42 protein-coding genes (1 of these 42 running past the window's edge) are annotated in these 47,926 nt (G+C 73.5%); 22 read left to right on the forward strand and 20 right to left on the reverse strand.

The annotated features are described in order from the left end of the window. Positions 1 to 30, reverse strand: the beginning of a protein-coding gene (locus tag AB0927_RS28125) for an ATP-dependent DNA ligase (RefSeq protein ID WP_366670533.1). It extends 1,047 nt beyond the left edge of the window; 30 of the gene's 1,077 nt are visible here — the first part of the coding sequence; its start codon is at positions 28 to 30; the stop codon falls past the left edge of the window. Positions 31 to 104: 74 nt separating this feature from the next. Between AB0927_RS28125 and ligD the strand changes: the two genes are divergently transcribed. After that, on the forward strand, positions 105 to 1,124 hold the full coding sequence (gene ligD, locus AB0927_RS28130) for a non-homologous end-joining DNA ligase (RefSeq protein WP_366670534.1): 1,020 nt from the start codon (positions 105 to 107) through the stop codon (positions 1,122 to 1,124). Positions 1,125 to 1,200: 76 nt separating this feature from the next. Further along, the gene (locus tag AB0927_RS28135; RefSeq protein WP_366670535.1) at positions 1,201 to 2,307 is read left to right on the forward strand and encodes a LacI family DNA-binding transcriptional regulator; all 1,107 of its coding nucleotides are present in this window, start codon (positions 1,201 to 1,203) and stop codon (positions 2,305 to 2,307) included. A gap of 7 nt (positions 2,308 to 2,314) precedes the next feature. Here the strand turns inward: AB0927_RS28135 and AB0927_RS28140 are convergent, their stop codons facing one another. After that, positions 2,315 to 3,094 carry a VOC family protein gene (locus tag AB0927_RS28140; RefSeq protein ID WP_366670536.1) on the reverse strand — a complete coding sequence of 260 codons (780 nt, stop codon included), beginning with the start codon at positions 3,092 to 3,094 and terminating at the stop codon, positions 2,315 to 2,317. A gap of 257 nt (positions 3,095 to 3,351) precedes the next feature. On the opposite strand from AB0927_RS28140, the gene AB0927_RS28145 reads away from it, so the two are divergent. Next, positions 3,352 to 3,597, forward strand: coding sequence for a WhiB family transcriptional regulator (locus tag AB0927_RS28145; RefSeq protein ID WP_366670537.1), 246 nt, complete (start codon positions 3,352 to 3,354; stop codon positions 3,595 to 3,597). A 49-nt stretch (positions 3,598 to 3,646) separates the two neighbouring features. Here the strand turns inward: AB0927_RS28145 and AB0927_RS28150 are convergent, their stop codons facing one another. The 3 genes from AB0927_RS28150 to AB0927_RS28160 form a co-directional block, all read right to left on the reverse strand. Further along, positions 3,647 to 4,624: an acyl-ACP desaturase gene (locus tag AB0927_RS28150; RefSeq protein ID WP_366670538.1), complete on the reverse strand. Its 978-nt coding sequence runs from the start codon at positions 4,622 to 4,624 to the stop codon at positions 3,647 to 3,649. A 225-nt stretch (positions 4,625 to 4,849) separates the two neighbouring features. Then, a complete protein-coding gene (ddaH, locus tag AB0927_RS28155) occupies positions 4,850 to 5,626 on the reverse strand; it encodes a dimethylargininase (RefSeq protein WP_366670539.1) in 777 nt (258 codons plus the stop codon). Between the two features lie 92 nt (positions 5,627 to 5,718). After that, positions 5,719 to 7,347, reverse strand: coding sequence for an ABC-F family ATP-binding cassette domain-containing protein (locus AB0927_RS28160; RefSeq protein ID WP_366670540.1), 1,629 nt, complete (start codon positions 7,345 to 7,347; stop codon positions 5,719 to 5,721). Between the two features lie 347 nt (positions 7,348 to 7,694). Here AB0927_RS28160 and AB0927_RS28165 point away from each other — a divergent pair, with 347 nt between their 5' ends. Further along, a complete protein-coding gene (locus AB0927_RS28165; RefSeq protein ID WP_366670541.1) occupies positions 7,695 to 8,528 on the forward strand; it encodes an isocitrate lyase/phosphoenolpyruvate mutase family protein in 834 nt (277 codons plus the stop codon). Positions 8,529 to 8,538: 10 nt separating this feature from the next. On the opposite strand, the gene AB0927_RS28170 is transcribed toward AB0927_RS28165, so the two are convergent. Continuing rightward, complete coding sequence (locus AB0927_RS28170; RefSeq protein ID WP_366670542.1) at positions 8,539 to 8,952, reverse strand: SsgA family sporulation/cell division regulator; 414 nt, start codon at positions 8,950 to 8,952, stop codon at positions 8,539 to 8,541. A gap of 303 nt (positions 8,953 to 9,255) precedes the next feature. Between AB0927_RS28170 and AB0927_RS28175 the strand changes: the two genes are divergently transcribed. Beyond that, positions 9,256 to 9,594, forward strand: a complete 339-nt coding sequence (locus AB0927_RS28175; RefSeq protein ID WP_366670543.1) for a plasmid stabilization protein — start codon at positions 9,256 to 9,258, stop codon at positions 9,592 to 9,594. 62 nt (positions 9,595 to 9,656) lie between these two features. Further along, positions 9,657 to 10,379, forward strand: coding sequence for an endonuclease V (locus AB0927_RS28180; RefSeq protein WP_366670544.1), 723 nt, complete (start codon positions 9,657 to 9,659; stop codon positions 10,377 to 10,379). On the opposite strand, the gene AB0927_RS28185 is transcribed toward AB0927_RS28180, so the two are convergent. Continuing rightward, complete coding sequence (locus tag AB0927_RS28185; RefSeq protein ID WP_366670545.1) at positions 10,351 to 11,535, reverse strand: saccharopine dehydrogenase NADP-binding domain-containing protein; 1,185 nt, start codon at positions 11,533 to 11,535, stop codon at positions 10,351 to 10,353. The genes AB0927_RS28180 and AB0927_RS28185 overlap by 29 nt on opposite strands. Positions 11,536 to 11,752: 217 nt before the next feature. Between AB0927_RS28185 and AB0927_RS28190 the strand changes: the two genes are divergently transcribed. The 3 genes from AB0927_RS28190 to AB0927_RS28200 all read left to right on the forward strand — a co-directional run bounded on the left by AB0927_RS28190 (position 11,753) and on the right by AB0927_RS28200 (position 16,408). Then, entirely contained in the window at positions 11,753 to 12,907 is a 1,155-nt protein-coding gene (locus AB0927_RS28190; protein ID WP_366670546.1) for a CaiB/BaiF CoA-transferase family protein, read from the forward strand. Between the two features lie 61 nt (positions 12,908 to 12,968). Next, positions 12,969 to 14,183, forward strand: a complete 1,215-nt coding sequence (locus tag AB0927_RS28195; RefSeq protein ID WP_366670547.1) for an acetyl-CoA C-acetyltransferase — start codon at positions 12,969 to 12,971, stop codon at positions 14,181 to 14,183. Between the two features lie 41 nt (positions 14,184 to 14,224). Next, the gene (locus AB0927_RS28200; protein ID WP_366670548.1) at positions 14,225 to 16,408 is read left to right on the forward strand and encodes a 3-hydroxyacyl-CoA dehydrogenase NAD-binding domain-containing protein; all 2,184 of its coding nucleotides are present in this window, start codon (positions 14,225 to 14,227) and stop codon (positions 16,406 to 16,408) included. Here AB0927_RS28200 and AB0927_RS28205 read toward each other — a convergent pair. Further along, positions 16,394 to 17,107, reverse strand: coding sequence for a MerR family transcriptional regulator (locus tag AB0927_RS28205; protein ID WP_366670574.1), 714 nt, complete (start codon positions 17,105 to 17,107; stop codon positions 16,394 to 16,396). The two genes, AB0927_RS28200 and AB0927_RS28205, sit on opposite strands and share 15 nt — an antisense overlap. A gap of 315 nt (positions 17,108 to 17,422) precedes the next feature. Between AB0927_RS28205 and AB0927_RS28210 the strand changes: the two genes are divergently transcribed. Then, positions 17,423 to 18,889, forward strand: a complete 1,467-nt coding sequence (locus tag AB0927_RS28210; RefSeq protein WP_366670549.1) for an amino acid permease — start codon at positions 17,423 to 17,425, stop codon at positions 18,887 to 18,889. Between the two features lie 42 nt (positions 18,890 to 18,931). After that, positions 18,932 to 19,423 (forward strand): macro domain-containing protein, encoded by a 492-nt coding sequence (locus AB0927_RS28215; RefSeq protein WP_366670550.1) that lies wholly within the window; start codon positions 18,932 to 18,934, stop codon positions 19,421 to 19,423. 57 nt (positions 19,424 to 19,480) lie between these two features. Here the strand turns inward: AB0927_RS28215 and AB0927_RS28220 are convergent, their stop codons facing one another. Both AB0927_RS28220 and AB0927_RS28225 read right to left on the reverse strand, forming a co-directional pair. Next, positions 19,481 to 20,233, reverse strand: coding sequence for a CbiX/SirB N-terminal domain-containing protein (locus tag AB0927_RS28220; protein WP_366670551.1), 753 nt, complete (start codon positions 20,231 to 20,233; stop codon positions 19,481 to 19,483). Beyond that, entirely contained in the window at positions 20,230 to 21,378 is a 1,149-nt protein-coding gene (locus AB0927_RS28225; RefSeq protein ID WP_366670552.1) for a uroporphyrinogen-III synthase, read from the reverse strand. The genes AB0927_RS28220 and AB0927_RS28225 overlap by 4 nt, the downstream gene beginning before the upstream one ends. 191 nt (positions 21,379 to 21,569) lie before the next feature. Between AB0927_RS28225 and AB0927_RS28230 the strand changes: the two genes are divergently transcribed. The 5 genes from AB0927_RS28230 to AB0927_RS28250 all read left to right on the forward strand — a co-directional run bounded on the left by AB0927_RS28230 (position 21,570) and on the right by AB0927_RS28250 (position 29,401). After that, complete coding sequence (locus AB0927_RS28230) at positions 21,570 to 23,669, forward strand: molybdopterin oxidoreductase family protein (RefSeq protein ID WP_366670553.1); 2,100 nt, start codon at positions 21,570 to 21,572, stop codon at positions 23,667 to 23,669. Then, positions 23,666 to 24,883 carry an FAD-dependent oxidoreductase gene (locus tag AB0927_RS28235; protein ID WP_366670554.1) on the forward strand — a complete coding sequence of 406 codons (1,218 nt, stop codon included), beginning with the start codon at positions 23,666 to 23,668 and terminating at the stop codon, positions 24,881 to 24,883. The genes AB0927_RS28230 and AB0927_RS28235 overlap by 4 nt, the downstream gene beginning before the upstream one ends. After that, entirely contained in the window at positions 24,883 to 27,411 is a 2,529-nt protein-coding gene (gene nirB, locus AB0927_RS28240; protein ID WP_366670555.1) for a nitrite reductase large subunit NirB, read from the forward strand. Before AB0927_RS28235 ends, nirB begins: the two co-directional genes overlap by 1 nt. After that, the gene (gene nirD, locus AB0927_RS28245) at positions 27,411 to 27,773 is read left to right on the forward strand and encodes a nitrite reductase small subunit NirD (protein ID WP_366670556.1); all 363 of its coding nucleotides are present in this window, start codon (positions 27,411 to 27,413) and stop codon (positions 27,771 to 27,773) included. The genes nirB and nirD overlap by 1 nt, the downstream gene beginning before the upstream one ends. Positions 27,774 to 27,835: 62 nt before the next feature. Then, the gene (locus tag AB0927_RS28250) at positions 27,836 to 29,401 is read left to right on the forward strand and encodes an MFS transporter (protein WP_366670557.1); all 1,566 of its coding nucleotides are present in this window, start codon (positions 27,836 to 27,838) and stop codon (positions 29,399 to 29,401) included. A gap of 104 nt (positions 29,402 to 29,505) precedes the next feature. On the opposite strand, the gene AB0927_RS28255 is transcribed toward AB0927_RS28250, so the two are convergent. After that, entirely contained in the window at positions 29,506 to 30,999 is a 1,494-nt protein-coding gene (locus tag AB0927_RS28255) for a M1 family metallopeptidase (RefSeq protein WP_366670558.1), read from the reverse strand. A 243-nt stretch (positions 31,000 to 31,242) separates the two neighbouring features. Here AB0927_RS28255 and AB0927_RS28260 point away from each other — a divergent pair, with 243 nt between their 5' ends. Beyond that, positions 31,243 to 33,219 carry a Xaa-Pro dipeptidyl-peptidase gene (locus tag AB0927_RS28260; protein WP_366670559.1) on the forward strand — a complete coding sequence of 659 codons (1,977 nt, stop codon included), beginning with the start codon at positions 31,243 to 31,245 and terminating at the stop codon, positions 33,217 to 33,219. Between the two features lie 16 nt (positions 33,220 to 33,235). On the opposite strand, the gene AB0927_RS28265 is transcribed toward AB0927_RS28260, so the two are convergent. Next, entirely contained in the window at positions 33,236 to 34,177 is a 942-nt protein-coding gene (locus AB0927_RS28265) for an FAD-dependent oxidoreductase (RefSeq protein WP_366670575.1), read from the reverse strand. 152 nt (positions 34,178 to 34,329) lie between these two features. Here AB0927_RS28265 and AB0927_RS28270 point away from each other — a divergent pair, with 152 nt between their 5' ends. Next, a complete protein-coding gene (locus tag AB0927_RS28270) occupies positions 34,330 to 35,970 on the forward strand; it encodes an ABC-F family ATP-binding cassette domain-containing protein (RefSeq protein ID WP_366670560.1) in 1,641 nt (546 codons plus the stop codon). Positions 35,971 to 36,022: 52 nt separating this feature from the next. Here the strand turns inward: AB0927_RS28270 and AB0927_RS28275 are convergent, their stop codons facing one another. The 5 genes from AB0927_RS28275 to AB0927_RS28295 form a co-directional block, all read right to left on the reverse strand. Continuing rightward, the gene (locus AB0927_RS28275) at positions 36,023 to 36,697 is read right to left on the reverse strand and encodes a hypothetical protein (RefSeq protein ID WP_366670561.1); all 675 of its coding nucleotides are present in this window, start codon (positions 36,695 to 36,697) and stop codon (positions 36,023 to 36,025) included. Between the two features lie 204 nt (positions 36,698 to 36,901). Then, a complete protein-coding gene (locus AB0927_RS28280; RefSeq protein WP_366670562.1) occupies positions 36,902 to 39,298 on the reverse strand; it encodes a Tex family protein in 2,397 nt (798 codons plus the stop codon). Positions 39,299 to 39,402: 104 nt separating this feature from the next. Continuing rightward, positions 39,403 to 39,534, reverse strand: a complete 132-nt coding sequence (locus AB0927_RS28285) for an LPFR motif small protein (protein ID WP_366670563.1) — start codon at positions 39,532 to 39,534, stop codon at positions 39,403 to 39,405. Positions 39,535 to 39,707: 173 nt separating this feature from the next. Further along, a complete protein-coding gene (locus AB0927_RS28290) occupies positions 39,708 to 40,025 on the reverse strand; it encodes a hypothetical protein (protein WP_366670564.1) in 318 nt (105 codons plus the stop codon). A gap of 378 nt (positions 40,026 to 40,403) precedes the next feature. Beyond that, positions 40,404 to 41,153 (reverse strand): enoyl-CoA hydratase-related protein, encoded by a 750-nt coding sequence (locus AB0927_RS28295; protein ID WP_366670565.1) that lies wholly within the window; start codon positions 41,151 to 41,153, stop codon positions 40,404 to 40,406. Positions 41,154 to 41,279: 126 nt separating this feature from the next. Between AB0927_RS28295 and AB0927_RS28300 the strand changes: the two genes are divergently transcribed. Beyond that, positions 41,280 to 41,861 carry a DUF308 domain-containing protein gene (locus tag AB0927_RS28300; RefSeq protein WP_366670566.1) on the forward strand — a complete coding sequence of 194 codons (582 nt, stop codon included), beginning with the start codon at positions 41,280 to 41,282 and terminating at the stop codon, positions 41,859 to 41,861. A 112-nt stretch (positions 41,862 to 41,973) separates the two neighbouring features. Next, positions 41,974 to 42,501 carry an ATP-binding protein gene (locus tag AB0927_RS28305; RefSeq protein WP_366670567.1) on the forward strand — a complete coding sequence of 176 codons (528 nt, stop codon included), beginning with the start codon at positions 41,974 to 41,976 and terminating at the stop codon, positions 42,499 to 42,501. A gap of 30 nt (positions 42,502 to 42,531) precedes the next feature. On the opposite strand, the gene idi is transcribed toward AB0927_RS28305, so the two are convergent. The 3 genes from idi to galE all read right to left on the reverse strand — a co-directional run bounded on the left by idi (position 42,532) and on the right by galE (position 45,377). Continuing rightward, entirely contained in the window at positions 42,532 to 43,125 is a 594-nt protein-coding gene (gene idi / locus AB0927_RS28310; protein ID WP_366670568.1) for an isopentenyl-diphosphate Delta-isomerase, read from the reverse strand. 204 nt (positions 43,126 to 43,329) lie between these two features. Beyond that, positions 43,330 to 44,271 (reverse strand): cation diffusion facilitator family transporter, encoded by a 942-nt coding sequence (locus AB0927_RS28315; protein ID WP_366670569.1) that lies wholly within the window; start codon positions 44,269 to 44,271, stop codon positions 43,330 to 43,332. 134 nt (positions 44,272 to 44,405) lie between these two features. Further along, complete coding sequence (gene galE / locus AB0927_RS28320) at positions 44,406 to 45,377, reverse strand: UDP-glucose 4-epimerase GalE (RefSeq protein WP_366670570.1); 972 nt, start codon at positions 45,375 to 45,377, stop codon at positions 44,406 to 44,408. Between the two features lie 412 nt (positions 45,378 to 45,789). Here galE and AB0927_RS28325 point away from each other — a divergent pair, with 412 nt between their 5' ends. Both AB0927_RS28325 and AB0927_RS28330 read left to right on the forward strand, forming a co-directional pair. After that, on the forward strand, positions 45,790 to 47,592 hold the full coding sequence (locus AB0927_RS28325) for a DUF5941 domain-containing protein (protein WP_366670571.1): 1,803 nt from the start codon (positions 45,790 to 45,792) through the stop codon (positions 47,590 to 47,592). Continuing rightward, positions 47,589 to 47,926: sugar phosphate nucleotidyltransferase (locus AB0927_RS28330; RefSeq protein WP_366670572.1), on the forward strand; the 338-nt coding region annotated here is incomplete at its 3' end. The genes AB0927_RS28325 and AB0927_RS28330, both read left to right, overlap by 4 nt.

A 47,926-nucleotide genomic window follows, 5' to 3' on the forward strand; every position in this document is an offset into this window, starting at 1 on the left:
CTTCACGGGCGGCATGACGGGCAGCTCCATGGCTCCGATTCTGCGCGTACGGGCCCGTGTGCGCCCGGTGTGCGCGCCGCGCGGGGGGCGCCTACGGTGGCCGCATGGCCGAAGCGGTGGAACTGGAGGCGGCCGGGCGGACGGTACGGCTGTCCAGCCCGGACAAGGTGTTCTTCCCGGAGCGGGGCTTCACCAAGCTGGACCTCGCGCGGTACTACATCGCGGTCGGCCCCGGCATCCTGCGCGCCCTGCGCGACCGCCCCACCACCCTGGAGCGCTACCCGGACGGCATCGAGGGCGACTGGTTCTTCCAGAAACGCGCCCCCAAGGGCATGCCCGGCTGGATCCCGACCGCCCACATCACCTTCCCCAGCGGCCGCAGCGCCGACGAGATGTGCCCCACCGAGGAGGCCGCCGTGGTGTGGGCCGCCCAGTACGGCACCCTCACCTTCCACCCCTGGCCGGTGCGCTCCGGCGACGTCGACCACCCCGACGAACTCCGCATCGACCTCGACCCGCAGCCCGGCACCGACTACACGGACGCTGTCCGCGCCGCCCACGAACTACGCGCCGTCCTCGACGAGTTCGGCGGGCTGCGCGGCTGGCCGAAGACCTCCGGGGGCCGGGGGCTGCACGTCTTCGTGCCCATCGAACCCCGCTGGACCTTCACCCAGGTCCGGCGCGCCGCCATCGCGGTCGGCCGGGAGATGGAACGCCGGATGCCCGAACAGGTCACCATCAAGTGGTGGAAGGAGGAGCGCGGCGCCCGGATCTTCCTCGACTACAACCAGACCGCCCGCGACCGCACCATCGCCTCCGCCTACTCGGTACGGCCCCGCCCGCACGCCCCCGTCTCCGCGCCCCTGCGCTGGGCGGAGGTCGGCTCCGCCCATCCGCGCGACTTCGACCTGGTCACCATGCCGGCCCGGTTCGCCGAACTCGGCGACGTGCACGCCGACATGGACGACCACGCCTACTCCCTGGACGCCCTGCTGGAGCTGGCCAGCCGCGACGAACACGACCACGGGCTCGGCGATCTGCCGTACCCGCCGGAATACCCGAAGATGCCCGGCGAACCCAGCCGCGTCCAGCCGAGCCGTGCCCGCGGGCACCCGGCGTCCTGACGGCGTCCGGCACTCCCCGCCGGGCACCCCGCCCTCGTTATCCTGGGCGGCAACCGGCCGACGAGGGAGGCCCCCGGTGCCCGAGGCAGTGTCGCGTCCCACGCTGGAGGCCGTGGCCGCGCGGGCCGGGGTGTCCAGGGCCACCGTGTCACGGGTGGTCAACGGCGGGTACGGCGTCCGGGAGCCGCTGGCCGCGCGGGTCCGGCGGGCCGTGGCGGAACTCGGCTACGTGCCCAACCAGGCGGCGCGCAGCCTCGTCACGAAGCGGCACGACGCCGTCGCCGTCGTCATCGCCGAACCGGGGACCAGGGTCTTCACCGACCCCTTCTTCGCCCTACAGTTGCGCGGCATCAGCAAGGAACTGACCGCGCACGACAACCAGTTGGTGCTGCTGCTCACCGAGGGCCGGGACGACCACACGCGGGTGGGCCGGTATCTCGCCGGGGGCCATGTCGACGGAGCGCTGGTCTTCTCCCTGCACCTGGACGATCCGCTGCCCGGACTCATCCACGACGCCGGGGTGCCCACCGTGTTCGGCGGCCGGCCGGGCTGGCGGGACCGTACCGGCACCCCGGTGTACGTGGACACCGACAACCGGGGCGGCGCGCGCACCGCCGTGCGCCATCTCGTCGGGCTCGGCCGGACCCGGATCGCGCACATCACCGGTGCCCTGGACCAGACCTCGGCGGTGGACCGGCTCGACGGCTACCGGGACGTCATGGCCGAGACGGCGGGCGGGAGCGTCGCCGGCGATCCCGCGCTGGTCGTGGAGAGCGACTTCACCCCGGCCGGCGGCGAGCGGGCCATGCGGGAACTGCTGGGCCGCCGCCCCGACGTGGACGCCGTGTTCGCCGCGAACGACCTCACCGCGCTGGGCGCGCTGCGCGTGCTGCGGGAGCGGGGCCGGCGCGTGCCCGAGGACGTGGCCGTGGTCGGCTTCGACGACATGCTGCCGCTGGCCGAGCAGTCCGACCCGCCGCTGACCACGGTCCGTCAGGACATCGAGGGCATGGGCCGCCTGATGGCCCGCCTCCTGCTGCACGGCGCCCCCGCCCCGGGCGCCCTCGCCCCCGGCACCCTCGCTCCCGGCGCCCCCTCCCCGGACGGCGACGGCCCGACGGTCCCGGCTCCGGGATCCGGCGTGATCCTGCCGACCACGCTGATACGCCGGGCATCGGCCTGATCCCGGCTCACCCCCGCCTCTGCTCACTCCGGATCACCGCGAACCGCGCCCCGCCCGGATCGCGGAGCCGCGCGATGCGGCCCACCCCCTCGACCGCCGTCGGCGGCACCAGCACCTCCCCGCCGAGCCGCCGGCCCTCGGCCGCGACGGCATCGGTGTCCTCGACCTCGAAGTACGGCAGCCAGTACGGCTCGTCCCCCGCCCGAGCCGACGGCACCATCCCGCCGAACATCGCGTCCGGCCCGGCGCCCGCCGGGTTGACGCAGGTGTACGTGCCGCCGGGGAAGGACACGCCGGACGTCTCCAGGCCGAGCACCCGGTGGTAGAAGGCGGCGGCGGCCGCGATGTCCGGGGTGTGCAGTTCGGCCCAGCACAGCGCGCCCGGCGCGTTCGCCACGTCCACGCCCCGTGTCCGGCCGGGCTGCCAGATCCCGAACGGCGCGCCCGCCTGGTCGGTGAGGACCGCCATGTGCCCTTGGCCCAGCACGTCGACCGGCCCGAACAGCACACGGCCGTGAGCCTGTTCGGCCGCCTCGGCACTCGCCGCGGCGTCCTCGCTCCGGAAGTACAGGGTCCAGGACGGCGGGCCCTGTTCCGGGTCGCGCCGCATGCCACCCGCGACGGTCCGCCCGTCCAGCCGGAAGAAGCCGTAGCCCCCGGCGTCCGGGCCGGCCGACTCGAAGCGCCAGCCGAAGAGGCCGCCGTAGAAGGAGCAGGCGGCGTCGAAGTCCGGGGCGCCGATGTCGAGCCAGTTCGGCGCGCCGTTGACGAAATCGGTGGTGAGCATTGCCGACCTCCTCGAAGGGGTCCCGTCCCGTGCTCTGCCGAGTCTGGCACCGCCCACCGGCGATCGCCGCCGGAGCGCCGCCGGGCCGGGCCCTCACCCACGGTGATCCGGTCCGTCCCCCGAGTCATAGGAAATTCCGCGCGCCGCCGTGCAACCGAGCGGCCCCGGGGAGCATCATCGAGGCGGCCGGGGACCCGGACGGCGGCGTTGAGCGCGCGTTGATCGAACGTTTTTCGCCGGACGGCACGATCTTGGCCATGCACTCCGACACCATCACCCCGGCCGACCGGACCTGGCAGGCGCAGGCCCTGTGCGCGCAGACCGGGCCGGACTTCTTCTTCCCCGAGCCCGGCAGCTCGGTGCGCGAGGCGAAGCGCATCTGCGGGATGTGCGAGCTGCGCCCGGCCTGCCTGGCGTACGCGCTCGCCAACGACGAGCGCTTCGGCGTCTGGGGCGGGCTGTCCGAGAAGGAACGCCTCGCCCTGCGCCGCACCTCCGGCTGACCGGCCGCCCGCCCTGGCCGAGGGCCGGTCCTCGCGGTGACCGCCTCGCTCAGCGGCCGGCGTCCCGCGCCGCCATCCGCGCCTTGCGCGCCGCCAGCTTCTCGTCGAACCGGCTCGCCTCCGCGTCCAGGCCGCCCATGAACAGGCCGAGTTCCTCCTGCGCCTCGCGGCCCTCGGGGCCGAGGCCGTCCAGCTCCATGACCTTCAGGAAGCGCAGTACCGGCTGGAGCACGTCGTCGTGGTGGATGCGCAGGTTGTAGACCTCGCCGATCGCCATCTGCGCGGCGGCCCGCTCGAAGCCGGGGATGCCGTGTCCGGGCATCCGGAAGCCGACGACGACGTCCCGCACGGCCCGCATCGTCAGGTCGGGCGCGAGGTCGAACGCCGCCTTGAGCAGGTTGCGGTAGAACACCATGTGCAGGTTCTCGTCGGTCGCGATCCGGGCGAGCATGCGGTCGCACACCGGGTCGCCGGACTGATGGCCGGCGTTGCGGTGCGAGATCCTGGTGGCCAGCTCCTGGAAGGCGACGTAGGCGACCGAGTGCAGCATCGAGTGCCGGTTGTCCGACTCGAAGCCCTCGCTCATGTGGGCCATGCGGAACCGCTCAAGCTGGTCCGGGTCCACCGCGCGCGAGGCGAGCAGGTAGTCCCGCATCACGATGCCGTGCCGGCCCTCCTCGGCCGTCCAGCGGTGCACCCAGGTGCCCCAGGCGCCGTCGCGGCCGAACAGGCTGGCGATCTCGTGGTGGTAGCTGGGCAGGTTGTCCTCGGTCAGCAGGTTGACCACCAGGGCGGTACGGCCGATGTCGGTCACCTTGGACTGGTCCTTGGCCCAGGCCTCCCCGTCCTCGAACAGGGCCGGGAAGTTGCGCCCGTCGCCCCAGGGCACGTACTCGTGCGGCATCCAGTCCTTGGCGACCTTCAGATGCCGGTTCAACTCGCCCTCCACCACTTCCTCCAGCGCGTACAGCAACCGGGCGTCGGTCCACACGGACGGGCTGCCGAGGTGGGAAGAGGTGATCGTCACGGAAACTCCAGGGGGACGCCGAACGGGGGAGAGCACAAAGGGGGTACCGGCGAGCGGTGCCGGGAAACCTGCGTGATCGTAAGCTACGAAACCGTAGGTTACGAAACCGTAGGTTAAGGGTGCCGTAAGAGATCCCAGCTCAGCGGCGCGACCGGGGCGTTCGGGCACACGGAACGGCCCCGGGACGCAGCGGTCCCGGGGCCGTTCCGAGGAGGGCTCACCCGGTCAGGCGTACAGCTCCCGCAGCCGTACGGACAGGCACGTCACCGAGCCCTCCAGCTTCTCGAACTCGCCGATGTCCACCGTGACCACCTCATGGCCGAGGTCGGTCAGCAGTTCGGCGGTCCTCGGGGCGCTCGCCGCCATCAGCAGCTTGTGCCCGCCGAGCAGCACCACGTGCGCGCCGGACTCCTCGGGAACGGAGAGGAAGCGGGGGAACAGCGAGGGCCGGTCCACCTTCGGGATGTGCCCGATGACGGTGCCGTCCGGCAGCGCGGTCACCGCCGACTTCAGATGCGGCGCCTTGCTCACCGGTACGGCCACCACCCGGGCGCCCAGCGGCTCGAACGCGGCCCGCACCTGCCGTACCCCGGCCGCGTCGGTCCGCCCGCTCCGGCCGACGTAGAGCGTGTCGCCGACCTTCAGGACGTCGCCGCCGTCCAGGGTGCCCGGCTCCCAGACCCAGTTCACCGAGCAGCCCAGGCCGGCCACCGCCTCCTCCACGCCCGCGGTCTCCGGGCGGCGGGACGCGACTCCCGGCCGGGTGATCAGCGCGACGTTGCGGAACACGACGACGGTGTCCTCCACGAACACCGAGTCCGGGCAGTCGTCGGCCGGTTCGACCTCGAACGTCTCCCAGCCGTGCGCCCGCAGCGCCTCGACGTACGCTTCCCACTGCTCGGTGGCGAGCCCGACGTCGACCGGCTCCCGCTCGATGTGCGTCACCAAACCTTCGGCCAGACGCGGACTCGGGCGGCGGACGAGGGCCTTCTTGCTGGGCACGACGGGCCTTTCGGGTCGGGATTGCGGTGCCTGCGCCGCGTGCGCGGCGCCGGTCCGCCATCATGCAGTCCGACGCGGCCGGCACCAAACCCTCAACCGACCTCCTCCGGCGCGATCTCCCGCAGCTCCCCGTCCGCCATCAGCAGCCAGCGGGTGATGCCGATCGACTCCAGGAACGGCAGGTCGTGGCTGGCCACCAGCAGCGCGCCCTCGTACGACGCCAGGGCCGAGGTGAGCTGCCGCACGCTCGCCAGGTCGAGGTTGTTGGTCGGCTCGTCCAGCAGGAGCAACTGGGGTGCCGGCTCGGCCAGCATCAGCGCGGCCAGCGCGGCCCGGAAGCGCTCGCCGCCGGACAGGGTGGCCGCCTGCTGGTCGGCGCGCGCGCCCCGGAACAGGAAGCGGGCCAAGCGGGCGCGGACCCGGTTGTTGGTGGCGCCCGGCGCGAACCGGGCCACGTTCTGGGCGACCGTCAGCTCGTCGTCCAGCACGTCCAGCCGCTGGGGCAGGAACCGCAGCGGGACGTGCGCGGTGGCCGTGCCCGCCCTCGGCGCCAGCTGACCGGCGACCGTGCGCAGCAGCGTCGTCTTGCCCGCGCCGTTGCGCCCGACCAGCGCGATCCGCTCCGGGCCGCGCAGATCGAAAATCCCGTTGATCCGCGCCCCGTACGCCATCGCCAGGTTCTCCAGGGTGAGCACCTGCCGGCCGGGCGGCACGGCGGTGTACGGCAGGTCGACGCGGATCTCGTCCTCGTCCCGCACCGCCTCCACCGCGTCGTCCAGGCGCTCCTTGGCCTCGGCGAGGCGTTCCTCGTGCATGATGCGGTGCTTGCCCGCCGACTCCTGGGCGGCGCGTTTACGGGCGCCCATCACGATCTTCGGCTCGCGCCTGGACTCCCACATCTTCTGTCCGTACCGCTTGCGCCGGGCCAACTTGACGTGTGCGTCGGCCAGTTCGCGTTTCTGCTTGCGCACATCGTTCTCGGCGGCCCGCACCATCCGTTCGGCCGCCTCCTGTTCGACGGCCAGTGCCTCCTCGTAGGCCGAGAAGTTGCCGCCGTACCAGGCGACCTCGCCGGAGCGCAGTTCCGCGATCCGGTCGACGAGTTCGAGGAGTTCACGGTCATGGCTGACCACGACCAGCACGCCGGGCCAGGCGGCGACGGCCTGGTGGAGGCGGCGGCGCGCGTACAGGTCGAGGTTGTTGGTGGGCTCGTCCAGGAGCAGCGCGTCCGGGCGCCGCAGCAGCAGCGAGGCCAGCCGGAGCAACACCGACTCGCCGCCGGACACTTCACCGACCGTGCGGTCCAAGCCAATGTGGCCCAGGCCGAGTTCGCCCAGGGTGACCAGGGAGCGCTCCTCGACGTCCCAGTCGTCGCCGACCGTCTCGAAGTGCCGCTCGGCCACGTCGCCCGCCTCGATGGCGTGCAGCGCGGCCCGCTGCCCGGCGATGCCGAGGGCCTGGTCGACGCGGAGCGCGGTGTCCAGGGTGACGTTCTGCGGGAGGTAGCCGACCTCTCCGGTGACCTTGACGGTGCCGTCGGCCGGCACGAGTTCGCCGGCCAGCAGCTTCAGCAGGGTGGACTTCCCCGAACCGTTGACGCCGACGAGCCCGGTCCTGCCGGGGCCGAAGGAGAGGTCGAGCCCGTCGAACACGGTGGTGCCGTCGGGCCAGGCGAAGGACAGGGACGTACAGGTGAGGGAGGAGGAAGACGAAGATGACATGGATGCCTCGCGGGGGGATGGGTGCGTTTCGCGGACGCGTCTGGAGACACCGCGGGGCGGGAAACCGGTGGATCACCCGGAGGCCGTGAGAAGAGGAACGGCCTGTGCCGGAGGACGGCTCGGACGCCGAGGGTCGTACGCCACGCACACCTCACCGGTGCGACGCGGGGTCTCCGAACCTCAGACGAGCAACGTCCTTCTCCGATCGACGGCAACAGAACCGGGGTAAACGCTAGGAGCACCGCCGACCGGAGTCAAAGCATTTACCGACGGGGTGCCCGGCGCCCCCGACGCCCATGTCGGATTCCTGCCAGCGCCCCGGCCGCCCCCGCTGCTTGGCTGGGGCCATGAAGTCTTCGCATCCCCTGTACGACACCGCCCTCGCCTTCCGCGCCCTGCACGTCCCCGGCCGGCCGCTGGTCCTGCCGAACGCCTGGGACGCGGTCAGCGCCGCCGTCATCGAGGAGGCGGGCGCCGCGGCCGTCGCCACCACCAGCGCCGGGCTCGCCTGGGCGCTCGGCGCGGCCGACGGCGACCAGCTCGACCGGGACCGCGCCCTGGCCGCCGTCGCCCGCATCACCGCCGCCGTGCGGGTGCCGGTCAGTGCCGACATCGAGGGCGGCTACGCCCCGGACCCGGCCGGGGTCGCCGGCACCGTGCGGGCCGTGCTCGCCGCGGGCGCGGTCGGCGTCAACATCGAGGACGCCCGGTACGAGCCGGACGGCGAGCCGCTGCGGGCCGTCGGCGAGCAGGCCGAGCGGATCGCGGCCGCCCGTGAGGCCGCCGACGCCGAGGGCGTGCCGCTGTTCGTCAACGCGCGCATCGACACGTTCCTGCGCGGCGCCGGGGGAGTGGACCGCACCCTGGAACGCGCCGCCGCCTTCCGCGCCGCCGGGGCCGACGGCGTGTTCGTCCCCGGGGCCGTCGACCCGGAGACGGTGAAGGAGCTGGTCGCGGGCGTCGACGGCCCGCTGAACGTGATGGTCGCCCCGGGTGCCCCGGCCGTCGCGGAGCTGGCCGCGCTCGGCGTCGCCCGGATCAGCGCGGGCGCCGGACTCGCCCAGGCCGCCCACGCGCTGGTCCGCCGGGCCGCCCGCGAACTGCTGCGCGAGGGGACGTACGAGGCCCTGGCCGGCGGGTACGACTACGGGGAGCTGAACGCGCTGTCCGGGCGCCCCTGAGCCCCGCCCCTCAGGCGCCCCGCATCAGTTCGGCGAGCTGGTGGTCCAGGTCGAGCTGGAGGTGTTCGAGCCCGAGGGGCACCAGTTCGCCGGCCGCCTCCAGGAAGCGCCGTATCTCGCCCGCGCGCACATGGACGACGGCGGTGCCCTCCGGGGCGTGGAACTCCAGCACGACGCGGTCGTAGCCGTACGGCCGCACCCGGACGTCGCCCTGGCCCTCGGGGGCCAGGAGCCCGGCGGCGAGCAGGTCGCGGGCGAAGGTCCAGCAGACCTCGACGCCCGCCAGGGTGGCCGGGGCCGGGAAGGTCATCCGCACGGCGAACGGGTCGCAGCGGTCGTAGCGCAGCGTGGCGGGAATGTTCGGCATGCGCGGTGCGGCGGCGACGAGGCGGGCCTCTACGGGCTGCTCGATGACGGTGGACAACGCCTTGCTCCCTCGTGACGGCTGGACTTGCGGCCCGGTGACTCCCGGCACCGGGTGAGACGACGGAACGGGCCCGGGCGTGCACCTGGGGGACGAGTGACCTCGGTCACCGCGTTCATGCACGCCTGGTCTCCCTTGTCCCGTACGGGAGTTGGCCCGCCGGACGGCGACCGGCACCCCGCCCGGCCGGCCGCGCTCCGACACCCCGGTACCCGGCCGGAACGTGAGGTAGGCGCGCCGGGAGCCGGGTACTCGTGCGGTGCCGCGAGGGAGCCGTACCGCCTTCGCGGGAAAGGAGTGATCATGCCAGCCGGTTCCAGCCCCAAGCGCGAACGCCAGTACGAGCACATCAAGGAGAGCGCACAGGACCGGGGCGAGAGCGAGGGACGCGCCAAGGAGATCGCCGCGCGGACCGTCAACAAGGAACGCGCCCGTTCCGGCGAGTCGAGGACCGCGAGCCGCAGTTCGACCCAGGACATGTCGTCCGGCAAGCGAGGCGGTCAGCGGTCGGGCAACCGGGTCGGCTCCCAGGGCCCGACCCGCGACCAGTTGTACAACGAGGCGAGGCAGCGCGGCATCGAGGGCCGCTCGCACATGAACAAGGACGAGTTGCAGCGCGCGCTGAACGCCAAGAAGGGCTGACGCGGCCCCCCGGACCGACCCGGCGGCGGGGCGGTCCGGCGGGGGTCGTACAGTCGGCCGTCATGACGACCGTAGGGGTACCGGCGGGCTGGCCCACGACCGAGGAGGAGGCCCGCGCGGTCCAGGACGAGCTGCGCGGCCGGGTGGTGCGCGACGAGCCCGGCCCACCGCCGGGGACGGGCCGGGTGACCGGGGTCGACGTGGCCTACGACGACGAGCGCGACCTGGTCGCCGCGGCGGCCGTCGTCCTGGACGCCGCCACCCTGGAGGTCGTCGCCGAGTCGACCGCCGTCGGCCGGGTGTCCTTCCCCTACGTCCCCGGCCTGCTCGCCTTCCGCGAGCTCCCCGCGGTCCTGGCCGCCCTCGACTCGCTGCCCTGCCCGCCCGGCCTGGTGGTGTGCGACGGCTACGGCCTGGCCCACCCCCGCCGCTTCGGCCTGGCGAGCCACCTGGGCGTCCTCACCGGCCTGCCCGCCATCGGCGTCGCCAAGAACCCCTTCACCTTCACCTACGAGGACCCGGCCCCGGCCCGCGGCAGCTCGTCGCCCCTGCTCGCCGGCGCCGAGGAGGTGGGCCGCGCGCTGCGCACCCGCGACGCCGTCAAACCCGTCTTCGTCTCCAGCGGCCACCGGGTGAGCCTGGCCAACGCCCTCGCCCACACCCTGGCCCTCACCCCCGCCTACCGCCTCCCCGAGACCACCCGCCACGCGGACGGCCTGTGCCGCAGGGCGCTCAAGGAGGCGACGGGGCCGGGCGTCACCGCCGCGCCGCCACCCGGAAGGTGATGCCGGCCGCCCGCAGCCGCCCCGTCAGCGCGTCGCCCATCGCCTGGACGGTCGTCACCTGGCCCGACGTCGGCGGCAGGTCGTCGAGGGCGAGGCAGAGCGCGGCCTCGGCGAACATCTTGGCGGTCTCGTCGTAGCCGGGGTCGCCGCCCTTGACCTCGGTGTAGACGCGGCGCCCGCCGCCCTCGCCGACGAAGCGGACCGTGAACCAGCTCCTGGCCCGCTTCTCCGCGCTGGGTCCCTCGCCCGGCCTGAGCCGGCCGGACAGCCACCGGCGCACGGGCGGAAGCTGGGCGGCGGCCATCGCCGCGCCGGCCGCGGCCACCCCGCCGAGCGCGACCGGCAGCCGGCGGACCGCGGCGAAGTGCCGGTAGCGGAAGTCGGGGCCGTACCGGTCCAGGGCCCGTGCCGAACGGCTCACGATCCGCGGGTCGATGGTGGGCAGCGGCACCGCCCACGCGCCGACCTCCGGGGCGAACCGGGGCGCCCCCGCCGGCGCGCTCACCCGGCGCCCGTGCAGCCGCGGCTCGTGCCGGGCCCGGTCCCGGGCGGCGGCCAGCATCCGCCGCCCGCGGGCGAACTGGTCGAGCGCGGAGGCCAGGGTGCCGCCGGAGAACGCCGCGTCGGCGGTCACATAGCCGTCCACCCGCAGCGGCACCCCCTCCGGCAGTTGCCGGATCGTGAAGTAGGCGCCCAGATCGTGCGGCACGGAGTCGAATCCGCAGGCATGCACCAGGCGCGCGCCGGTCTCCCGCGCGCGGGCGTCGTGCCGCACGTACATGAGGTCCACGAACTCCGGCTCACCGGTGAGGTCCAGATAGTCGGTCCCGGCGTCCGCGCAGGCGGCGACGAGCCCCTCGCCGTGGCGGAGGTAGGGCCCGACGGTCGTGGCCACCACCCGCGTCCGCCCGGCGAGCTCGCGCAGCCCGTCCCGTTCGGACGCGTCGGCGCGCAGCACGCCGACGCCCGCGCCGCCGGCGGGCCACCGCTCCCGCAGCCGGTCCCGCAGGCGCCGCAGCCGCACCTCGTCGCGACCGGCGATCGCCCAGCGCAGGCCCGTCGGCGCGTGCGCCGCCAGGTACTCCGCGGTGAGGGTGCCGACGAAGCCCGTCGCTCCGTAGAGCACCACGTCGTAGGGACGGTCCAGCCCGTTCATGACCCACCTCGCCTGCTCATGACACCCCCGGGGGCGCGCAGCCCGCGCCGCTGTCGGGGCGAGGCTAGCGTGAGGAGTGGGTGCCGAGGCGACCGGGTGATTTTCGGCCGGATGGGCACTTGGCTAAGCGCTTGCTCGTTCAGGGCTTGTGCCGGATGGAACACGTTCATAGCATCACCGGTGTTACATCAGTTGTGTCACACGCTTGGGGGACGGCATGAACACCGCGGCACCAGCAGCGCGGGGCCCGCTCGGCGGCGTGCGCGTGGTGGAGCTGGCCGGCATCGGGCCGGGCCCGTTCGCCGCCATGCTCCTCGCCGACCTCGGCGCCGACGTGGTCCGCGTGGACCGGCCGGGCGGCCCCGGTCTCGGCATCGACCCCGCCCATGACGTCACCAACCGCAACAAGCGCTCGATCGTGGTCGACCTCAAGTCGCCGGACGGCGCCGCGCGCGTCCTGGACCTCGCCGAGCGCGCCGACGTCCTCGTCGAGGGCTACCGGCCGGGCGTCGCCGAGCGTCTCGGCGTCGGCCCCGGCGACTGTCACGCCCGCAACCCCCGCCTGGTCTACGGCCGGATGACCGGCTGGGGCCAGGACGGCCCCCTCGCCGAGCGCGCGGGCCACGACGTGTCGTACATCGCGCTCACCGGCGCCCTCGGCATGATCGGCCGCCCCGGCGAACCCCCGGCCGTCCCCGCCAACCTCCTCGGCGACTACGCGGGCGGCTCGCTCTACCTGGTCGTCGGCGTTCTCGCCGCCCTGCACCACGCGCGCGCCACCGGCACCGGTCAGGTCGTGGACGCCGCCATCGTGGACGGCACCGCCCACCTGTCCGCCATGATCCACGGCATGCTGTCCGCCGGCGCCTGGCAGGACCGGCGCGGCGCCAACCTCCTGGACGGCGGCTGCCCCTACTACGGCACCTACGAGACCGCCGACGGCGGCGCCATGGCGGTCGGCGCCCTGGAGGAGCGGTTCTCGGCGGAGTTCCTGCGCCTGCTGGGCCTGGACGACCTCCAGGACGCCCGCGCCGACCTCACCCGCTGGCCCGAACTGCGCGCCGCCGTCGCCGCCCGCTTCCGCGGCCGTACCCGCGAGGAGTGGACCGCCCTGTTCGCGGACTCCGATGCCTGCGTCGCCCCCGTACTGTCGCTGCGCGAGGCCCCGCACCACCCGCACCTGGCCGCCCGCGGCACCTTCACCGACCACTCCGGCATCACCCAGCCCGCCCCCGCGCCCCGCTTCTCCGCCACCCCCACCGCCGTCCGCACCGGACCCGCGCTGCCCGGCGCCGACGCGGCGGCCGTGGTCCGGGACTGGGGCCTGCCCGCACGCGCGGGCGACGACCGGCCGACCCCGGCCGCCGACTGAGCCCCCCGACCCATCGCCGCGCGTCCGAACCGCTCGGCCGACCCTCCCGAAAGGCATCCCAGTGAGCACCGAAGCGTACGTGTACGACGCGATCCGCACCCCGCGCGGCCGCGGCAAGGCGAACGGCGCCCTGCACGGCACCAAGCCCATCGACCTGGTCGTCGGCCTCATCCACGAGATCCGCGACCGCTTCCCGAACCTGGACCCGGCCGCCATCGACGACATCGTGCTCGGCGTCGTCGGCCCCGTCGGCGATCAGGGCTCCGACATCGCCCGCATCGCCGCCATCGCCGCCGGCCTGCCGGACACCGTCGCGGGCGTGCAGGAGAACCGCTTCTGCGCCTCGGGCCTGGAGGCCGTCAACCTGGCCGCCGCCAAGGTCCGTTCCGGCTGGGAGGACATGGTCCTCGCGGGCGGCGTGGAGTCGATGTCCCGGGTCCCGATGGCGTCCGACGGCGGCGCCTGGTTCAACGACCCGATGACCAACCTCGACGTCAACTTCGTGCCGCAGGGCATCGGCGCCGACCTGATCGCCACCCTCGGCGGCTTCACCCGCCGGGACGTGGACGAGTACGCGGCCCTGTCCCAGGAGCGCGCCGTCAACGCCTGGAAGGAGGGCCGCTTCGCCCGCTCGGTGGTCCCGGTCAAGGACCGCGCGGGCCTGGTCGTCCTCGACCGCGACGAGCACCCGCGCCCCGGCACCACCGCCGACTCCCTCGCGAAGCTCAAGCCGTCCTTCGCCGACATCGGCGAACTCGGCGGTTTCGACGCGGTGGCGCTGCAGAAGTACCACTGGGTGGAGAAGATCGACCACGTCCACCACGCGGGCAACTCCTCCGGCATCGTGGACGGCGCCTCGCTCGTCGCGATCGGCTCCAAGGAGGTCGGCGAGCGCTACGGCCTCACCCCGCGCGCGCGGATCGTCTCCGCCGCCGTCTCCGGCTCCGAGCCCACCATCATGCTCACCGGCCCCGCGCCCGCCACCCGCAAGGCCCTCGCCAAGGCCGGCCTCACCATCGACGACATCGACCTGGTCGAGATCAACGAGGCGTTCGCCGCCGTCGTGCTGCGCTTCGTCGACGACATGGGCCTGTCGCTGGACAAGGTCAACGTCAACGGCGGCGCCATCGCCCTCGGCCACCCGCTCGGCGCCACCGGCGCCATGATCCTCGGCACCCTCATCGACGAACTGGAGCGCCAGGACAAGCGCTACGGCCTCGCCACCCTGTGCGTGGGCGGCGGCATGGGCATCGCCACCATCATCGAGCGCATCTGAACTCCCAGCGGAACCAAGCGACTTCAACGGAGACGACTGTCATGACCGAAAGCACCACCATCCGCTGGGAGCAGGACGACACCGGTGTCGTCACCCTGGTCCTGGACGACCCCAACCAGTCCGCGAACACCATGAACCAGGCGTTCAAGGCCTCCATCCAGGCGATCGCGGACCGCGCCGAGGCCGAGAAGGACTCCATCCGGGGCATCATCTACACCTCCGCCAAGAAGACCTTCTTCGCGGGCGGCGACCTCAAGGAGATGATCCAGGCCCGCCCCGAGGACGCCCAGGCCGTCTTCGACACCGCGACCGCGATCAAGAACGCGCTGCGCCGCATCGAGACCCTCGGCAAGCCGGTCGTCGCCGCCATCAACGGCGCGGCCCTGGGCGGCGGTTACGAGATCGCCCTCGCCTCCCACCACCGCGTCGCCCTGGACGCCCCCGGCTCCAAGATCGGCCTGCCGGAGGTCACCCTCGGCCTGCTGCCCGCGGGCGGCGGCGTCACCCGTACCGTGCGCCTGATGGGCATCACCGACGCGCTGCTCAAGGTGCTGCTCCAGGGCACCCAGTACAACCCGCGGCGCGCCCTGGAGAACGGCCTGGTCCACGAGGTGGCCGAGACGCCCGAGGAGATGCTGGCCAAGGCCCGCGCCTTCATCGACGCCCACCCCGAGTCCCAGCAGCCCTGGGACGTCCCGGGCTACCGGATCCCGGGCGGCACCCCGGCCAACCCGAAGTTCGCCGCCAACCTGCCCGCCTTCCCGGCCAACCTGCGCAAGCAGACGAACGGCGCGCCCTACCCGGCGCCGCGCAACATCATGGCCGCGGCGGTCGAGGGCTCCCAGGTCGACTTCGCGACCGCGATCACCATCGAGACCCGCTACTTCACCGAGCTGGTCACCGGGCAGACCGCGAAGAACATGATGCAGGCGTTCTTCTTCGACCTCCAGGCCGTCAACTCCGGCGCCAACCGGCCCAAGGGCGTCGAGCCCCGCCAGGTCCGCAAGGTGGCCGTGCTCGGCGCCGGCATGATGGGCGCGGGCATCGCCTACTCGTGCGCCCGCGCGGGCATCGAGGTCGTCCTGAAGGACGTCTCCCTGGAGGCCGCGCTCAAGGGCAAGGGCTACTCCGAGAAGCTGTGCGCCAAGGCCGTCGCCCGGGGCCGCACCACCCAGGAGAAGGCGGACGCGCTGCTCGCCCGGATCACGCCGACCGGGGACGCCGCGGACGTCGCCGGCTGCGACGCGGTGATCGAGGCCGTCTTCGAGGACACCACGCTCAAGCACAAGGTGTTCCAGGAGATCGAGTCCGTCGTCGCCCCCGACGCGCTGCTGTGCTCCAACACCTCCACCCTGCCCATCACCACCCTCGCCGAGGGCGTCGAGCGCCAGGGCGACTTCATCGGTCTGCACTTCTTCTCGCCGGTCGACAAGATGCCGCTGGTCGAGATCATCAAGGGCGAGCGCACCGGCGACGAGGCCCTGGCCCGCGCCTTCGACCTGGTCCGGCAGATCAACAAGACGCCGATCGTCGTCAACGACTCGCGCGGCTTCTTCACCTCCCGGGTGATCGGCCAGTTCATCAACGAGGGCGTCGCCATGGTCGGCGAGGGCATCGAGCCCGCCTCCGTGGAGCAGGCCGCCGCCCAGGCCGGCTACCCGGCCAAGGTGCTCTCCTTGATGGACGAGCTGACGCTGACCCTCCCGCGCAAGATCCGGGGCGAGACGAAGCGGGCCGTCGAGGAGGCCGGCGGCACCTGGGCCGGACACCCGGCCGAGGCCGTCATCGACCGCATGATCGACGAGTTCGGGCGTCCCGGCCGCAGCGGCGGCGCCGGCTTCTACGACTACGCCGAGGACGGCAAGCGCGCCGGGCTCTGGCCGGGCCTGCGCGAGCACTTCACCAAGGCCGGGTACGAGATCCCGTTCAAGGACATGCAGGAGCGGATGCTCTTCTCCGAGGCGCTCGACACCGTGCGCCTGGTGGAGGAGGGCGTGCTGACCTCGGTGGCCGACGCCAACATCGGCTCCATCCTCGGCATCGGCTTCCCGGCCTGGACCGGCGGCGTGCTCCAGTACATCAACGGCTACGAGGGCGGCCTGCCCGGCTTCGTGGCCCGCGCCCGGGAACTCGCCGAGACCTACGGCGAGCGGTTCGAGCCGCCGGCGCTGCTGGTGGAGAAGGCGGACCGGGGCGAGTCCTTCACGGACTCAGCCGCCTCCTGATCCCTCCCCGCTGAGCAGCTCGCTCAGCTCTTCCCGCAGCGAGCGCTGGAACGTGGTCAGCAGCGCCTGCACCACCAGCGGGTGGATGTGTGCCGACAGGTCCCGCACATCGCGGGTGTCCCGCTCGGCCACCTCGCCGCGGAAGAGCCGGGCCAGCTCACGGGCCGCGGCGCGCGAGTGCTCCATGAGCACCTCGCGCGCCGCGAGGATCGTGCCCTGGGACAACGGCACGTCGAGCAGTTCGAGCCCGAGCCGCAGCAGTCCGGAGTCGACCCGGAAGCCGTCCTCGCCGTCCGCGACGAGGACCCCCGAGGCGCCCAGCCGCTCCAGTTCCTCGTCGGCCAGCACCCGCCCCGCCCGCCGCTCCAGCTCGGCGCGCGAGACCGTCTCCACGGCGTCCGGCGCCCAGGAGGCGACCACGGCCCGGTGGATGGCCAGGTCGTGGGCGGACAGATCGGACGGAAGCTGTCCCAGGTACCGCTCGATCGCCGCCAGCGTCATCCCCTGCCGCTGCAACTCCTCGATCAACGCCAGGCGCGCCACGTGTCCCGCCCCGTACCGCCCGACCCGTCGGGGCCCGATCACCGGCGGGGGCAGCAGGCCCTTGCTCCCGTAGAACCGCACGGTCCGCACCGTCACCCCCGCGCGCGCGGCCAGCTCGTCGACGGTGAGGCTCATCTCCCCGGCATCGGTCGTCATGTGCAGCAGTATCGCTGTCACACCACTACTGTGAAACCCGTCGGCCGCCGTCGCGCGGCTCGTCCGGCCCGCCCGTGCGGAGCCCTGGCCGGGGCCGCTCCGACCCCTCGTGTACGCAGCGTGGTGAACATCATGTGGACGCTGGGCGGATCGTGTGAGAAGTAACGCTCTGTGATGTGGGCCATCGCATATGACCCGGCATGTCTGGGAAGCTGCAGGCTTGGTCTGTACCGCGACCATCCGGGTGGTGCGGGCCAAGCCCTGCACGACCCCCGGGCTCATGAGGTCCGGGCGCACCAGGAAGTGGTACCACCCGTGAGCAAGGAAGTCGTGGAATCGGCACAGGCCGCCGCTCGTACGCAGACGGCGCCAAGGCCCGCGGACGCGGGCGACGCCGGCTACAGCAAGGACCTCAAGGCCCGCCACGTCAACATGATCGCCATCGGCGGCGCCATCGGCACCGGCCTGTTCCTCGGCGCCGGAGGGCGCCTGCACAACGCGGGTCCCGCCCTCGCCCTGGCCTACCTGGTCTGCGGCGTCTTCGCCTTCTTCGTGGTGCGCGCCCTCGGCGAGCTGGTCCTGTACCGGCCCTCCTCCGGATCCTTCGTGTCGTACGCGCGCGAGTTCCTCGGCGAGAAGGGCGCCTACGTCGCCGGCTGGATGTACTTCCTGAACTGGTCGACCACCGGCATCGCCGACATCACCGCGATCGCGCTCTACACGCACTACTGGAGCTTCTTCACGCCCATCCCGCAGTGGGTGCTGGCGCTGATCGCGCTCGCCGTGGTGCTCACCGTGAACCTGATCTCGGTGAAGATCTTCGGCGAGATGGAGTTCTGGTTCGCGATCATCAAGGTCGCCACCCTGGTGGGCTTCATGTTCATCGGCATCTTCCTGCTGGCCACCCAGCACCACGTCGACGGCTACACGCCCGGTCTGAACCTCATCAGCGACCACGGCGGCGTCTTCCCGCACGGCATGATGCCGGTCGTCCTCGTCATGCAGGGCGTGATCTTCGCGTACGCCGCGCTCGAACTGGTCGGCGTCGCCGCCGGTGAGACCGAGCGGCCGGAGAAGGTCGTCCCGCGCGCGGTGAACTCGATCATGTGGCGCGTGGGCCTGTTCTACGTCGGCTCGGTCGTCCTCCTCGCCCTGCTGCTGCCCGGCTCGGTGTACTCCGCCGACCAGAGCCCGTTCGTGACCGTCCTGTCCAAGATCGGCATCCCGGCGGCCGGCGACGTGATGAACCTCGTGGTCCTCACCGCCGCGATGTCCTCGCTGAACTCCGGCCTCTACTCCACCGGCCGCATCCTGCGCTCCATGGCCATGGCGGGCTCCGCGCCCAAGTTCACCCGGGTGATGAGCCGCAGCCAGGTGCCCTACGGCGGCATCCTGCTGACCTGCGGCATCTGCGTCCTCGGCGTCGGCCTGAACTACCTCGTGCCCAGCCAGGCCTTCGAGATCGTGCTGAACGTCGCCTCGCTCGGCATCATCAGCACCTGGGTGATCATCATGATCTGCCACGCGATCTTCGTCCGCCGGGCCCGCGCGGGTCTGGTGACCCGGCCGCACTTCCAGCTCAAGTTCTCCCCGGTCACCGAGATCGCCACGATCGCCTTCCTGCTGGTCTGCCTCGGCATGATGTGGGACGACCACGAGGTCGGCCGCAAGACCCTGCTGCTCATCCCGGTGCTCGCCGTCATGCTCGTCGCCGGCTGGTTCGGCGTCCGCCGCCGCGTGAACGCCGGCACGGACCAGGAACTGTCCGAGCTGACGAAGTAGCGGCTCGGCGCCACTGTCAGTGGCCGCCCTTACGGTGGCGTCATGCCGGAGATCACATTCGTCCGGGGCGACGCCACCGCCCCGTCGGCCGAGGGCCCCAGGATCATCGCCCATGTCTGCAACGACGTCGGCGGCTGGGGCAGGGGCTTCGTCCTCGCCCTCTCCCGCCGCTGGTCGGAACCGGAGACCGCCTACCGCGCCTGGCACCGCGACCGTGCGCACAACGACTTCCAACTGGGCGCGATCCAGCTCGTCCAGGTCGAGCCGCGCACCTGGGTGGCCAACATGGTCGGCCAGCGCGGCATCAGAACCGGCGGCAAGGGCGTCCCGGTGCGCTACGAGGCGATCGACACCGCCCTCGCCCGCCTCGCCGACCGGGCCCTCGCCCTCGGCGCCTCCGTGCACATGCCCCGCATAGGCTGCGGCCTGGCCGGCGGCACATGGGCCCGCATAGGGCCGCTCGTCACCGAGCGACTGGCCGGGCGGGGGATAGCGGTCACGGTGTACGACCACGGGGACCAGGCCGGGCACTGAGGCGGGTCCCGGTGAGCGCCGGGCCGATCCGGCCGTGCACCACGGGGCTCGCGGTCCTCAGTGCGACGTGGTCTGCCGGGCCGGCGGTGCGGGGGCCGTGAGGTCGGTCGTCGCGTCGTCGTAGCGGCGCAGTACCAGTCGGGCGACCGAGTCGTGCGCGCCGAGCGGGGGTGCGGTGAGGCAGGCGCCCGCCGCGGCGGCCCGGTCGCCGAAGAAGCCGGGGGCCATCAGGTAGCGGGCCACCGCGACCCGGTCGTGGCCGCGCCGCCGCAGCCCGGCCACCGCCTCGGCGGGGGTCGGCGAGCCGGCGCACAGGTACGACGGCACCACGGGAGCGCCGAGCCGCCGCGCGAGCAGCCGGGCCATCCGCGCGGTGTCCTCGTTGGCACCCGGGTCCGTCGAACCGGCCGCGGCCAGCACCACGGCGCCGCCCGGGGTCCAGCCCGCCTCCACCAGCCGGTCGCACAGGGCGTCGGCGAGCAGGGGGTGCGGGCCGAGGGCGCGGGCCACCCGGGCCCGGGCGTCCGGCGCGGCCGCCACCACCGCGGGGATGTCGACGCGCACGTGGTAGCCGGTGCCGAGCAGCAGGGGCACCAGGACCGCGGGGCCGTCGAGCCCCGCCAGCACCTCGGCGAGCGGCGGCCGCACCAGGTCGAGCCAGCCCGTCTCGACGCGCAGCCCCGGCCGCAGCCGCCGTACGGCGTCGACGAGCCGGCCGACCGTACGCTCGTGCCCCGGACCCCTGCTGCCGTGGCCGACGGCGACCAGGACCGGGTCCTCGCTCGCCGCCCGCGCTTCCGCGTCGCTCACACCGTCACCGCCAGCCGGTAGCCGCGCTTGGGCACCGTCCGCACCAGGGCGGAGTGGGGGCCGAGCGCGGCGCGCAGGCGGGCGATCGCGGCGTCCACGGCGTGCTCGTCGGCGCGGTCCGCCAGCCACACGCGGCGCAGCAGCTCGGCGCGGCTGAGCACATGGCCCGGCCGCTCGGCGAGGGCCCGCAGGACCGCGGCGAGCACCGGCGGCAGCGTGATCCGCGTGTCGTCGGTGAGTACCGCGCTGCCCTGGAGCACCACCTGCCGTCCCTCGTACACCAGTTCCCGGCGCATCCTGTCCGGCAGCGCCTCGGCGAGGGTGCGCACCAGCGCGCCGAGCCGGCCGCGCTCCGGCCAGACCGGCTCGACGCCGAGTTCGCGCAGCGGCCGGGCGCACACCGGCCCCACGCAGACCGCGAGCACGTCACCGCGCAGGGCGTCGAGCACCTCCGCGCGCCGGTCGACGCCGTCCGCGCCGGCCAGCAGCGCCTCGATCGCCTGCGCGCTGGTGAAGGCCAGGGCGTGCAGCTCGCGCCGGACGGTCAGCTCGACGAGGCGGCGCACCGCCTCCGGATCGTCCGGCGGGCCCCAGCGGTAGACCGGCACCTCGATCACCTCGGCGCCGCGTTCGCGCAGGGCGGCGGCGAAGCCGTCCAGCGGCACGCCGTGCTCCTGCACGGCGATCCGGCGGCCGTCGAGCGGGCGGGCGAGCAGCCAGGTGAGCAGCTCGTCGTTGGCCTCGGAACGCGGCGAGAACGCCTCGTCCAGGCCGCTCGCCCGCACCGCGCCGGTGGCCTTGGGGCCCCGCGTGAGCACCACCGACGCCCGGCAGGCCGCGGCGAGCCGCCCGCCGATGCCCCAGCCGTCGGCGGCGCTCATCCAGCCGCGCCAGCCCACGCCGGTGGTGGCGACGACGTAGTCGAGCGGCCCCGCGAGGCAGCGCTCGGTGGCCTTGCGCAGCGCGGTGTCGTCGCCGAGCGGGACGATGCGCATCGTGGGCGCCTGCACCACCCGGGCGCCGCGCCGCTCCAGCAGTGCCGTCAGCTCCTCGCGGCGGCGCGTGGCGGTCACGCCGATCGTGAACCCGGTCAGCGGACCGGCCCGCCGTGCCGCCATGCCGCCTGTGTCGGTGCCCGTTGCCATGCCGTTCAACATCCGCCAGCCTCGTTGCGGGCCGGTTGCCCGCATGTCACGGCGGCGTAAGCGGGTGTCCACGCGTGTTACGGAAGATGTCGGTGACCTCACCCCGTGCCGCCGGCGGTGTGAGACAGCCTTACCGCGGGCGCAACACGGCCGACCCGGTGGCGAAACGCGCGCTGGCGACGCTCGACGGCATGACGACGACCACCACAGCCGTGGACACCCACTGTCCGTACTGCGCGTTGCAGTGCGGCATGCGGCTGGCACGCACCAGCGGGACGGACAGCACACCGCTGGAGGTGCTGGAGCGGCCGGCGTTCCCGGTCAACCGGGGCGCGCTGTGCGGCAAGGGGCGCACCGCGGCCCGGCTGCTCGCCCCCGGCGCCCGTCTGACGGCGCCGCTGGTGCGGGACGCCGGCGGGCTGCGCGAGGCGTCCTGGGAGGAGGCGCTCGACCGGGTGGCCGCGGGGCTCGCGGACGCCGGGCGGCGCCACGGGCGGGACGCGGCCGGTGTGTTCGGCGGGGGCGGGCTCACCAACGAGAAGGCGTACCTGCTGGGCAAGTTCGCCCGGGTGGTGCTGCGCACCGCGAACATCGACTACAACGGCCGGTTCTGCATGTCCTCGGCGGCCGCCGCGCTCAAGGGCGCCTTCGGTCTCGACCGCGGCCTGCCGTTCCCGCTGGCCGACGTCTCCCGCGCCGAGTGCGTGCTGCTGGTCGGCGGCAACCCGGCCGAGACGATGCCGCCGGCCGTCCGCCACCTGCGCGAACTCAGGGAGAACGGCGGCCGGTTGATCGTCGTCGACCCGCGCCGCACCCGCACCGCCGACCTCGCCGACCTGCATGTGCAGCCGGTGCCCGGCACCGATCTGGCGCTCGCGCTCGGCCTGCTGCACGTGGTGATCGCCGAGGGGCTGACGGACGAGGCGTTCATCGCCGCCCGCACCACCGGGTTCGAGCAGGCCAGGGCCGCCGCCATGGCGCACTGGCCGGAGCGGGTCGAGCGGCTGACCGGCGTCCCGGTGCCGGTGCTGCGCGAGGTGGCCGGCTGGTTCGCGCGGGCGGCCACCGGGATCGTGCTCACCGCGCGCGGGGCCGAACAGCACAGCAAGGGCACCGACACCGTGGCCGCCTGGATCAACCTGTGCCTCGCCACCGGCAAGGCGGGCCGCCCCGGCTCCGGCTTCGGCTGCCTCACCGGCCAGGGCAACGGCCAGGGCGGCCGCGAACACGGCCAGAAGTCCGACCAGTTGCCCGGCTACCGGTCCCTCACCGACCCCGCCGCCCGCGCCCACGTCGCCGCCGTGTGGGGCGTCGACCCGGACACCCTGCCCGGACCGGGCCGCTCGGCCTACGAGATGCTCGACGGCCTCGGGCAGCCGGGCGGGGTGCGGGCCCTGCTGCTGATGGGCTCCAACCCGGTGGTCTCGGCACCCAACGCGGCCCACGTCACCGCCCGGCTGCGGGAGCTGGACTTCCTCGCCGTCAGCGACGTGGTGCTGTCGGAGACCGCCGAGCTGGCCGACGTCGTCCTGCCGGTCGCCCAGTGGGCGGAGGAGACCGGCACGGTGACCAACCTGGAGGGCCGCGTCCTGCTGCGCGAGGCGGCGCTCGCTCCGCCCGAGGGCGTCCGCACCGACCTGCACGTGCTGCGCGGGCTGGCCGACCGGCTCGGCGTGCGGCGCGGCTTCTCCGAGGACCCGCGGGAGGTCTTCGAAGAGCTGCGCGCCGCCTCGGCGGGCGGCCCCGCCGACTACGCGGGCATCACCTACGAGCGCGTCCGCGCGGAGGACGGCGTCTTCTGGCCGTGCCCGGCCGAGGACCACCCCGGCACGCCCCGGCCGTTCCTCGACCGCTTCGCCACGCCGGACGGGCGGGCCCGGTTCGCCGCCGTCTCGCACCGGCCGGCCGCGGAGGAGCCGGACGCGGACTACCCGCTGCGGCTGACGACCGGGCGGGTGCTCGCCCAGTACCAGAGCGGCGCGCAGACCCGGCGGGTGCCGGAGCTGCAGCAGGCCGCGCCCGGACCCTTCGTGGAGCTGCACCCCCGCCTCGCCGAGCGGCTCGGCGTCGCCGACGGCGACCCGCTCGTCCTGACCACCCGCCGCGGCCGCGCCACCGCCCCGGCGCGTATCACCCCGGGCATCCGCTCCGACACGGTCTTCGTCCCCTTCCACTGGCCGGGTCCCGGCCGCGTCAACTCCCTCACCCACCCCGCCCTCGACCCGGTGTCGCGGATGCCGGAGTTCAAGGTGTGCGCGGTTCGTGTCGAGCGTGCGAAGGCCGGCCGGTGAGCGGGCGGATCGCCGTGGTGGGCGCCGGGATGGCGGCGGCCCGCCTGGCGCAGCAACTCGTCGAACGGGGCCGAGGGGACGGCGTGACGCTGTACGGCGCCGAGCCGCACCGCCCGTACAACCGCACGCTCCTCGCCGACGTGCTCACCGGCCGCCTCGGCGCCACCGCCGTCGCTCTGCCCTGCGGCGCCCCGCAGGTCGCCGTGCGCACCGGACGCGAGGTCGTCGCGGTGGACGTGCGGTCCCGCACACTGACGCTGGCGGGCGGCGAGGAGAGCGGCTACGACGAACTGGTGCTCGCCACCGGGGCCAACCCGGTGCTGCCGCCGATCCGGGGCCTGCGCACCGCCGAGGGCGGCCTGAAGGCCGGCGTCCACGCCTTCCGGAGCCTCGCCGACTGCGCCCGGCTCGCCGAGGACGCGGCGCGGGCCACCCGCGCGGTGGTGATCGGCGGCGGGGTGCTCGGGGTGAGCGCCGCACGGGCGCTCGCCGCGGTCGGCCTGCCCACCGAGATCGTCCACCAGGCCCCGTACCTGATCGAGCGCCACCTCGACGAGGGGGCGGGCGGCGCGCTGCGCGGCGCCCTCGAAGAGCTGGGCGTGCACACCTACCCCGGCAACCGCGCCCGCGCCCTCGACGGCGACACGCGGGTCACCGGCGTCCGCCTCGCCACCGGTTACCTGCTCGAAGCCGACCTGGTGGTCCTCGCCTGCGGGGTGCGCCCCCGCACCGGGCTCGCCCACGCCGCCGGGATCGCGGTGCGCGACGGCGTCGTGGTGGACGACCGGCTCGCCGCCGACGCCCCGCACGTCTTCGCGATCGGCGACTGCGCCGAGCACGCGGGCGTCACCCACGGCCTCGCCGGCCCCGCCTGGGACCAGGCCGACGTCCTCGCCGCGAGGCTCTCCGGCGCCGGTCCGGACGCCGTCTACGGCGGATCGCGGCCGCTGGTCCGGCTGACCGCGGGCCCGCTGGAATACGCCGCGTTCGGCGAGACCGGCGAGGCGGCCGGCACCGACGTGCTGCGCATCGCCGACGCCACCCGGGGGCCGTACGGCTCCTACAAGAAGCTCGTGCTGCGCGGCGACCGGCTCGTCGGCGGCATCCTCCTCGGCGACCTCACGACGGTCGGCGACCTCACCCGAGCCTACGAGTGCGACGAAGCGCTCCCCGACGATCCGCTCCACCTGCTCACCACCGAAGGAGCCGCGTGATGCACTCCGCTACCGCACCCCGACGCGACCTGGTCCTCATCGGACACGGCATGGTCGGCCAGCGTTTCCTGGAGAAGTTCTACGAAGAGCCCCGGCCCGGCTGGCGGGTGACCGTCCTCGCCGAGGAGGCCCGCCCCGCCTACGACCGGGTCCACCTCACCTCGTGGTTCTCCGGCACGACCGATGACGAACTCTCCATGTGCCCCGCGGAGTTCATCGCCGAGCACGGCATCGACCTGCGCCTCGGCGAGCCCGCGACCGCCATCGACCGGGAACGCCGGACGATCACCACGGCGGCCGGGCGCACGCTCCGCTACGACGCCCTCGTGCTCGCCACCGGCTCCTACCCCTTCGTACCGCCGGTGCCCGGCCACGAGGCCGGCGGCTGCCACGTCTACCGCACCCTGGACGACGTCGCCGCGATCAAGGCGGAGGCGGCCCGGGCGCGGACCGGCGCGGTGGTCGGCGGCGGCCTGCTCGGCCTGGAGGCGGCCGGCGCGCTGCGCGCGCTGGGAGTGCGCACCCACGTCGTGGAGTTCGCCCCCCGGCTGATGGCGCTCCAGGTCGACGAGGCCGGCGGAGAGCTGCTGCGCCGCAAGATCGAGGAACTGGGCGTCACCGTCCACACCGGCGCCGGCACCGAGGCGATCACGCCGGGACCCGACGGCCGGGTGCGCTCGATGGCCCTGTCCGACGGCACCGAACTCGACGTCGACCTGGTCGTCTTCTCCGCCGGTGTGCGCCCCCGCGACCAGCTCGCACGCGAGTGCGGCCTGCCGGTCGGCGCCCGCGGCGGCATCGTCGTGGACGCCTCCTGCCGCACCGAGGACCCGCACATCTGGGCCATCGGCGAATGCGCCCAGGCCGCCGACGGCCGGGTCTACGGACTGGTCGCCCCCGGCTACGCCATGGCCGAGACCGCCGCCCGTCGACTCCTCGAAGACGAGGGCGAGTTCACCGGCGGCGACACCTCGACCAAGCTCAAGCTGCTCGGCGTCGGCGTCGCCAGCTTCGGCGACGCGCACGGCACCACCGACGGCGCCCTCGACGTGGTGTACGCCAACAGCCGTGCCGGGGTCTACAAGAAGCTGGTCGTCGGCGCCGACGGGCGGCTCCTCGGCGGCGTCCTCGTCGGCGACACCGACGACTACGCCACCCTGCGCCCGCTGCTCGCCGGCGCCCCGCTCTCCGTACCGCCCGAGCGGCTGCTGCTGCCCGCCCAGGCCGGCGCGGGCCCGGCCCCGCTGCCAGACGAGGCGATCGTCTGCTCCTGCCACAACGTCAGCAAGGCCACCATCCGCCAGGCGGTCGCCGACGGCAGCGACTCGGTGGCCCAGGTGAAGAAGTGCACCAGGGCCGGTACCGGCTGCGGCAGTTGCGAGAAGCTGCTCGGCACCATCGTCTCCGAAGAACTGGCCGAGCGCGGCGTCGCCACCGCCGGCGGCCTGTGCGAGCACTTCACCCAGACCCGCGCCGAGCTGTACGAGATCATCCGGGTCAAGGGGATCACCGGCTTCTCCCGGCTGATCGACGAGCACGGCAGCGGCGAGGGCTGCCAGATCTGCAAGCCGGCGGTCGCCTCGATCCTCGCCGGCCTGGCGAACGGCCACATCCTCGACGGCGAACAGGCCGCGCTCCAGGACACCAACGACCACTTCCTCGCCAACATCCAGCGCGGCGGCTCGTACTCGGTGGTGCCGCGCGTCCCCGGCGGCGAGATCACCCCCGAGGGCCTGATCACCATCGGCGAGATCGCCCGCGACTTCGGCCTCTACACCAAGATCACCGGCGGTCAGCGCATCGACATGTTCGGCGCCCGCGTCGACGACCTGCCGCGCATCTGGCGCCGCCTGGTCGACGCGGGCTTCGAGTCGGGCCACGCCTACGGCAAGGCGCTGCGCACCGTGAAGTCGTGTGTGGGGGAGACCTGGTGCCGCTACGGCGTGCAGGACTCGGTCGGCCTCGCCATCGAACTGGAGCTGCGCTACCGCGGCCTGCGCTCCCCGCACAAGATCAAGGCGGCCGTCTCCGGCTGTGCCCGCGAGTGCGCCGAGGCGCAGAGCAAGGACTTCGGGGTGATCGCCACCGCCGAGGGCTGGAACCTCTACGTCGGCGGCAACGGCGGCATGACCCCGCGCCACGCCGACCTGCTCGCCTCGGATCTGGACCGCCCCACGCTGATCCGCACCATCGACCGCTTCCTGATGTTCTACATCCGCACCGCCGACCGGCTGGAGCGCACCGCCCCCTGGGTGGCGCGGCTCGACGGCGGCCTGGACCACCTGCGGGACGTCGTCCTGAACGACTCCCTCGGCATCTGCGACGACCTGGACGAACTCATGCGACGTCACACCGAGACCTACCAGGACGAATGGGCCGCCACCCTCGCCGACCCCGACCGGCTGAGCCGCTTCGTCTCCTTCGTCAACGCCCCCGGCGTCCCCGACCCCGCCGTGCGCTTCACCCCCGAGCGCGGCCAGATCCGCCCGGTCCGCATCGCCGGCCCGCGCCTGGAGGTGCGCGCCTGATGCACACCGACGAGATCCAGCTCGCCCACGAGGGCGCATGGCACACCGTCTGCCGCTACGGCGACCTGCTCCCCGGCCGCGGCGTGGCCGTGCTCCTTGACGGCGAGCAGGTCGCGCTCTTCCGGGACCGCACGGGCGGGCTCTACGCCGTGCAGAACTACGACCCCTTCAGCGACGCCTACGTCCTCTCCCGCGGCATCACCGGCAGCCGCGGGGACGTGCCGGTGGTCTTCTCACCCATGTACAAGCAGGCCTTCGACCTGCGCACCGGCTCCTGCCTGGACGAGGAGACCGCCCCCGACGGCACCCCGGCGCGGCTGCTGGTCTGGCCGGTGCGGGTCGCCTCGCCCGCCGCCCGCTGAACCCGCGCCCCGCGCCCCGCACCCGCACGGCATCCGCCCGCCACCATCCCGCCGGAGCCTCCATGCCCTCCTCGCCCCTGCCCTCTTCGTCCTCCTCGCCCCCTTCTCCGTCCCCCTCCTCGTCTCCCTCCTCGTTCGCCGTCGCGTTCCGCCGGCTCGGTGCGCTGGCGTCCTTCCGCGGCCGTCACCGGATCCTGCACCTGACGACGCTGGCGTTCTTCCTCACCTTCCTCGTCTGGTTCGACATGGCGCCGTTCGCCGGGCAGATAGCCGCCGAACTCCACCTGACCAAGGGGCAGTCGCTCACCCTCTCGCTGTGCAACCTGGCGCTGACCGTCCCCGCGCGGATCGGGGTGGGCATGCTCCTGGACCGCTTCGGCCCACGCCGGGTGTACGCGTCGATCCTGATCTTCGCGGTCGTCCCGAACACGATCTTCGCGACCGCGTCGAGCTTCCCGGTCCTGGTCTTCAGCCGCCTGCTGCTCGGCGTGGTCGGCGCCGGGTTCGTGGTCGGCATCCGGATGGTCGCCGAGTGGTTCTCCCGCGAGGAGATCGGCACGGCCGAGGGCTTCTACGGCGGCTGGGGCAACTTCGGCTCGGCCGCGGCCTCCCTGGTGCTGCCCGGCCTCTCCGTCCTCCTCGCGGGCCACGCCGGCGGCTGGCGCTGGGGCATCGGACTCGCCGGCGTGCTCTCCGCGCTCTACGGCCTCGTCTACCTCTTCGCCGTGCGCGACACCCCCGAGGGCTCCGCGTACCAGCGGCCGCGCCGGCAGGGCGCCCTCGAAGTCACCAGCCGCCGGGCGGTGTTCGGGCTGCTGGCGGTGCAGCTCCCGCCGATCGCCGTCCTCGGTCTCGTCGCCTACCGCATCTGCGACGCCGGAGTCATCCCCGAGTCCGCCTTCGTCGCCGTCGTCGTCGTGCTCGTGGCCGGCTACGCGGCGCAGGCGATGCGCACCCTGTCGGTGAACCGCACGGCGCTCGCCGACGCCCATCCGCCCGCCGAGCGCTACCCGTTCCGGCTGGTGGCGCTGCTGTCGCTGGCGTACTTCGTGACGTTCGGCACCGAACTGGCCGTGGTCTCCCTGCTCCCCGCCTACTTCGCCGACACCTTCGGGCTCGGCGTCGCGGCCGCGGCCGCCGCGGGCAGCGCCTTCGCCTGCACCAACCTGGTCACGCGCCCCGCGGGCGGGCTGCTGTCCGACGCGCTTCCCCAGCGGCGGACGGCCCTGCGGATCCTGCTGGTCGGCGCCGTGGCCGTCTTCCTCGTCCTCTCCCGGATGACGAGCGGCTGGGGGCTGTGGGCGGGCGTCGCGCTGGCCGCGCTGGCGTCGGTCTTCATCCAGGGCGGCAACGGCGCGGTCTACGCGATGGTCCCGCTGGTCAACCGCCGTGCCGGCGGCCAGATCGCCGGCCTGGCGGGCGCGTACGGCAACGTCGGCGGGATCGTCTTCACCTCGGTGCTCGTCTTCGACGGCGGCGACGTGCGCCTGCTGTTCCTCGTCATCGCGGTGTGCGCGGCGGCGATGGCCCTGCTGACCATGTGGCTGCCGGAGCCGCAGGGCACGACGGGCGCGACCGGAGCCGCCGTGCCGACCCCGCGCGAGTCCCCCCTCGCCACCCGCGCCTGAACCCCGGCGGCACGGCCGTGCCGCCCCCCGGCCCCGCGCCCTCCCGGCCCATCGGACGAACGCGATGGGCCGGGAGGGCGTTGTCCGCGGGCAGCCGGGCGGGGTCAGCGGCCGTGTTCCGCGTGCGCCGCCTCGATCTGCTTCCAGGACTTCGGCTGAGATGCCGGGTCCGCCGTGTCCGCCGCCGCGAAGGACCGGGCCGCGGACGCGGGCGGCTTCACCGGCTGGTACAGCCAGGTGTCGAAGAGCCCCGCGAGCGGCTTGCCGGAGACCTTCTCGGCGTACTTCTCGAAGTCGGCCACGGACGCGTTGCCATAGGCGTGCGTCCTCGGCCAGCCCTTCAGGATGCGGAAGAAGGCGTCGTCGCCGACCTCGTTCCGCAGCGCCTGGATGGCGGCCGCGCCCCGGTCGTAGACGGCGTCGTCGAACTGGTCGTCCGGACCGGGATCGCCGGGCGCGACGGTCCAGAAGGGGTCGTCGGCCGGGTGCGAGGAGTACACGTGGTCGGCGAGCTGCTGCGCGGTGCCCTCGCCCTCGTGCTCCGACCACAGCCACTCCGCGTACGTGGCGAACCCCTCGTTGAGCCAGATGTCCTTCCAGCCCTTCACCGACACGTCGTCCCCGTACCACTGGTGGGCCAGCTCGTGCACGACCACCGAGGGGTTGGCGCCCTTCGCGAACTGCCGGGGGCTGTAGTAGACGCGGGTCTGGGTCTCCAGCGCGTACCCGGTGGTCGTGTTCGGGACGTAACCGCCGGCGGTGGCGAACGGATACGGCCCGAAATAGCCGCTCAGCCAGTCGACGATCTCCCCGGTGCGCTCCACGCTCGCCCGCGCGGCCCCGTCGACGGCACCCAGGTCCTTGCTGTAGGCGTTGATCACCGGCACCCCGCGCCCGGAGCGGCTCGTGGTGAGGTCGAACCCGCCGATCGCGAGCGTGGCCAGATAGGTCGCCTGCGGCTTGTCCTGGCGCCAGGAGTAACTGGTCCAGCCCCGCTTCGAGACGGTCGACCGGAGCGTGCCGTTGGAGACCGCCTGGGTGCCGTCCGGCACGGCGACCGAGACGTCGTACGTCGCCTTGTCACTCGGGTGGTCGTTGCTCGGGAACCACCACCACGCCGACTCGGGCTCGTCCGCCGCGACCGCGCCGTCCGGCGTGCGGTGCCAGGTGGTGAAGCCGTAGGCGCTCTTCGTGGACGGCACCCCGCTGTAGCGGACCACGACCGTGAGCGGCGTGCCCTTCGCCAGCGGACGCTTCGGCGTGACCACCAGCTCGTGCTGCTCCGCGTGCGTGAAGGACGCCTTGGCGCCGTTGACCCGCACCTCGCTCACGTCCAGCAGGAAGTCCAGGTCGAAACGGGACAGATCCTGTGTGGTCCGCGCCTTGATCGTCGCGGTGCCCCGCAGCTCGTCCGTCGTCGGCTGGTACCGCAGACTGAGGCCGTAGTGCGAGACGTCGTAGCCGCCGTTGCCGTAGTACGGGTAGTAGGGGTCGCCGATGCCCGGCGCGCCGGGGGAGTAGCTCGCGGCCGATGCCGGGATCGCCAGCAGGAGGGAGGCCGCCGCCAGTGCGCCCGGCGCGATGATTCTGCGGTGCACGTCAGCTCCAAGTCGTCGGGACTGCGGGTCCGTTCAGGAGACCCCGTCGCGAAGTACCCCGTTCGGAGCACCCGTTCGGGGCACCTCGCCCGGAGATCTCTGTCCGGAGCCTATTCACCCCCTGAGCCCCTCGCCCTGTCCATGACCCCTGCCGTCACACGATCGCCATTCGGCCGCAACGAGCCACCCGGGTGCCGTAACGCGCTCTTCTGGACCGGGGGTTGACCGGAGTACCGTCCGCCCATGCCGAAGAGCACACCTGACCGGGCGCCGCTGCGCACGCCCCGCACCCCGTGGCGAGCGCTCGCGGCGGCGGCCGTCGCCGCCCTGCTGGCCGCCTTCCTCACCCCGGCCGCCGCGCACGCCGCGCCGCCCGCCGAGAGCGCCCCCGTCTACTCGTACGCCCACGCCGTCCGCGAGTCCGTCTGGGTGGACACGGGCCTCGACGAGGACCGCGACGGCAGGCCCGACCGCGTCGCCGCCGACATCGTCCGCCCCGCCGAACCGGCCCGCGCGGGCCGCAAGGTGCCGGTCATCATGGACGCCAGCCCGTACTACTCCTGCTGCGGGCGCGGCAACGAGAGCCAGGTCAAGACGTACGACGCCGGCGGCCACGTCGTCCAGATGCCGCTGTTCTACGACAACTACTTCGTGCCCCGCGGCTACGCCTTCGTCGGCGTCGACCTCGCCGGCACCGACCGCTCCGACGGCTGCGTCGACGTCGGCGGCCGCTCCGACATCCAGTCCGCGAAGGCCGTGATCGACTGGCTGGGCGGCCGCGCCAAGGCGTACACGAGCCGCACCGGCACCCAGGCCGTCAAGGCCACCTGGACCGACGGCAGCACCGGCATGATCGGCAAGAGCTGGGACGGCACCATCGCCAACGGCGTCGCCGCCACGGGCGTCAAGGGCCTGCGGACCATCGTGCCGATCAGCGCCATCTCCTCCTGGTACGACTACTACTTCGCCCAGGGCGCCCCGCTCTACGACGGCGGCCCCGACGAACTCGCCGGGTACGTGGAGAGCGACGCGGCCCAGGCCCACTGCGCGGCCGAGCAGCGAAAGCTCGCCGACGGCAGCCCGCGCAGCGGCGACTGGACCCCGCTGTGGACCGAGCGGGACTACGTCAAGGACGCGGCCAAGGTGCGCGCCAGCGTGTTCGTGGCGCAGGGCATGCAGGACCTCAACGTCCGCACCAAGCACTTCGGCCAGTGGTGGGACGCCCTCGCCGAGCACGGCGTCGCGCGCAAGCTGTGGCTGTCCCAGACCGGCCACGTCGACCCCTTCGACTACCGGCGCGGCGCCTGGGTCGACACCCTGCACCGCTGGTTCGACCACGAACTCCTCGGCTACCACAACGGCATCGACCGCGAGCCGGTGGCCGACGTCGAACGCCACCCCGGCCAGTGGGTCACCTCCGCCACCTGGCCGCCCGCCGGTACCCGCGCCACCACGCTCCACCCGGCTCCCGGCACCGGCCCCGGCGTCGGCACCCTCGGACTCCGCCCGGCCGCCGGCACCGAGACGTTCACCGACGACCCCCGACTGGGCGAGACCGACTGGGCGGCCCGGCTGACCACGTCCACCCCCGAGAAGACCGGCTTCCTCACCGCACCCCTCGCCCACGACCTTCGCCTGTCCGGCACCTCACAGGTGACGGTCACCGCGACGCCGACCACCGCCTCGGCCCATCTCTCCGCCGTCCTCGTCGACGTCGGCCCGGACACCATCCGCGACTACGCCGACGAGGCCGAGGGCATCACCACGCTGACGGACCGCACCTGCTGGGGCGCGAGCACCGCCGGCGACAGCGCCTGCTACCTGGAGACCGCCCCGAAGACCGCCGACGTCGACTACACGGTCTTCAGCCGGGGCTGGGCCGACCTCGGCCACTACGCCTCCCTCGCCAAGGGCGTCCCGCTCACCCCGGGCAAGGCCTACACCATGACCCTCACCCTGGCCGCGACCGACCACGTCGTCCCCAAGGGCCACCGCCTCGCCCTGGTCATCGCGGGCACGGACCGGGACCTGATCGACCCGCCGTCCACGACGCCGTCGCTGACGGTGCTCCTGGCCGGCACGTCGGCCCGGCTGCCGCTGGTCGGCGGCGCCCAGGCCTTCGCCCGCGCCACCTCGGGTACCACGGCGCAGGCCCCGGCCCCGGACCGGCCGAAGGGCCTGCGCGCACCGCGCACCACCACGCACCTCCCGGCGGGCTGATCCCCGCCCGCGGGTCTCAGGCGGCCGGGTCCGGCACCAGCCCGGCCGCCTCCCGCGCGCACCCCCACGCCACCGTCACCCCGGCACCGCCATGGCCGTACGAGTGCACCACCGTCCGCCCGCCGGGCAACGACTGCCGCTCCAGCCGCACCGCGTCCCGGTACGGCCGCAGCCCCACCTTGTGGGCCAGCACCCGCGCCCCCGCGATCTCCGGCCGCACCCGCGCACACCGGGCGATGATCTCCGCCGCCGTGTCCGGATCCGGCTCCGAGGACCAGTCGCCCTCCTGGGCCGTGCCACCGAGGATCAGCCCGTACGGCTGCGGAATGAAATACGCGGCGACCGGCGAGGAATGGTCGACGGACGTGTAGTACGTGTCGACGCCGGGATTCTCGACCACCACCAGCTGCCCCCGCACCGGCCGCACCGAGGCGTCCTCGGCCAGCGAACGCGCCCCGAGGCCCGAGCAGTTGACCACCACGTCGGCGGGCACCTCGGCGAGATCGGCCACCTCGCGCAGCACCACCGTGCCGCCGGCCCGCACGAGCCGCTCCCGCAGCCACGCCAGATGCGTCGGCATGTCGATCACCGGCAGCCGCGCCGCCAGCCCGTCCGGCACGGCCCGCAGCCCCGGCACCCGGCCCGCCCAGTCGCCCAGCCCGTCCAGGCGCGCCCCCTGATGGACACCGTCGACCAGCCGTACGCCCGTCTCCCCGGGCCGCTCGGCCAACTCCTCGTACACCGCGAGGGTCTCCAGCGCCCACGCGCCGACGAGCCGCTCCGGTTCGATGCGATACGGCCACCACAGGCCGCCGGCGACCGCCGACGTGGTCTCCTCGGCGGGCTCCCGCGTCCACACGGCCACCCGCCGACCGGCCTCGGCCAGCACCACGGCCGTCGTGAGCCCGACGACGCCGCCGCCGACCACGATCACTTCGTCACTCGTCTCAGGGATCACGCTGTTCACGTCTGGACCATAGGCCCTGCCGGCCCGTCCCCGTCAGAGCCCCGCGCACATCGTCTGGCGTGGGGATACTCACAGATGACCGGCACCGGCGGAGCACCAACGGAACCGGGGCGTGCGGCGGGCCCACTAGGATCGGCGTCCTGATGACTGCCACCCTCGTCGCCAAGAACCTCGCCGCCGGGCACGGTGACCGCTCGCTCTTCTCCGGGCTCGACCTCGTCGTGGCGCCCGGCGACGTGATCGGGCTGGTCGGCGCCAACGGCGCGGGCAAGTCCACGCTGCTGCGGATGCTCGCCGGACTCCTCGCGCCCGAGCAGGGCGAACTGCGCCTGTCCCCGCCCACCGCCACCGTCGGCCATCTGCCGCAGGAACCCGAGCGCAGGCCGGGGGAGAGCGTGCGGGAGTTCCTGGCCCGCCGTACCGGCGTCGCCGAGGCGCAGCGGCTCATGGACGAGGCCACCCAGGCGCTGGTCGACGGCGCGCCCGGCGCCGACGACGCCTACGCGGTGAGCCTGGAGCGCTGGCTCGGCCTCGGCGGCGCCGACCTGGACGAGCGCGCCGAGGAGGTCGCCGACTCGCTCGGCCTCGCCGTCGGCCTGGACCAGCCGATGACCTCGCTCTCCGGCGGCCAGGCGGCCCGCGCCGGACTCGCCTCCCTGCTGCTCTCCCGCTACGACGTCTTCCTCCTGGACGAGCCCACCAACGACCTCGACCTCGACGGCCTGGAGCGCCTGGAGCGGTTCGTCACCGGGCTGCGCGCGGGCACCGTCCTCGTCAGCCACGACCGCGAGTTCCTCACCCGCACCGTCACCAAGGTCCTCGAACTCGACCTGGCGCAGGGGCGGATCAGCCTCTACGGCGGCGGCTACGAGGCCTACCTGGAGGAGCGCGAGGTGGGCCGGCGGCACGCCCGCGAGGAGTACGACGAGTTCGCCGACAAGAAGGCCGCCCTCCAGGAACGGGCGCAGACCCAGCGGTCCTGGATGGACAAGGGCGTCAAGAACGCCCGGCGCAAGGCGGGCAACGACAACGACAAGATCGGCCGCAAGTTCCGCAGCGAGGCCAGCGAGAAGCAGGCCGCCAAGGCCCGGCAGACCCAGCGGATGATCGAGCGCCTGGAGGTGGTCGAGGAGCCGCGCAAGGAGTGGGAACTGCGCATGGAGATCGCGGCCGCCCCGCGCTCGGGCGCCGTGGTGGCGACGCTGCGGGACGCCGAGGTCCGGCGCGGCGACTTCACCTTCGGACCGGTCAGCCTGCAGATCGACTGGGCCGACCGGGTCGCGGTCACCGGGGCCAACGGCGCCGGCAAGTCGACCCTGCTGGCCGCCCTGCTCGGCCGGATTCCGCTGGACCACGGGCACGCGGCCCTCGGCTCGGGCGTGCTCGTCGGCGAGGTCGACCAGGCCAGGGGCCTGTTCCACGGTCCCGAGGCGCTGCTGGACGCCTTCTGCGCGGCCGTCCCCGACACCGAACCGGTGGAGGTCCGTACCCTGCTCGCCAAGTTCGGCCTCAAGTCGGACCACGTGCTGCGCCCGGCCGCGACCCTCTCGCCGGGCGAACGCACCCGCGCCGCCCTCGCCCTGCTCCAGGGCCGGGGCGTCAACCTCCTCGTCCTGGACGAGCCCACCAACCACCTCGACCTGCCCGCCATCGAGCAGTTGGAGTCCGCCCTGGACGCCTACACGGGCACCCTCCTGCTGGTCACCCACGACCGCCGCATGCTCGACGCGGTCCGGGTGACCCGGCGCTGGGAGGTCGCGGCGGGCAAGGTGACCGAGCGCTGAGGCGCCGCGCCCCGGGGAGGTGCGGCTCCCCGGGGCGCGGCGCCCTGGCGGGTCAGGTGGTGGGCAGCACCTTCCAGGAGCCCGTGCCGCTGCCGCGGTCGCTGTAGGGGCTGGTGGAGACGGCGTACTTGGCGCCGCCGCCCTGGGCGGAGCGGCCGTTGGTGTCGAGGAAGCCGCCGTTGGCGGAGCCGTAGTCGTTGAGCAGGCGCACGATGTCGTCGGTGCGGATGCGGCCGTCGTTCGGCGCGGACCGCACGCCGAAGATGTGCCACTTGCCGGTGCCGGGACCGCGGTCCTTGGTGGTGGTGGCGGAGACCTTGTACTTGGCGCCCGGCTGACCGGAGACGCCGTTGGCGTCGAGGTAGGTGTGGCGGCTGCCGTACTGGTTGACGAGGTAGACGACGTCACCGCTGACGACGCGGGAGCCGTTGGCCTTGCCGGTGGCGGAGACGACCCGCCATTCCGAGGTGGCCGGGCCGCGGCTGTTGGGCCGGTTGTTGGTGCTCACGTTGTAGGTGGCACCCGGCTGGTTGGCGACGCCGTTGGTGTCGAGGTAGCCGCCGTCGCCGCCGTACTGGTTCTGCAGCAGGATGATGCTGCCGTACGTCAGCTCACTGCGGGCCGCGGCGCCGGTGGCCGTCGTGGGAGCGGCGAACGAGGCCGCCGCGGCGGCTACGGCCGCGGCGGCCGTGCACGCCGCCAGGCGCTGCTTGGTAGTGCGGAACACAGAGTCCTCCCCATTGCTTCGCGTGCACGTCACGTGCACAGAAGCGAGTGTGGAGGGGGCGGGTGGACGCTGTGCCCACTTCGTGTATTTCCTCGTCCTAAACCCACCGATACGGGGAAAAGTCTGTTTCGGCCGCCGTCCACTGGTGCGCGAGACGCGGAAGGGCCGGAGCCACACAGGCCCCGGCCCTTCACCGACGACGGGTCAGCGCTGCTTGGGATCGAGCAGGCCCGCGCGGCGCAGCGCGTCGGCCATGGCGCTGTTGGCGGGGGCCGGCGCCTGCCGTCCGCCCCGGTCGCCCGCGCCGCGGCCCTGCCGCTGGCCCTGACCCTGGCCGCCGCCCTGCCGCTGCTGGGGCGGGCGGGCTCCGCCGCGCTGGCGCTTGCCGCCGCCGGGCTGGTCCGCCGGGGCCGCCTCGTCGTCCAGGCGCAGGGTCAGGCCGATCCGCTTGCGCGGGATGTCCACGTCCAGGACCTTCACCTTGACGATGTCACCCGGCTTCACCACGTCCCGCGGGTCCTTGACGAACGTCCTGGACATCGCGGAGACATGGACCAGGCCGTCCTGGTGGACGCCGATGTCCACGAACGCGCCGAAGGCCGCCACGTTCGTCACCACGCCCTCCAGGATCATCCCGGCGGACAGGTCGGAGAGCTTCTCCACGCCCTCCTTGAAGGTGGCCGTCTTGAAGGCCGGACGCGGGTCGCGGCCCGGCTTCTCCAGCTCCTTGAGGATGTCCGAGACGGTCGGCAGACCGAAGGTGTCGTCCACGAAGTCGGCCGGCCGCAGCGAGCGCAGCACCGCCGTGTTGCCGATGAGGGAGGCCACCTCCTGGCCCGTGGTCTTCACCATGCGCCGCACCACGGGGTACGACTCCGGGTGCACGCTGGAGGCGTCCAGCGGGTCGGCGCCGTCGCGGATGCGCAGGAAGCCCGCGCACTGCTCGTACGCCTTGGGGCCGAGCCGCGCCACCTTCTTCAGCTCCGAGCGGGAGGTGAAGGGGCCGTTGGCGTCCCGGTGCGCCACGATGTTCTCCGCCAGCCCGGCCGAGACGCCCGACACCCGGGCCAGCAGGGGCACGGACGCGGTGTTGACGTCCACGCCGACGCCGTTCACACAGTCCTCGACCACCGCGTCCAGCGAGCGGGAGAGCTTCACCTCGGACAGGTCGTGCTGGTACTGGCCGACGCCGATGGACTTCGGGTCGATCTTCACCAGCTCGGCCAGCGGGTCCTGGAGGCGCCGGGCGATGGAGACCGCGCCGCGCAGCGACACGTCCATGCCGGGCAGTTCCTGGGAGGCGTACGCCGACGCCGAGTACACCGAGGCGCCGGCCTCCGACACCATCACCTTGGTGAGGTTCAACTCCGGGTGTTTGGCGATGAGTTCGGCGGCGAGCTTGTCGGTCTCGCGGGAGGCGGTGCCGTTGCCGATCGCGACCAGGTCGACCGCGTGCCGCTCGGCGAGCCGGGCCAGCTTGGCGATGGCCTCGTCCCACTTGTTGGCCGGGACGTGCGGGTAGATCACGTCCGTGTCCACGACCTTGCCGGTGGCGTCGACCACGGCGACCTTCACACCGGTGCGGAAACCGGGGTCCAGGCCCAGCGTGGCGCGGGTGCCGGCCGGGGCGGCGAGCAGCAGGTCGCGCAGGTTCGCCGCGAACACGTTCACCGCCTCGTCCTCGGCGGCCGTGCGCAGCCGCAGCCGCAGGTCGATGCCGAGGTGCACCAGGATGCGGGTGCGCCAGGCCCAGCGGACCGTGTCCGTCAGCCACTTGTCGGCGGGCCGGCCCCGGTCGGCGATGCCGAAGCGGTGGGCCACGATGCCTTCGTACGACGACGGGCCCTCGGTGGGCTCCTCCGGCTCCAGGACGAGGTCGAGCACCTCCTCCTTCTCGCCGCGCAGCATCGCCAGGACGCGGTGCGAGGGCAGCTCGGTGAACGGCTCGGTGAAGTCGAAGTAGTCGGCGAACTTGGCGCCCGCCTCCTCCTTGCCCTCCCGCACCTTCGCGGCCAGCCGCCCGCGCGCCCACATGCGTTCGCGCAGCTCGCCGATCAGGTCGGCGTCCTCGGAGAACCGCTCGGTGAGGATCGCCCGCGCGCCCTCCAGGGCGGCCTGCGGATCGGCGACGCCCTTGTCCGTGTCCACGAACGCGGAGGCCGCCGACAGCGGTGCCACCGACGGGTCGCCCAGCAGGCCCTCGGCCAGCGGCTCCAGGCCCGCCTCGCGTGCGATCTGCGCCTTGGTGCGCCGCTTGGGCTTGTACGGGAGGTAGACGTCCTCCAGTCGCGCCTTGGTCTCGGCGCCGCGGATCCGAGCCTCCAGCTCCTCGGTGAGCTTGCCCTGTTCGCGCACCGACTCCAGGATCGCCGTCCGCCGGTCCTCCAGCTCCCGCAGATAGCGCAGCCGCTCCTCGATCGTGCGCAACTGCGCGTCGTCGAGCGTCTCGGTCGCTTCCTTGCGGTAGCGGGCGATGAAGGGCACGGTCGAACCGCTGTCGAGCAGTTCCACCGCGGCCTTCACCTGCCGCTCCCGTACGCCGAGTTCCTCGGCGATCCTGCCTTCGATGGATCCTGCTTCGATGGACCCGGGTGTCGTCACGATCCCGTACCGCCTTCTCCACTGAGGTTGCGCGGCAATTGTGGCAGGTGACACCGGCGACCGTGGATCAGGGCGCGACGTGGCGTCCCGGGATCCGGTGAGTGTCAGGCCCGGCGCCCGCCGGCGGCGGCCGACGCCCCGCCGAACAGCCGGGCGAGCGCCCGGAAGGGCAGCGTGACCACCGTGGCGATGGCCCCGCCGATCTGCCGCAACACGTCTGCGATGGCACGGAACACGGAACTGTCTCCTCTCGTCGCGGTCCTGCGGACCCGGACCGGGTACCTCGGCGGCGCGTCCTGGAACCCGCCCGGTGACGTCGTCCCCGGCGACGCGGACACGCGGGAGGGCCGGGCAGGACGTGTGTCCTGCCCGGCCCCGGCGAGTCCCGATGCCGACGGCGACTCGCGGATCAGTGCCGGCGGTGGCTGCGGTGATCGTGGTCGCGGTAGTCGCGGTAGTCGCGGTAGTCGCGGCGGTCGTGGTCGTCGTAGCGGCCGTGCCAGTGGCCGTGGCGCCGGCCGTCGTCGCGGCGGTCACGGTCGCGCCGGTGGTCGCGGTCCCAGCGGTCGCCGGGGTGCGCGGAGTGCCGCGCGTCGCCGGAGACCACCTGGTGCGGGTGGGCCACGGGCCGGCCCGCGGCGGCGGCCGGCAGGGCGGCCGCGCCCACGACGGCGGCGGCCAGCACTCCGGCGGCGGTCAGTCTGCGGACAGAGGCGAGAAAGGACACGAGGTCCTCCTTCAAGGGTGTTGTGCGCGTTGGCGACCGGTCGGCCGCACGCCCACACCCTGCAACCCGCGCCCCGCCCGACGCGGAGGACGCACGGGTGGCATTACGGATATGAGAGATTTCTGTAACAGTCGCCTGTAGCAACCATTTATGCCCTGAATGCGCCCTCTTCCTGCGCTTTCACGCCCTTTCACGCCCCCGCGCTCACCCGAAAGTGAGTAACAGCGCACATGCCGTCCGCACGCGCCCGCGCCGGGTTCCTCAGCGATCGAGCGGCCCACCCCGCCGGGCGGCAGTGATCGGCACGCGGTCGCGCGAGCATCGCGCCGTAGTGGCCGGCGTTCCCCACCCGCACACCGGCCAGGCCGGCGGCGCGGGTCACTCGGGCGGTGTCCAGGTGAAGTGGGGGGTCCGGCGGTCCAGGAAGGCGGTGACGCCCTCCGTGGTGTCGTCGCTGGTGCGGGCCTGGTCCGTCCAGTGGGCGTCCCGGTCCGTGCGGCCGTTCGCGAACTCCTTGGCGGCGGCCTGGGTGAGCTGCGAGCGGGAGACCAGCGTACGGGTCAACTCGCCCACCCGCTTGCCCAGTTCGCCCTCGGGCAGCACCTCGTCCACCAGGCCGGTGCGCAGCGCGCGCTCGGTGTCGATCAACTGGGCCGTGAACAGCAGGTACTTGGCGGTGGCCGGACCCACCAGTGACACCAGCCGGCGGGTCGAGGAGGAGGGGTAGACGATGCCGAGCCGCGCCGGGGTCACCCCGAACAGGGCGCCCTCCTCGGCCAGCCGGAGATCGCAGGCCGCCGCGAGCTGCACCCCGCCGCCCACGCAGTGCCCCCGCACCGCGGCCACGGTCGGCTTCGGGAACGCGGCCAGCGCCTCCTCCGCCGCCACCGCGAGCCCCTGCGCCGCGCCGGCCGACCCGCGCAGCGTGGAGATGTCCGCGCCCGCGCAGAAGGTCGCGCCCTCGCCGGTCAGCACCAGCGCCCGTACCCCGGGATCCCGCGCGAGCCCCGCCAGCAGCGGCGGCAGCGCCCGCCACATCCCGGCCGTCATGGCGTTGCGTTTGGCCGGGTTGCCGATCACGACCGTGGCGACGGAGTCGGTGACCTGGTGGGACAGCTGGGGATCCATGCGCCGGATGCTATCCGTCCGCCCCGGAGTTACGACACCGCCCCCGAAGGGGACAAAATGGTGTAAAGCCCTTAAAAAGGTGAGGTCAGTAGCGTCCGTGCGGTGAGCCGACCGAGGAGGTGGCGGATGGCCAGGGTGCGAAAGCCCAAGGACAGGGCGACGTCGATGCGCCAGGGCTTCGGCCTGCTCGCGGTGCTCGGCGTGATCCTCGTCCTCGCCGGACTCGTCGGGCTCGTCTACACCGGGGTCGCCACGCTCACCTCGATGCTGCTGTTCGGCTGGCTCCTGCTGATCGGCGGGATCGTCGGCCTGGCGCACGCGATCCAGGCCCGCGGCACCAACTACTTCTGGCTCGGCGTGATCGTCGCCGCCCTGAACATCGCGGCCGGCGTCGTGGTCATCAGGGTGCCCCACGCGGCCGCCGCCGCGCTCACCATGTTCGCCGCGCTGCTGTTCCTGTCCGCCGGCCTCTTCCGGATGGTCGGCAGCATCGTCGTGCGCGGCCCCCAGTTCGGCTGGACCCTGCTGCTCGGCGTCTTCGACCTGCTGCTCGGCATCCTGGTCCTCGCCCACTGGCCCAGCAGCAGCCAGTACGTCATCGGCGCCTTCTTCTCGCTCGCCCTGCTCTTCGACGGCCTCGGCCTGCTCGCCACCGGCTACGGGGGCCGGCGGATCGTCGGCCTCGTCAGCGAGCAGCGGCAGGCGTGAAAGCAGTCCGACACGTGACGTTGTCATAACCAGTCGGTCGGAAAGCGCTCGATACCCGGCGACTTCTGGTCAGGTGTCCGGACCGGAGCCGATCGTTGCCAACACTCGACGCGTGGCGACAATCGAGCGCGAGGACGGCGACCGGACGAGGGACGACCACGGGGGCGGAGGCGGCCCGCGCCCGGCGGGGGGCGCCGAGCCGGCGCCCCACCCACTGCCGTACGAGGGCGTCTGGCGGTTCACCGCGGCCGCGGTGGACGCCTCGGTCCCGCAGGCCCGGCACGCCGTACGGGACCTGCTGCTGCGCCAGGGCGTACCGGTCTCCGAGGAGGTGGCGCACGGCCTGCTGCTGATCGTCTCCGAACTGGTCACGAACGCCGTGAAGCACGCGGCGCTGCTGTCGCCCGTGCTGGCCGTGGAGGTCGCGGTCGGCGCCGAGTGGGTGCGGGTGTCCGTTGAGGACAACCACCCCTACCGCCCGACGGCCCTGGAGGCCGATCACGGCCGGACCGGCGGGCGGGGGCTGCTCCTCGTGCGCGAGGTGGCGCGGGAGGCCGGCGGGGTGCTCGACGTGGAGCAGACGGCGAGCGGCGGCAAGGTGATCTGGGCCGCCCTGCCGCTCAAGCCCGCGTGTCCCTGAGGCCCGCTTCCGAAGCCGCGGCGCGCGGCGTCACCAGCCCGCGGACGGGCCCGTCAGCTCCCGGACCGCGGGGCGGGCCGCGTCCAGCACCGTCATGAACCAGGCCGAGAACGTGTCCTTGGCGTGCCGCTCGGCCAGCTCCGGCGCGGTCACGAAGGCGGTCGCGGCGACCTCCGCCGGGTCCGGCGAGAGATCCGACTGCACCAGGCCGACGAACAGGTGGTTGAACTCCTGCTCCACCAGCCCCGAGGCCGGGTCCGGGTGGTTGTAGCGCACGGTCCCCGCCTGGGCCAGCAGCGAGGGGGACACGCCCAGCTCCTCGTACGTGCGCCGGGCCGCCGCCGCGAACGGCGCCTCGCCGGGGTAGGGGTGGCCGCAGCAGGTGTTGGACCACACACCGGGGGAGTGGTACTTGCCCAGCGCCCGCTGCTGGAGCAGCATCCGGCCCTGCTCGTCGAAGAGGAACACGGAGAACGCGCGGTGCAGATGCCCCGGCGGCTGATGGGCGGCGAGCTTCTCCTCGGTGCCGATGGTCACGCCCTTCTCGTCGACGAGTTCCAGCAGGATCGCCTGTGCGGCGCCGTTCGACGAGCTCTGCGTCTCGGTGGCAGGTGTGATCGGCATACCCATCCTTCGCCTCGGTCTTCGCACCCCAAGTCTGCCGTACGAATCCGGCACTCCCGGCACTTCCCGGCACACCCGCATGTCAGAGCGTGCAACGGCACCGGAAGGGGGACCCGGTAGATCATCGTGCCCTCAGTCCGCGGGAGGAAATCGTCCGGGTGCCCTCGAACGGTTGAACGGCCGGATCGGCGGGCCGCCGGCGGCTCAGTGGCAGAGCCGCGCCTCGTGCTCCGCGTGCCCGCCCGGCTCCAGTTGGAAGGTGCAGTGCTCGACGTCGAAATGGACGCCGACGCAGCCCTGCAACTCGTGCAGCAGCTTCTCGTGCCCGATGGCGTTGAGCACCTCCGAGCTGACCACCACGTGCGCGGACAGCACCGGCATGCCGGAGGTGATCGTCCAGGCGTGCAGGTCGTGGACGTCCTCCACGCCGTCCAGCGCCAGGATGTGCGCCCGGACATCCGCCATGTCCACGTTCTTGGGCGCCGCCTCCAGCAGCACGTCCAGCGTCTCGCGCAGCAGCTTCAGGGTCCGCGGCACGATCATCAGCCCGATGACGAGAGAGGCGATCGGGTCGGCGGCCCTGAATCCGGTGAGCAGGATCACGGCGGCCGAGATCATCACCGCGACCGAGCCCAGCGCGTCGGCGGCGACCTCCAGGAAGGCGCCCCGCACGTTCAGGCTCTCCTGCTGGCCGCGCATCAGCAGGATGAGCGAGACGGAGTTGGCCAGCAGGCCGATCGCGCCGAACACGATCATCAGGCCGCCGTGGGTGTCCGCGGGCGTGACGAACCGCTGCACCGCCTCGTACAGCACGTAGCCGCCGACGCCGAGCAGCAGCAGGCAGTTGGCCAGGGCGGCGAGGATCTCGGCACGGGCGAAGCCGAAGGTGCGGTTGGTGCTCGCCGGGCGGTTGGCGAAGTGGATCGCGAGCAGCGCCATGCCGAGACCGACCGCGTCCGTCGCCATGTGCGCGGCGTCCGCGATCAGCGCGAGGGAGTCCGCGAGGAGACCGCCCGCGATCTCCACCACCATGATCGTGAGGGTGATGCAGAGCGCGATCCGCAGCCTGCCGCGGTAGGCGGCCGCGGCCGTGCCCGTGGGCGGCGCATGCGTGTGCGCGTGACCGTGATCGTGCCCAGCCCCCATGACGGAACCGTCCTTCCCTGGTCGTCCGGAGGCCCAGTGAACTACGGGCGGGGGGTATCGGGCAACGCGGTACTGAACACCGTTGTCATGTGCCCTGACCTGCGGAAACGATCCGCTGGTCAGAGCGTCGCGGCCTACTTCGCGTGGTGCAGCAGCCAGCCCTCCCAGGCCGAGCGCACCATCTCGCGCACGTCGCGGCGGGCGCGCCAGCCCAGTTCCCGGGCGGCCCGCTCGGCCGAGGCGACCGCGCGCGGCGCGTCGCCCGGCCGGCGGGGCTCCACGACCGGTTCCCGGCGCTCGCCGGAGACCTCGCCGATGACCGTGATCAGCTCCCGGACCGAGACCCCCTCGCCGCGGCCGATGTTCAGCGTCAGATCGCCGGCCGGGGCACCGGCGGCGAGGCGGCGCGCCGCCGCGAGGTGGGCCTCGGCGAGGTCGGCCACATGGATGTAGTCCCGTACGCAGGTGCCGTCCGGCGTCGGGTAGTCGTCGCCGAAGATCCGGGGCGCCTCGCCGCGGGTGAGCCGGTCGAAGACCATCGGCACGATGTTGAACACACCGGTGTCCGCGAGTTCCGGCGCGGCCGCGCCCGCCACGTTGAAGTAGCGCAGGCACACGGTCGAGATGCCGTACGCCCGCCCGGCCGCCCGGACCAGCCACTCGCCGGCCAGCTTGGTCTCCCCGTAGGGGTTGACCGGCGCGCAGGGGGTGTCCTCGGTGATCAGGTCCACGTCCGGATTGCCGTACACCGCGGCGGACGAGGAGAACAGCAGCCGGTGGACGTCCGACCCCGCCATGGCGTCCAGGAGGGTGGCGAGGCCGCCGACGTTCTCCCGGTAGTAGCGGGTGGGCTCGGCGACCGACTCGGCGACCTGCTTGCGGGCGGCGAGGTGGACGACGCCGGTGACGCCGTACTCCGTGAGGACCTCGCGCAGGCGGGAGCCGTCGAGGGTCGAGCCGGTGACGAGCGGCACCTCGGAGGGCAGCCGCGCGGGTACGGCGGCCGACAGGTCGTCCAGTACGACGACCTTCTCTCCGGCGCCGGTCATGGCCCGTGCCACGTGCGCCCCGATGTATCCGGCCCCGCCGGTGATCAGCCACGTCATGGTTCCCCACCCTATGCTCCGCGGGTCCGGCCGGCCGGGCTGGTGGCCGCCGCTCCGGTCGTCCCGCCCGGCCCGGAACCGGACCGGGCGGACGGGGAGCCGACCGCCATGCGGACGCGGCCGTCGCCGTCGGCGACCGGGCGGGCACCCCTCGTCGCCGGTCCCGTACCCGGGTGTCCCGGATGCCCGGGTCTGCGTGCGCGGTTTGTGGGGCGGGGGGAGCATCGCCCATGATGATCGCGGCAAAGGGCGGGGCAGCGGCCGCGAGCCGGGCCGTGAACGGCCGGTGAACGCGGGCTTCGGCTCATCCGATACCCTCTGCCGACATGCCGCCCGGGTGCCGCAGGCAAAGGGGCGCCCCACCATGCAGAAGACCGGCGCCGACGCGCCGGCACCCAGGGAGTGAGTTCGGTTGCCGACCGCCATCGTCACCGGCCAGCCGGTCCCCGGATCGTCGCTCGACAGCGATCTGCGGGCCCTCGGCTTCGACGTCCGGACGGCGGAGAGCACCGCCGAGGCCGAGACCCTGCTCGCCGCCGCACCCGCCGGTGACCGGGTCGCCGTGGTCGACGCCGGCTTCGTCGGCCATGTGCACGCCCTGCGCCTCGGCCTGACCGACCCCCGCTTCCCGCTCGCCGCCGTCCCCGGCGCCGTCACCGCCCAGCCGGCCGCCCGGCAGGCGCTGACCCGCGCCGTGGCCCGCGAGACCTCCTCGGGCGGCGGCACCGCGGTCGCCGTAGGCAGCCTCGCCGACCGCATCGTCACCGAGCTGGACGCCGACGGCAGCGAGGTCCACCGCCCCGAGCTGGGCAGCCTCGTCGCCGTCGTACCCGCCGACCCGCAGGCCCGCAACGAGGCGCGGCAGGCCGTCGCCGCCGTGGACGACGAGGCGGTACGCCTGAAGTCGGCCGTGAAGTCCCGCGACGGCTTCTTCACCACGCACTGCGTCAGCCCGTACTCGCGCTACATCGCCCGCTGGTGCGCCCGCCGCGGCCTGACCCCGAACCAGGTCACCACCGCCTCGCTGCTCACCGCGCTGATCGCGGCCGGCTGCGCGGCCACCGGCACCCGCGGCGGTTTCATAGCCGCCGGCGTGCTGCTGATCGCCTCCTTCGTGCTGGACTGCACCGACGGCCAGCTCGCCCGCTACGCCCTGAAGTACTCCACCCTCGGCGCCTGGCTCGACGCCACCTTCGACCGGGCCAAGGAGTACGCCTACTACGCCGGTCTCGCCCTGGGCGCGGCCCGCGGCGGCCACGACGACGTATGGGCCCTCGCCCTGGGCGCGATGGTCCTGCAGACCTGCCGGCACGTGGTCGACTTCTCCTTCAACGAGGCCAACCACGACGCCACCGCCAACACCAGCCCCACCGCCGCCCTCTCCGACAAGCTGGACAGCGTCGGCTGGACGGTCTGGGTGCGCCGGATGATCGTGCTGCCGATCGGCGAGCGCTGGGCGATGATCGCGGTCCTGACCGCGGTCACCACCCCGCGGATCACCTTCTACGCCCTGCTCGTCGGCTGCGCCTTCGCCGCCACCTACACCACCGCGGGACGGGGCCTGCGCTCCCTGACCCGCAAGGCGCGCCGCACCGACCGCGCCGCCCAGGCGCTGGCGGACCTCGCCGACTTCGGCCCGCTCACCGAGGCGGTCAAGGGCCTCGCCCGGCGGGGCCTGCCCGGCCTCGCGGTCCCCGCCGCCGCCCTGCTCGGCGGCGCCGCGGTCGTCGCCTGCTCGGCCTTCTCCGGGTACGGCTCCGTGGTGCCGGTGATCGGCGCCCTGGTCTACGTCCTCACCTCGGCCCTCGCCGTCGCCCGCCCGCTCAAGGGCGCCCTCGACTGGCTGGTCCCCCCGTTCTTCCGCGCCGCCGAGTACGGCACCCTCCTCGCCCTCGCCGCCAAGGCGGACGTGAACGGGGCGCTTCCCGCGGCTTTCGGGCTGGTGGCGGCCGTCGCCTACCATCACTACGACACGGTGTACCGCATCCGCGGCAACGCCGGAGCGCCGCCGGCCTGGCTGGTGCGCTCCATCGGGGGGCATGACGGGCGCACCCTGCTCGTCACCGTCCTGGCCGCGGCGCTCACCGCCGCGCAGTTCAAGGCCGCGCTCACGGTGCTCGCCGTGGTCGTCGCCCTGGTGGTGCTCGCGGAGAGCATCCGGTTCTGGGTGTCCGCAGGGGCACCCGCCGTACACGATGAAGGAGAAACCGCATGATCGGCCTCGTGCTGGCGGCCGGCGCCGGACGGCGTCTGCGCCCCTACACGGACACCCTGCCCAAGGCGCTGGTGCCGGTGGGGCCCGCGGGCATGGAGGGCGAGCCCACGGTTCTCGACCTCACCCTCGGCAACTTCGCGGAGATCGGTCTGACCGAGGTCGCGGTCATCGTCGGCTACCGCAAGGAAGCCGTCTACGCGCGCAAGGCCGCCCTGGAGGAGAAGTACGGCCTGAAGCTGACCCTGATCGACAACGACAAGGCCGAGGAGTGGAACAACGCCTACTCCCTGTGGTGCGGGCGGGACGCGCTCAAGGACGGTGTGATCCTCGCCAA

Source organism: Streptomyces sp. NPDC048106 (assembly GCF_040706415.1).
Taxonomy (GTDB): domain Bacteria; phylum Actinomycetota; class Actinomycetes; order Streptomycetales; family Streptomycetaceae; genus Streptomyces.

Bases quoted from the DNA above. Each gene is read 5' to 3' on its own strand.
- AB0927_RS28260 (WP_366670559.1), top strand. From the start codon at position 31,243: ATGCCGAAGAGCACACCTGACCGGGCGCCGCTGCGCACGCCCCGCACC.
- nirB (WP_366670555.1), top strand. From the start codon at position 24,883: ATGCACTCCGCTACCGCACCCCGACGCGACCTGGTCCTCATCGGACAC.
- AB0927_RS28300 (WP_366670566.1), top strand. From the start codon at position 41,280: ATGGCCAGGGTGCGAAAGCCCAAGGACAGGGCGACGTCGATGCGCCAG.
- AB0927_RS28315 (WP_366670569.1), bottom strand. From the start codon at position 44,271: ATGGGGGCTGGGCACGATCACGGTCACGCGCACACGCATGCGCCGCCC.
- AB0927_RS28250 (WP_366670557.1), top strand. From the start codon at position 27,836: ATGCCCTCCTCGCCCCTGCCCTCTTCGTCCTCCTCGCCCCCTTCTCCG.
- AB0927_RS28175 (WP_366670543.1), top strand. From the start codon at position 9,256: ATGCCAGCCGGTTCCAGCCCCAAGCGCGAACGCCAGTACGAGCACATC.
- AB0927_RS28165 (WP_366670541.1), top strand. From the start codon at position 7,695: ATGAAGTCTTCGCATCCCCTGTACGACACCGCCCTCGCCTTCCGCGCC.
- AB0927_RS28225 (WP_366670552.1), bottom strand. From the start codon at position 21,378: ATGGCAACGGGCACCGACACAGGCGGCATGGCGGCACGGCGGGCCGGT.
- galE (WP_366670570.1), bottom strand. From the start codon at position 45,377: ATGACGTGGCTGATCACCGGCGGGGCCGGATACATCGGGGCGCACGTG.
- AB0927_RS28230 (WP_366670553.1), top strand. From the start codon at position 21,570: ATGACGACGACCACCACAGCCGTGGACACCCACTGTCCGTACTGCGCG.
- idi (WP_366670568.1), bottom strand. From the start codon at position 43,125: ATGCCGATCACACCTGCCACCGAGACGCAGAGCTCGTCGAACGGCGCC.
- AB0927_RS28180 (WP_366670544.1), top strand. From the start codon at position 9,657: ATGACGACCGTAGGGGTACCGGCGGGCTGGCCCACGACCGAGGAGGAG.
- AB0927_RS28185 (WP_366670545.1), bottom strand. From the start codon at position 11,535: ATGAACGGGCTGGACCGTCCCTACGACGTGGTGCTCTACGGAGCGACG.
- AB0927_RS28200 (WP_366670548.1), top strand. From the start codon at position 14,225: ATGACCGAAAGCACCACCATCCGCTGGGAGCAGGACGACACCGGTGTC.
- AB0927_RS28140 (WP_366670536.1), bottom strand. From the start codon at position 3,094: ATGCTCACCACCGATTTCGTCAACGGCGCGCCGAACTGGCTCGACATC.
- AB0927_RS28295 (WP_366670565.1), bottom strand. From the start codon at position 41,153: ATGGATCCCCAGCTGTCCCACCAGGTCACCGACTCCGTCGCCACGGTC.
- nirD (WP_366670556.1), top strand. From the start codon at position 27,411: ATGCACACCGACGAGATCCAGCTCGCCCACGAGGGCGCATGGCACACC.
- AB0927_RS28215 (WP_366670550.1), top strand. From the start codon at position 18,932: ATGCCGGAGATCACATTCGTCCGGGGCGACGCCACCGCCCCGTCGGCC.
- ligD (WP_366670534.1), top strand. From the start codon at position 105: ATGGCCGAAGCGGTGGAACTGGAGGCGGCCGGGCGGACGGTACGGCTG.
- AB0927_RS28205 (WP_366670574.1), bottom strand. From the start codon at position 17,107: ATGACGACCGATGCCGGGGAGATGAGCCTCACCGTCGACGAGCTGGCC.
- AB0927_RS28160 (WP_366670540.1), bottom strand. From the start codon at position 7,347: ATGTCATCTTCGTCTTCCTCCTCCCTCACCTGTACGTCCCTGTCCTTC.
- AB0927_RS28145 (WP_366670537.1), top strand. From the start codon at position 3,352: ATGCACTCCGACACCATCACCCCGGCCGACCGGACCTGGCAGGCGCAG.
- AB0927_RS28270 (WP_366670560.1), top strand. From the start codon at position 34,330: ATGACTGCCACCCTCGTCGCCAAGAACCTCGCCGCCGGGCACGGTGAC.
- AB0927_RS28190 (WP_366670546.1), top strand. From the start codon at position 11,753: ATGAACACCGCGGCACCAGCAGCGCGGGGCCCGCTCGGCGGCGTGCGC.